The organism is Aquabacterium sp., assembly GCF_044226965.1.
In the GTDB taxonomy this organism is placed as follows: domain Bacteria; phylum Pseudomonadota; class Gammaproteobacteria; order Burkholderiales; family Burkholderiaceae_C; genus Pseudaquabacterium.
Window position 1 is genome coordinate 1 of record NZ_JBGAGA010000041.1, and the last position, 52120, is coordinate 52120.

Below are 52120 nucleotides of genomic sequence, written 5' to 3' on the forward strand. Positions count from 1 at the left end.
CATCAGCATCAGCGCGGCAATCAGCTTCACCGCGCGGCCGTAGGCCCGCTGCAGCGCCATGCCGGCCAAGGTGCCGAAGGGCCGCGCAATGAAGCCCAGCGAGAAGATCGCGAACGACAGCAGCGTGCCGTGCAGCGGGTCCTGCGCCGGGAAATACAGCGCCGGGAACACCAGCACCGACGCGATGCCGTAGACGAAGAACTCGAAGTATTCGGACGCCCGGCCGACGATCACGCCCACGGCGATGTCGCCCGGATCGACGGCGCCGTCCTGGTGCTGCGGGTGGTGGGCGGAGGCGCGGGCCCGGGCGCGGGCCGCGGAGGGCGGGTCCCCTGGTTCAGGGGGCGGAAGGGAGGAACTCACGGGCGAAGCCGTCAAGCGGCAGGATCAAAAAACCCGCGCAAGCGCGGGCGGGACTGGGACAAAGTGTCCAATGGTTGACCAGGGTCAATCTAGGTAGATTCCCGAAGGCCATGAAGCCCTCTCCGCTCCCGAACTCCCTGGTGGTGATGAACCCGGCCGGCGACATCGCCCGCCAGCAGGCCGACTTGATCGTCACCTCCACCGTGCTGATGCTGCTGATCATCGTGCCGGTGATCGTGCTGACCCTGCTGTTCGCCTGGCGCTACCGTGCCGCGAACCGCAGCGCCACCTACCAGCCGGACTGGGACCATTCGACCAAGCTGGAACTGCTGATCTGGGGCGCGCCGCTGCTGATCATCATCGCGCTGGGCGCGATCACCTGGATCAGCACGCACCAGCTCGACCCGTTCCGCAAGCTCAGCCGCCTGGACGCGCAGCGCGCGCTGCCGGCCGACGTGCAGCCGCTGGAAGTGCAGGTGGTCGCGCTGGACTGGAAGTGGCTCTTCATCTACCCGCAGCAGGGCGTGGCCACGGTGAACGAGCTGGCCGCGCCGGTGGACCGGCCGATCCACTTCAAGATGACCTCGTCCACCGTGATGAACAGCCTGTTCATTCCCGCGCTGGCCGGCCAGATCTACGCCATGCCGGGCATGCAGACCGAGCTGAACGCGGTGATCAACAAGCCCGGCGTCTACGACGGCTTCTCGGCCAACTACAGCGGCGCCGGCTTCTCGCAGATGCGCTTCAAGTTCCATGGCCTGAGCGACGCTGACTTCGCGCGTTGGGTGGCGCAGGCGCGCAGTGGCGGCCAGGTGCTGGACCGCACGGCCTACCTGCAGCTCGAACAGCCCAGCACCGCGCACCCGGTGCAGCGCTTCGCCACCGTCGAACCCGAGCTGTTCGCCGCCGCGGTGAACCGCTGCGTCGAAGGCGGGCGCCTCTGCATGGCCGACATGATGGCCATCGACGCGGCCGGCGGCGGCGGCAAGGTCGGCATCGCCAGCCTCGCACGCCAGCCCTGGCGCGGCGCCGAGCGCCTGGTGGTCGCCGGCCTGTGCACGCCGGCCGATCCCGAAGGCCGCAGCGCCGCCGGCCCCGGCGCGAGCACCCCGAACAACCGCACGCCCAAGGATCTGTGATGTCCGCGCCGCTTCCCGTCCAAGAATCGCTGCTGCTCGGCCGGCTGTCCTGGCAGGCCCTGCCGCTGCACGAGCCCATCCTCGTCGCCACCTTCGCGATGGTCGCGCTCGGTGGTCTGGCCACGCTCGCGCTGATGACGCGTTATCGGCTGTGGGGCCCATTCTGGCGCGACTGGGTCACCAGCATCGACCACAAGAAGATCGGCATCATGTACATCGCGCTCGGCGTGGTGATGCTGCTGCGCGGCTTCTCCGACGCGCTGCTGATGCGCGCGCAGCAGGCCGTGGCCTTCGGGGACTCGGCCGGCTTCCTGCCGCCGCACCACTACGACCAGATCTTCACCGCCCACGGCGTGATCATGATCTTCTTCGTGGCGATGCCTTTCGTCACCGGCTTCATGAACTACGTGGTGCCGCTGCAGATCGGCGCGCGCGACGTGGCCTTCCCGTTCCTGAACAACTTCAGCTTCTGGATGACGGTGGGCGGCGCGGTGCTGATGATGATGTCGCTGTTCGTCGGTGAATTCGCGCGCACCGGCTGGCTGGCCTACCCGCCGCTGTCGGGCATCCTGGCCGACCCCGGCGTGGGGGTCGACTACTACCTGTGGTCGCTGCAGGTGGCGGGGGTCGGGACAACGCTGTCCGGCATCAACCTGATCGCCACCATCGTGAAGATGCGCGCCCCCGGCATGACGATGATGAAGATGCCGGTCTTCACCTGGACCAGCCTGTGCACCAACGTGCTGATCGTCGTCAGCTTCCCGGTGCTGACCGCCGTGCTGGCGCTGCTGAGCCTGGACCGCTACGTCGGCACCAACTTCTTCACCACCGACCTCGGCGGCAACGCGATGGTCTACGTGAACCTGATCTGGATCTGGGGCCACCCCGAGGTCTACATCCTGGTGCTGCCGGTGTTCGGCATCTTCAGCGAGGTGGTGGCCACCTTCTGCGGCAAGCGCCTGTTCGGCTATGCCTCGATGGTGTACGCCACCGTCGTGATCACGATCCTGTCGTACCTGGTGTGGCTGCACCACTTCTTCACGATGGGCTCGGGCGCGTCGGTGAATTCGTTCTTCGGCATCACGACGATGATCATCTCGATCCCCACCGGGGCGAAGATCTTCAACTGGCTGTTCACGATGTACCGCGGCCGCATCCGCTTCGAGGTGCCGATGCTGTGGACCATCGGCTTCATGATCACCTTCGTGATCGGCGGCATGACCGGCGTGCTGCTCGCGGTGCCACCGGCCGACTTCGTGCTGCACAACAGCCTGTTCCTGATCGCGCACTTCCACAACGTGATCATCGGCGGCGTGGTGTTCGGCGTGTTCGCCGGCATCACCTACTGGTTCCCGAAGGCCTTCGGCTACAAGCTCGATCCGTTCTGGGGCAAGGCCTCGTTCTGGTGCTGGTTCGTCGGCTTCTACCTCGCCTTCATGCCGCTCTACGTGCTGGGCCTGATGGGCGTGACGCGGCGCATGAACCACTTCGACGACGCCAGCCTGCAGCCCTGGTTCGTGGTGGCGGCGCTCGGCGCGGTGCTCATCGCCATCGGCATCGCCTGCTTCATCATCCAGCTGGTGGTGAGCTTCCTGCGCCGTGAGCAGCTGCGCGACGCGCATGGCGACAGCTGGACCACCGGCCGCACGCTGGAGTGGAGCACCGCCAGCCCGCCGCCGGCCTACAACTTCGCGTTCACGCCCATCGTCTACGAGCGCGATGCCTGGCACGACATGAAGCAGCGCGGCGCGCAGCGCCCGACCGGCGGCTTCCAGCCCATCCACATGCCGGCCAACACCGCCGCGGGCGTGGTGATCGCGGGCCTGTCCACGCTGCTGGGCTTCGCGCTGATCTGGCACATCTGGTGGCTGGCCGGCGCCGCGTTCGCGACGATGCTGGTGGCCGCCATCGTGCACACCTTCAACTACCGGCGCGACTACCACATCCCGGCCGATGTGGTGACCCGCACCGAAGACCTGCGCACCCGTGCGCTGGCCGCGCTGGGCCTGCGTGGCCCGGCCCTGGCCTGATCGTCGAGGAGCTTCCCTCATGTCGACCACCCTGAATCCCGCCCTCACGCCCGCGCTGACCCCCGGCCTGGCGCCCACGCCGGCGCTGAACCCGCTGCACACGCCGGCGCCGCGCTTCTACGACGACGGCACCCACCACCCGCAGCAGGGCACGCTGCTGGGCTTCTGGCTCTACCTGATGAGCGACTGCCTCATCTTCGCGGTGCTGTTCGCGGTGTATGCGGTGATGGGCCGCAGCTACGCCGCCGGCCCCTCGGGCGCCGACCTGTTCAACCTGCCGCTGGTGGCGGTGAACACCGGCCTGCTGCTGCTGTCGTCCATCACCTACGGCTTCGCGATGATCGGCATGCAGCAACGGCAGAAGAACGCCGTGCTCGGCTGGCTGGCGCTGACCGGGCTGCTGGGCGCCGGCTTCATCGGCCTGGAGCTCTACGAGTTCGCGCACCTGATCCACGAAGGCGCCGGCCCGCAGCGCAGCGCCTTCCTCTCCAGCTTCTTCGCGCTGGTGGGCACGCACGGCCTGCACGTGAGCTTCGGCATCCTGTGGCTGGGCACGCTGATGCTGCAGGTCAAGCGCCACGGCCTGCACGCTGCCAACCGCCGCCGGCTGATGTGCCTGTCGATGTTCTGGCACTTCCTGGACGTGATCTGGATCGGCGTGTTCAGCTTCGTCTACCTGATGGGCTCGCTGCCCCCTAGCGCCTGACCGCGCCTGATACCGCCTCACACATCGGGAGAACGCACATGGCGATCACCTCCACGCTCCACGCCCACGGCGCGGACCACCACGACGATGACGCGCACGATGCGGGTTATCACGCCAGCGTCCGCGGCTATGCCATCGGCTTCGGCCTGTCGGTGCTGCTGACGGCCATTCCGTTCTGGCTGGTGATGGGCAAGGTGCTGCCCAACCCCGGGCTGATCGCGGCGGCCGTGCTGGTGTTCGCCGCGGTGCAGGTGGTGGTGCACATGGTGTACTTCCTGCACCTGAACGCCAAGGTCGAGCAGGGCTGGTCGCTGCTGGCGCTGATCTTCACCGCGGTGCTGGTGGTCATCATGCTGGCCGGCTCGGTGTGGGTGATGCACCACCTGAACACCAACATGATGCCCACCGCGCACGAGATGAAGAACCTGCCGTGACGGCAGGTGCCGGCGTGCGCACGGCCCTGACCGCCCTGCTGGCCGCGCTGGCGCTGGCCTTCGCGGCGCTGGCGCACTGGCAGTGGCAGCGGCTGCTGTGGAAGGAAGCGCTGCTGGCGCGCGTGGCCCGCATCGATACCGAGGCACCGATCGCGCCACCGCCACCGGCCGAGTGGCCGACGCTGCGGCTGGCCGACGTCGAGTACCGCCCGGTGCAGCTGGCCGGCCGCTTCGATGCCGCGCGCGAACAGCGGGTGCTGGCCAGCACCGAGCTCGGCCGCGGCCGCTGGGTGATGGTGCCGCTGCTCACGCGCGAGGGCTTCTGGGTGTGGGTGAACCGCGGCTTCGTCGACGAGGCACACCGCGATCCCGCCAGCCGCCCCGCGCCGTCCGACGCCGAACTGCAGCGCCCCGGCCTGCTGCGCTTCAGCGAGAAACCCTGGCTGCCCGGCCTGGCCGATGCCAGCCGCGACATCGCGCGCCTGAGCGCCGCCGCCGGCCTGCCGGCCGATCGGGTGGCCCCGTACTTCGTCGACGCCCGGCCCGCCGCGGGTGCTAGCGCACAGGAGACGTGGCCACGTGCCGGCCTCACGGTGCTGCGCTTCTCGAACCGGCACCTGGGCTATGCCCTCACCTGGGCCGGCCTGGCGCTGGCCGCGCTGGCCGGTGCCGCGCTGGTGTGGCGGCAGGGCCGCCGCCCCGGGCCGCAGGGCTGAACCGCATGCGCGCCGGCCCCCTTCCGCCGGACATCGGGCTGCTGGCACCGCGGCTGGCGCGCGGCGGGCTGCTATCGTCGCAGGCCGCCGCGCCCGCCATGCCCCTGCTCAGCGACCTCCTCCGCCCTGTCGGCAGCCCGGCCGAGGGCCTGACCCTGCCGCCCGGCGGCGAAGACCCGACGCTGCGCCCCGACGAGCAGGCCGGCCGCAGCGCGCTGCTGCAGCTGGTGCAGCTGCGCTGGATCGCCTGCATCGGCCAGCTGGTCACCGTGCTCGGCGTCCACTACCTGCTGGGCGTGCACCTGCCGCTGCGCGCGATGCTGGCCATCATCGTCGGCCTGGCGCTGTTCAACCTGGCCAGCGGGCTGCGGGCCCGCACCGCACGGGCGGTCGGCAGCGTCGAACTGCTGGCCGGACTGGGCGTGGACCTGCTGGTGCTCACCGCGCTGCTGGCCTTGTCCGGCGGCGTCAACAACCCCTTCGTGTTCCTCTACCTGCCGCAGGTGGCGGTGGCCGCGCTGCTGCTGCCGCGGCGCCTGGTGTGGCTGGTGCTGGCGGCGGCGACGCTGGCCATCGCCGCGCTGGCCCGTTGGCACTGGCCGCTGCAGTGGAACGACGGGCCGGTGCCGCCGCTCTCGCTGGCCTACGTGCTGGGGCTGCTGCTGTGTTTCGTGATCTGCGCTTCGCTGATGGTGCGGGTGATCGTGCACTTCGGCCACACGCTGCGCCGGCGCGACGAGCGCCTGGCCGCGCTGCGCCAGCGCGCCGCCGAGGAAGATCACATCGTGCGCATGGGCCTGCTGGCCAGCGGCGCCGCGCACGAGCTGAGCACGCCGCTGGCCACCTTGAGCGTCATCCTCGGCGACTGGTCGCACATGGGCCCGATCGCCGCCGAGCCCGAACTGCGCCAGGACCTCGACGAGATGCAGGCCCAGGTGCAGCGCTGCAAGACCATCATCACCGGCATCCTGATGTCGGCCGGCGATGCGCGCGCCGAGATCACCGGCACCACCACGCTGCCCGAGTTCCTGGCCGACGTGCTGGCCGAATGGTGCCGGCGCCGCGGCGTCGACGCGTTCCAGGCCGAACTCGGGCCGCTGCCGGACCAGCCCATCGTCACCGATGCCGGGCTGCGCCAGATGGTCACCAACCTGCTGGACAACGCGCTCGAAGCCGCGCCGCAGGCGCTGCCGCGGCTGCTGGCCGATGCCGACGACCAGGGCCAGCTGCGCCTGCGCATCCAGGACCGCGGCCCGGGCTTTGCGCCCGAGGTGCTGGCCAACTTCGGCCGGCCCTACCATTCCACCAAGGGCAAGCCCGGCGGCGGCCTGGGCGTGTTCCTGAGCGTGAACCTGGCACGCAAGCTCGGCGGCAACGTGCAGGCCCGCAACCTCGCGCATGGCGGCGCCGAGGTCACCGTCACCCTGCCGCTGGACGCCCTGGTGCCCGAGCCCGATGAACCCTGACGCAGACACCGAACGCCGGCTGCTGATCGTCGAAGACGACGATGCGCTCGCCGCTTCGCTGACGCGTTCGTTCGAGCGCCGCGGCTGGCAGGTGAAGCGCGCGGCCGACCTGGCCAGCATGCAGGCGCTGCTGCCGGCCCACCAGCCCACGCACGCGGTGGTGGACCTGAAGCTCGCGCATGGCGATTCGGGCCTGGCCTGCGTGCAGGCACTGCACCGGCACGACGAGGACATGGCCATCGTCGTGCTCACCGGCTACGCCAGCATCGCCACCGCGGTGGAAGCCATCAAGCTGGGCGCGCGCCACTACCTGGCCAAGCCCGCGAACACCGACGACATCGAGGCCGCCTTCCGGCGCGAGGAAGGCGAGACCGAGCTGGCCTTGAGCAACCGCGCCACCTCGATCAAGACGCTGGAGTGGGAGCGCATCCACGAGACGCTGGCCGACACCAACTTCAACATCAGCGAAGCCGCACGGCGCCTGGGCATGCACCGGCGCACGCTGGCGCGCAAGCTGGAGAAGAAGCGCGTCAGCTGACGGCGATGTGGCGACGCTGCGGCCGGCGCGCCGCCAGGCCCGCCGCGCCCAGCGCACCCAGCACCAGCAGCCAACTGGCCGGCTCGGGCACCGCCGCACCGGTGGTGCCGGGGAACACACCGGAACTCGAGGTCACCGTAGCCCCATCCGGCGCCACGTAGCTGAGCGTGGCCGTGTTGGCAAAGTCCTGCGTCCACGCGGTGTCGATGTTGGCGTTGTCGATGCCGCCGCCCACGCGGATGACCAGCAGCCAGTCGAAATCACTGCCCGGCGCGAACTGCGCCTGCAGGTCGGAGTCCACCGCGCCACTCAGGTTGCCCAGCACGTTGTTGCCGCAGAAGTCCTGCGGCGTGCCAAAGTCGCCGATGGACCACGAGAACATGTGGGTGGTGTTGCAGCTGCTGGTGCTCAACTGCCCGGGCGCGAAGATCATCAGGCTGATCAGCGCGAAGTTCGTCCGCGTCGGGTTGTTGTTGCCGCTGCCCGGCGAGAAGGTCTCGACCCCGTCGATGTGCACGTTGAAGGTGGCCTGCGAGTTGCCCCACACGAAGGGGTTCACGCCGTTGTGGTGGGTGAAGCTGTCGCCGAACAGCGCATTGGCAAAGGCGAACTCGTTGGTGCCCACGGACGAGGCGCGCACATGCAGCGTCCCATCGGCCAGGTTGGCCGCGGCCAGCGCGCTGCTGCTTTGATTGCCGGCGGTGGCGGTGTGCGAATCGCTGGCCGACAACTGCTGCGAGTAGCCGAACTGCGTGTAGCCGTCGATGCCGGTCTGCACGGTGGTGCCGGCCACGTAGGCGGCGCTGGCGGTGCCGCCGGCGCCCAGCAGGCCGAGGGCGAGGGCCGCGGTGGCCAGCGGATGGATGCAGGATGGAAGGCGCGGGCAAGGGGTGCTCATGACAGGTCCGGGCAAGCGGTTGGGATGCCTGGCAGTCTGGTGAGCAAGCGTTAGTCAAACGCTAGCGGGAGGGGGGCCGGCGCGGGGTGCGGGCCCCCTTGGTTGCGGGGATGGCGCCCGCTCGTCGAGCCGCGCGCGCCACGGCCGGCTTCAGGCCTCATCGCCGAAATAGGCGTGCATCTCCTCCGGTGTCAGCACCTGGGCGTATTCGTCCAGCACGAACTGCGCCACCCGGTTCGCGCCCTTGTCCAGCGCGCGCGGCACCACGAGCGAGGCGAGCCACCAGGCCGCCAGCCGCAGGCGCCTGCGTTCGATGCGCTGCTGGATGCGCCACAGCGCTTCTCGACGATCGGGCGGAAAGTCGACGCCCAGGCGGTGGTCGATCATCAGGTCGAGCTCGCGACGGCGCACCTGCGCCTCGGCGGCACGGTGCGGCGCCGACGGCTGCGACGTGTGCAGGCCGACGATGGCCTGCTCGTACTCGCGCTGCGTGAGTCGCCGCCCGTGGTTCATCACCCTTTCGGCTTGGAAGTGGATGCTGCCTTGGCCTCGGCCTTGGCGGCGGACAGCAGCTTGCCATAGACGCTGCGGGCCGTGCCCTTGCCGAAAGCCTGATCCAGTGCATCCGGGTCGGCCAGCACCAGGCGCTCGTCCGGACTCAATTCAAGCAGGCGACGGTACTGCGGCTTCTTCTTCAGCGCGTTGGCACAGTCGTCCTGGAAGCGATCGGTCAGCCGGTTGAAGTTCCTGACGAACTCCACCGGCGACATCTGCTGGCCCACCCAGTCCGCATTGAGCTGGTGGTGCCCGGTCTCGATGGCCGTCTTGGCCAGCCGCAGGCCCTGCAGCGCGGTGTTGTCCAGCGCCCCCTGGAAGCGGTGGCCCAGCTCCCGTTCGAAGAGCTGGATGTTGAACTCGATGGCGTCCATGGCGGTGGCGGCCTTGGGGTCGAAGCGGTTGTACAGGGACTTGATGCTGCGGACATGCGCGGTGTCGGCAGTGGACAGCGCCAGTTTCGGCGCACGCTTCATCGCGGCCCTTGCCGCCGCCGGGCTGGCCGCCGCCGTGCAGGCGGGCAGGTCCCCTGTGACGCTGGTCTGTTGATTGAACGGCGCCGAACAAGGCCAGACGCCGGCGCGGCCATATGGGCCGAACACCGCCTGCGACAGCGCGTAGCCGCGCGCGGCGCTGACCAGGATGCCGGCGGGCACCAGGATGCGGTTGGCCGCCTGGTGGCACACGCCATTGACCAGGTAGCAGGTGATGCCCGCACGCTCGTTGCTGCCCGCAATGGCATCGGCGCGCCGCGTGCTGCCGGTGCCGCTGTTGAACGCCGTGCCGCCGGTCTTGCCGCCCCAGCACGACCAGCCCTTGCCGCCGGTGCCGCACTCGACGTACGTGTGATCGGCGGCCTTGAGGAACAGCTTCGTCGGGTACTTCTTCGCGACCAGGGTGCCCACTGCGTGTCTCCTTTGCATGCCGGGCGGACATTCTGCTGCGCCAGGCCGCAGCCGTCGTCCGCTGTCAGGGGGATCGGGGTGAGGCCGGTGGCCGGTGGCCTGTCGGGGAGGGTCGACAACAGCGCCCGCTTTACTTCGCGCAGGGACAAGGCATGGGTGTGGGCAGGTAGAGTACTTGCTCGGCCAGCCGACAATGCGGACCGCGCGAAGGCGATCCGCCGCCCTCGCCTACCGGCCAGCACGACCTGCCCCACCGCCGAAGCAAGCAGAACACTTGACTTGCGTGGCGAGTCTGAAACCTGCACGCTAGGCCTTGGCCCCACACGCCCGAGAACCCTATGAACCTCAAGCTGCCCATCACTGTCGTCGATGAACTCTCCGATCACGAGATCCGAGCCGTGGGCGAACTCGACCTTGCCAGCGGCGACATCAGGATCGTGCGCTACGAGGATTACGACATCGCCGCCCGAGGCCTACCGGCGCATCACAAGGACTACGAGTTCACCGTTGGCGTTCTCTCCAACGGGGGCCGCGACGTCGAGTTCGGCGTGCGCGTGGATCGCATGTCCGGTCGGTACAGCGTGACCCCGGACGAGCTACTCGAGATCAAGGGTCGCGCGGCCAAGTTGTTCTCGCAGCCACCGGGCGCGTCGACGATGCACTGAAGGCCGGTGTGCAGGGCGGTGCACTGATGGCCAGTCCGCACGAGCGGACGCGGGCTTCCTGTCAGCTCAAGCCGACCTGCGCGCCGGCGCCGACGGAGATGCACGGCCCCCACGAACAGTGACGGAAGGACTGGCAGCAGCACCCGGTCTCGCGGCTCGTCAGAATGACCCAGGCCAGGCCGGACGGTCAGCTGTCCCGCAGTGGCTCGGACTCACGCATCCGGCCACGAGCGGTCAGCCACCGAGATTGCAGTAGCCGGACAGCGAAGACGCGAAGACAGCTCCGGAAGTCGCTCCTTTCCGCCCTGCGCTTCATGGATGGCGCGCAACGGACGTACGGGCCGCCTGGCACGCGCATCAACGCGAATGAAGGTGCCGGTGGTGCACATCCGGAACATGCGCATGCCGATGCGCCAGCGCGGCATGCGCTTGCGGATGCATATGCGGTTCGGCGCCTTCCCACGGGAAATCGTGCGAATGCCGACGATGCTCGTCTCGCCGATGCCGGTGGGAGAGCTCCAACGGCGTGTGGGTGTGTTCGTGCTCGTGCCGCTCGCACATCGCACGCATACGCCGCGTGGCTCACGATCTCGTTTGATTCTCCCCGACCCCGCGCAGCAGCCGCAGTCCGTTGAAGACCACCAGCAGGCTGGCACCCATGTCGGCGAACACCGCCATCCACATCGTGGCTTGGCCGAAGACGGCGAGCACGAAGAACACGGCCTTGATGCCCAGCGCCAGCGCGATGTTCTGCCACAGCACCGCGTAGGTCTGCCTCGACAGACGGATGGTCTCCGGCACCCGGCGCAGATCGTCGTTCATGATCAGCACGTCGGCCGCCTCCTTCGCGCTGTCGGTGCCTGCCGCGGCGAGCCCGAATCCGACCGCTGCCGCCGACAGCGCTGGCGCATCGTTGATGCCGTCGCCCACCATGCCGACGGGCCCGCCGGCCGACAGGCTGCGGATGACATCCAGCTTGTCTTGCGGCAGCAGGTTGGCGCGCACGTCGGTGATACCCACCTGATCGGCGATCGTGCGTGCCGTCGAAGGGTTGTCGCCGGTGAGCATGACGGTCTGCACACCCAACGCCTTGAGTTCGGCCACCGCGTCCCGGCTCGTCGTCTTGGTGGTGTCGGCCACGGCGAACAAGGCCAGTACGCCCTGGGCATTGGCCAGCACGGTCACGGTCCGACCCTGGACCTCGTGCTCGTGCATGCGCACTTCCAACTCGACCGAGGACTGTTGCCGGTCCTCGATCCAGCGGTGGTTGCCGAGCACGAGGTCGTGCCCGTCGATCCGCCCATGCACGCCGCGGCCCAGCTCGGCGCCGAAGGTCTCGACCGGCAGTGGCTCGCCGTCGAGCCCGGTGGCCACGGCGGTGGACACCGGGTGATCGGATCGGGCCGCCAGGCTGTGTGCCATGCGCAGCACGCGCTCGGCTGGCAGCGCATTCGACAGCACCTCTTGCGCCACCAGCTTTGGCCTTCCCTCGGTGACCGTGCCGGTCTTGTCGAGCGCGATCACCTTCAAGCGCCGGGCCTCCTCGAGGTAGACGCCGCCCTTGATCAGGATCCCGCGCCGTGCGGCGGCCGAGAGGCCGCTGACAACGGTCACCGGCGTCGAGATGACCAGCGCGCAAGGGCACGCGATGACCAGCAGCACCAGCGCCTTGTAGATCGCATCGAGCCAAGCCCAGCCGGCCAGCATCGGCCCGCCGCCGGCCACGGCGACGGCCAGCACGAACACAGCCGGCGTGTAGACCGCAGCGAAGCGGTCGACAAGACGCTGTGTCGGCGCGCGCTGCCCCTGGGCCTCCTCGACCGCGTGGATGATTCGCGCCAGCACGGTGTCGGTCGCCGGCTTGGTGACCTCGAATTCGAGCGAACCGCTCTGGTTGATGGTTCCGGCGAAGATGGGGTCACCGACCTCCTTGTCTACTGGCAGGCTCTCGCCGGTGATGGGCGCCTGGTTCACGGCGCCACGGCCCTCGATGACGCGACCGTCGAGCGCCAGCCGCTCGCCGGGCTTGACGCGCACCACTGCGCCGACTTGGACCGCCTTGGCGTCAACCATCGCCCACGTTCCATCGGGCTGCCGGACCTCGGCTAGCGGCGGAGACAGTGCCAGCAGACCGGCGATGGCATTGCGGGCGCGCTCGACGGATCGCGCCTCGATCCACTCCGCCAGCGAGTACAGCGCCATCACCATCGCCGCCTCCGGCCACTGGCCGATCGCGAAGGCGCCGATCACGGCCACGCTCATCAGCGCGTTGATGTTGAGGTTGCCGCGCAGCAGTGCGGCAAGGCCTTTGCGGAACACGGCCAATCCGGCCAGCGCGATGGCGACAGCGGCAATGGCCATGCCGGCCAGCTTCCATGCCATGGTCTCGGGGGCGAAGTAGTGCACCGCCTCGGCGCCGACGGCTACGACCAGCGCACCGATGAGCTTGATCAGTTCGCTTCGCTGGGCTCGTGCACTGTCGATCGCTGGTGGCGGCGCGGACAGGGTCTCGGTCTTGAAGCCTGCAGCGTTGATCGCTGTGGTGACCGGCTGCCAGTTCTCGGCGGGCACATCGACCGACAGCAGGCGCGCCGCCAGGTCGAAGCGCAGGCGCCGGATGCCGGGCACGGCTTCGAGCGCCGTGCGGATCTGTGCTTCTTCCGTTGGGCAATCCATCGCCGGTATACGCAGCAACAGGCCGCCGTCGCCGATCACTGGGGCTGGCGTCGCCGCCGGCGCGGCGCAGGCCCCGGATACACAGCAGTCGTCAGCAGCGTCGACGTGAGCCGAGCCGTGGTCATGGTCGTCGTGTGCGTGATCGTGCGGCGCCTCAGACGCCCGGCCTGCCGAGACGGACGAGATTGGAATGACACGTGGCTTCATGAGGGAGATTGGAAGACCTGTAGCAACTACAGAGTCAAGTGCCTACACTCGCGTCATGAGCAATACCGCTGCTGCGATGAAGATCGGCGAGTTGGCGGCCGCTTCGGCAACGCCGATCGAGACCATCCGCTTCTACGAGCGTGAGGGGCTACTGCCCGAACCGGCGCGCTCCCAGGGCAACTTCCGCCTGTACGAGGCGCCGCACCTGGAGCGGCTGCAGTTCATCCGCCATTGCCGCGGCCTGGACATGTCTCTCGACGAGGTACGGGTACTGCTGAAGTTCAAGGACGCGCCGGGAGACGACTGCGGCGATGTCAATGCGCTGCTGGACGAGCACGTCGGCCATGTGGCACGCCGCATCAAGGAATTGCGCGCTTTGGAGCGCCAGTTGCGGGACCTGCGCCAGCGTTGCGGTTCCTCGCGCCCGACCCAGGCCTGCGGCATCCTGGCCGGCCTTGATGAGGCAGCGCAGGAGCCGAACTCCGGCAAGCGTGCGGCGCGTTCGCACCTGCGCTCCGTGCACGTCCGATGACGGCTCGCTTTGTTCGAACCTGAGCTTGCCAGCCCAGGTCAGCCACCAACCGCAGCCTGCTCGCGCGTGACTTCGACTCGTTGGGGTCGCCAGGCTCCAGCCGGTATCTGCTGGCCCACGCCCAGACCGTGCCGACGATCTCCACGCACACCACCTCGCCCGCGCGCCCGCTGACATCGAGATCAGCGCTTCCGTCGGGCCCCGTCAGTGTGAGCCGGTGAGTCCCTGCCGGCAGCCTCCAGCGAGCGAATGACCTCCGCACGGTGTCGACCGGCGACACACCGGGCGTGCTGATGCGAAGCACATGCGCCGTGTCGCCCCATCGCTTGCGGACCACGTAGCTTGGTCATGCATCCGACACTGGGCAAGGCGGTGCCGCCAAGGCCCAATAGGATGATGAGGCGTCGTACGTTCATGACGGACTGAGGGCTGGCGCTCGGGGTCGACGGTGGGTGCACGGGCCTTGCCCTCATCGAATCTGACGCGTGGATGGGATGTCGGTGACGTAGATCCAGCCCGCGCAGGACTGTCCAGTGCGGCCGGCCGCTGCGATGGCATTGACGAGTTCGTCGACGCAGTCGTCATCGCAATGCAGTTCGATCCTGAACTCGCGCACGACTTCCAGGCCCAGCTCGACGGAGTAGTGCCGTTCCGCCTCGTCCACCGGACGCAAGGTGCCTTGCACCGAGAAGGCCGCCAGATGGTGCTGCTCGGGGCCGCCTGCGTGAGCGGACCAGGCGCCGGTGGCCTTGATCGCCTCGATCACGTCCGCGGCACGGTGCTGGTGCACGTAGGCCTTGATCTCCTTCATGCGTTCTCCTGGGGCAGTTGCGGGGATGCGATGGCGTCGGCACGCTCCTGCGCCAGGCGCCTGGCCTCGGCGCGGGACTCGGACCATTCGTAGATCAAGGGCAGCAGCAGCAGCGTGAGCGCGGTGGACGTGAACAGGCCGCCCACGACCACGGTGGCCAGTGGCCGCTGCGTCTCGGCGCCGACGCCGGTGGAGACCAGCATCGGAATCAGGCCCAGGATGGCCACTGAAGCCGTCATCAGCACGGGCCTCAACCGCAGCGCTGCACCCTGGCGCACGGCCTCGCGGATCGGCAGGCCCTGGCGCCTCAGGTCGTTGAGGAAGGACACCATCACGATGCCGTTGAGCATCGCCACGCCGAACACGGCGATGAAGCCGATCGCCGACGGCACCGACAGGTACTGGCCGCTGACGAACAGGCCGACGATGCCGCCGATGATGGCGAACGGCACGTTGGCGATGATCAGCGTGGCATGCCGCACCGAGTTGAACGCGGTGTACAGCAGGATGAAGATCAGGCCGATGGTCAGCGGCACGATCACCGCCAACTTGGCCATCGCGCGCTGCTGGTTCTCGAAGGCGCCGCCCCACTCGATCCAGTAGCCTGGCGGCAACTGGACGCGCTGCGCGACCTGCGCCCCGGCCTCCTTGACGAAGCTGTCCACGTCGCGGCCCTTCACGTCCATCTGCAGCACGGCATAGCGCTGCAGCGCCTCGCGGCGCACGAAGGAGTAGCCCTCGTCGAGCTCGATCTTCGCGACCTGCGAGAACGGCACCAGCGCGCCTTCGCGGGTGCGCAACGGGATGGCGGCGATGGCGGCCGGGTCGGCCCGGAACTCGTCGGACAGGCGCACCGCGATGTCGAAGCGCCGCGTGCCGTCGATCAACGTGCTGACCGAGGAGCCGCCGATGCCCGACTGCACGACCTCCAGCACTTCGTCGGCATTGATGCCGTAGCGGGAGGCCGCTGACCGGTCCACCCTGATCACCAGCTGCGGCTTGCCCTTGTTGGCCTCGGCGGACAGGTCGGCGACGCCCGGCACCTTGTCGAGCACGGACTTGAGCTGCCCTGTCAGGCGGTCGAGCGTCTCCAGGTCCTCGCCGTAGAGCTTCAGCGCCAGCGTCGCGCGGACGCCGGAGATCAGTTCCTCCACACGCATCTGGATTGGCTGCGTGGCACCGAACACCGCGGTGGGCACCTCGGCTTCCAGGAACTCCTGCATGTCCTTGCCGAGCTTGCCATAGGAGACCTTCTCGGCCCACTCCGACTGCGGCTTCAGGTCGAGCAGCACCTCCATGTAGTTCACGTCGGCGGTCTCGCCCTTCTCGGCGCGGCCGATCGTGGCCAGCACCGAGCGCACCTGCGGAAACTGCGCGCGCAGTCTCGCGTCCACCACGTTGGAGACGCGGATCGACTCGTCCAGCGAGGTCGACGGGATGCCCGTGATGCGGAACATGATCGACCCCTCCTGCAGCTGCGGCATGAACTCCTTGCCGAGGAAGGGGAAGAGCGCCAGCGCGCCGACCAACAGGGCCAGTGCGCAGCCAACGACCAGGCGCTTGCGCTCCAGCGCCCAGTCCAGCAGCGGCAGGTACACGCGCTTGGCACGTGCGACGATGAGGGTGTCCTTCTCCTCCTTGGGCCTGAGGATCAGCGCGGCCAGCACCGGCACCAGCGTCAGCGACAGCAGCAGCGAGCCGGCCATCGCGAAGGTGATGGTCAATGCCATCGGCTTGAACAGCTTGCCCTCCAGCCCGGTCAGCGAGAAGAGCGGCATGAAGACGACGATGATGATCAGGATGGCGAACGCGATCGGGTTGGCCACCTCGCGCGCAGCCTCCAGGATCAGGTGGGTCCGATTGACCGGCCGGCCCGATTCGCGCGCGTGCGCCAGCAGCCGGAAGGCGTTCTCCACCATCACCACCGCACCGTCGACCATCATCCCGGTGCCGATGGCCAGGCCTGCCAGCGACATCAGGTTGGCCGACAGGCCGAAGTGGTTCATCAGCAGGAAGGCGATCAGCATCGCCAGCGGCAGCGTGACGATCACCACGATGGCCGAGCGCAGCTCGCCGAGGAACAGGAACAGCACGATCGCCACCAGGATGGAACCCTCGACCAGTGCGCTCTCGGCCGTCTTCAGGGCCTTCTCGACGATCTCGGTGCGGTCGTAGATGGGCTTGAGTTCGACACCCTTGGGCAACGCGGCCTGGGCCGTCTTGAGCTTGGCCTTGACACCGTCGACCACGTTCTTGGCGTTCTCGTTGACGCGCGAGAGCGCCATGCCGAGCACGGTCTCCTTGCCGTCGCGCGTGACGGCGCCGAAGCGCAGCGCGGGCGCCTCCTGCACCGTGGCCACGTCGCGCACGTAGACCGGCGCGCCGTTGCGCTCGGCCACTACGACGGCGCCAATGTCCGCGGTGTTCGCGACCAGGCCCAGGCCGCGCACCAGGTACTGCTCGGCCCCGAGGTTGATGTACTGCCCGCCCACCTGCTTGTTGTTGGCGGTGAGCTGCTCCATCACCTGCTTGAAGCTCAAGGAGTACTTGATCAGCTTGCGCGGATCGATCTGCACCTGGTACTGCTTCTCGTGGCCACCCCAGGACATCACGTCGTCCACGCCCGGCGCGGTGCGCAGGATCAGCCGCACGGTCCAGTCGTGCAGCGTGCGCAGATCCATCGCCGAGAGCTTCTTGTCGGCCGACTCGATCGTGTACCAGAACACCTGGCCCAGCCCCGAGCTGTTGGGGCCGAGCACCGGTTCGCCGTAGCCTTGCGGCAGGCGTTCCTTGGCCTCCTGCAGCTTCTCGCCCACCAGGCGGCGCGCGAAGTAGATGTCGACGTTGTCCTTGAAGTAGACGCCGACGTAGGACAGGCCGAACAGAGAGACCGAGCGCACTTCCTCCACGCCGGGCAGGCCGGCCATCGCGCCTTCGATGGGCGTGGTGAGCAGGCGCTCCACGTCCTCGGCGGCCAGGCCCGGCGATTCGGTATAGACGTTCACCTGGATTGGCGTCACGTCGGGGAAGGCATCCACGGGCACGTCGCGGAAGGCCTGCAGCCCCAAGCCCACGATCACCGCGAAGGCAACGAGGACCAGGACCTTGTAGCGCAGCGAGGCATCGACAATGGCATTGAGCATGGTGATGGCCCTGGTCTCAATGCTCGTCGCTGATCTGCGACTTCAGCACCCGCGCCTTGAGCGCATAGGTGCCTGCGGCGACGACCCGCTCGCCAGCCTGGAGCCCGGCCTTCACGACCGTGCGTCCGCCCAGCTTGTCGCCCGGTTCGATGGCACGCTGCTCGTAGCCGCCGTGCTCGAACACGAACACCGACGGCACGCCCTGCATCAGCACGATGGCGCCATCCGGAACCGTCAGCACCTCGCCGGCGGCGTCCTTGGCCGGATGGGTGGCAGCGCCGTTGGACACGATGGTCGCGGTGGCGAACATCTCGGGCTTCAGCCGTCCGTCCTTGTTCTCGACTTCGATGCGCGCCGGGATCGTGCGCTTCTCCTTGTCCAGCATCGCTGCGACGTAGGTGACCCGGCCGCTGAAGCGCTCGCCCGGATAGGCGGTGACCGTCACGCTCGCCTCGGCACCGACCCGCACGCGCGAGAGCAGGGCCTCGGTCAGGTCGGCCTCGATCCACACCTTGCGCAGGTCGGCGACGACGAACAGCGGCTCGCTCGGCGTGGCCAGCTGACCAAGCGTGGCCTTCTTCTCGACGATCACGCCCGCAAAGGGTGCCGTGACCGCGAAGACGGACTCGATGTGGCCGGAAGTACGACTCGCGTCGGCGTGCTTGGGTGCAACACCCAGCAGCCTCAGCTTGTCTTCGGATGCACGCAGCGCCGCGGCGGCCTTCTCGAACTCGGAGCGGGCGCGCAGGTACTCCTTCTTCGGGATGATCTCTTCGTTGTTGAGCGACTCGGCGCGCTTGAAGTCGGCCTCGGCAACGCGGTACGACGACTGCGCCTGCGCCCAGCCAGACGCGGCCTCGCCGATGACGAGACTGTCCAGCGTGGCGAGCGCCTGGCCGGCGCGAACCAGGTCGCCGAGCTTGCCGGCCACGGCCGTGATGCGCCCTTCCACGCGCGGCGCCACCCGGGCCAGGCGGTCCTGGTTGGGCTGGATGGTCGCGGTGACCGTGACGCTGTCGGCAAGCGCCTGCACGGCCAGGGCTTCGAGCTTGATGCCGGCGCGCTTGGCCTCCTCTTCGCTCAGCTTGAGGCCCTCCTTGTCGCCGTGCTCGCCTTCCTTGGCGGCGACCTTTGCGGTTGCGGGCTCGGCTTGTGTTTCGGGCTTGGCGCCGCCGCAGGCGACCAGCGCGAGGACGGTGGCCAGCAGCACGGCCAGCGCCGCGCGGAATTGTTGGGGACTGTGGTTCATGGATGTTCCTTACTGGGGCCAACCCGCGGCGGCTTCGAGCGCCTGGCGCACCGTCTGAAGTTCTGCGAGCGCATCGACGAGATCGCGACGCGCATCGAGGGCCTGGCGGTTGACGACGATGAGTTCGAGCAGGCCGATCTGGCCGGCGCGCTGGGACTTGACCGAGAGCTGCTGGTTGTCGGCGAGCGCCGGCAGCACGGCGTCCTGCAGCCGCCGCACTCGCGCCTGCAGGCTCTGCAGCCTGGTCCACAGCGTGTAGACCTGAGCGCGGGTGTCGCGCGCGGCGGCCTCGCGCTCGATGCGAGCCTGGCTCAGCTCACTGCTGGCCTGGCCGATGCCGGCGGCGTTGCGTTTGAACAGCGGCAACGGCACCGAGACCAACAAGGTGGTCAATCGCTCGCGGGCATCGCCCGGACCTTCGCGCCCCACGTTGAGGCCGACCGTCACGTCGGGAGTCCTGCTGGCCTGCTCAAGGCGCAGCCTGGCGCCTGCGCTGTCCTGGCGGGCTGCCAGCGCGCGAAGACGCGGCTGGGCGTCAATGGACGACAGCAGAGATTCGAGGCTGTAGGCCGTGGTCGAACCCGCTGCAAGGTCCCCGGCAGCCAGTGGTGCGGCACCGGGCGGGAGTTGCAGTCGGGTCGCCAGTTCGGCCCTTGCTTCGATCAGCTGTTCACGCGCCTGCGCAACCTGGTTGCGCGCCCGCTCGGCTTCCACCGCGGCCACGTTGGCGTCGAGCTTGGTGTCTTCGCCAGCACTGCGGCGCTTCTGCACCGCCTGGGCCGTGCTGTCGAAGAGCTTCAGTGCCTCGTCGTCGATGGCAGCGCGTTGCTGAAGGGCGAGCACGCGGTAGAACGCCTGGGCCACGTCGGCACGCACCTGACGCCGGGCGTCCTCGACCTCGGCTCGCAGTGAAGCCAGCGCTGCTTCTGAAGCCGCCAGGCGGTGCCCACGCTGGCCCGCGATCTCGATGGTCTGCGAGACGCCGGCTGACCACTCGCTGCGACGATCGCTCGGCAGCCCCGTCTGAGGCACGGTGCGGCGCGTGTTCTCCAGACTGACCTGCGGGTTGTTGAACAAGGCCGCAGCGGCGTCGGTTCGAGCGCCCTCCGCGGCAGCCAACTGGGCCCGCTTGGCCAACAGCGCGGGGTGGGCCGCATCTGCCAGACGCCAGGCTTCTTCCAGCGTCAAAGGCGACGCAGCTTGGGCCTGCGTCAAGGGCGTCGGGGTGGAAGGCTGTGCCAGAGCCCACGACGGGCACGCGGCAACCATGCTGGCCAAGGCCAGAGATCTCATTCGCATCGAATTCTCCTGAAGGCGGTACTACCGGCGCGGAAGAATTCGGCGAGTCGTCAGACAGTGGGTGTCAGTAGAAGGGGAACGGCTCGCCGAATCAGGCGGCGAGCGATCGATCGGGCCGTTCAGGACCCGATCCGATATGGGACCCGATGCGCATCGGATCATCAGGCGGAGCGATGACGCACGTCAGTGGCGGCGTCACGTTGCCGTTGGTCTGGAGCCACTGCACCGTACTCAGGTGACAGTAGCCGCAGTCCGAGTCCGCGTCGCCAAGGCCGGAAGACTTGGTGAACTTGGATACATCGCTCTGGGAGGGCTTGTGCTCGTGCTGATGGTGGCCAACGTGCTTGACGGCCACCTCGGTCTCGTGCGCGCAGTACGCCGCGGCAGCCGCCCAGGTCGACTGGAGCGGCAGCAACAGCATCATGAGGACGATGACGAAGCGGCGCATGGCGGTAGTTTATCGGCGGCTCGTGGCCGAACGGAGCTTGTCCGCCCCGGCGGGGAGCGGTCCACGCCTCAGCCGACAAGAAGGTATTGGAATGCCTGTAGTGGGTAGAGAGTCAAGGGCCGAAGTGCGAACGCTTGCTTGTGGAGGTGCAACGTTGGCACCCTGGTGGCGCGGTGAACCGGAGCGATCGACACCCGACCTCGCTTCGGCGGCACACCCGGTTGGCCCGACGCTATCCAACGGGTGCAATCTGGCGGCTCGCCCGCGTGCGAAGGACTCGCTTGTCGAATGTCGGCCTGTGCCGCAGAGGAACGTTCGCCATGGGTCGATTTCGTGAGTAGACGAATCGGAGCAGCGGCCACTCAATCGAGGTGCAGCGCCGTGCGCCGCCCAACGGCGGCCTGAAGGTCAGCAGTGCCTCCAGGGCCGATCAGTCGCCGAGTGCCAGGCCTTCGGGCTCAATGGCCGCGATGTGGTCGAGACCGTGAGGCAGACGCTGCAAAGCTGGCCCACAACGCATGACTCGCTCAGGCCTGCCACACGCCATAGCCTTCCTCGCGCAAGCCGATCGCGAGTTCGACTTCCATCTCGCGCGCGGCTTCATACGGCATCGGGTTGTAGACCTCGTACAGCTGCGGCAGCAGGCGCAGACCGTATTCGCGCACAAAGCGATTGGCCTGGATGCCGGCCTTGTGCCTGTCGAAACGCAGGTCGGGGTCGAGCCCGGTCATGCCGACGTAGACGAAGGGCTTGCCCAGCCGGTAGTCCGGATTCGACCTGCGGAAGCTCGGCTCCTGCCACACGCGGTCGGACAGCTCGACGACGTACACGTGGTGATGGTGGCGGGCTTCGCGACGCGGCATGGGTCAGTCGCCTGAACGCTCCACGACCACCTCGCTGATCTGCAGCACGGGTTGGATATCCGTGTAATTGGCGATGTCGCCCCGGATCTCCTGGGCATGCGGGGCGCGGGCTGCATGGAACGCTTCGAAGGACGTGCAGATGAAGTCGCACTTGGCCACGTAGACAGGGTCAGTGCCCGGTGCGGCGCCCGCGATGCCCTTGTCCACGGTGTAGTACAGGCAGGCCGCGCCGAGCCGCTGCTTGACCATCGGCATGTGCCGCTCGCGGTAGTACGCATGGTCGAATCGCGCGCCGGCGGCGTACGGGTACATGACACTGACCTTGATCATCGGGTCCCTTTCTGTTGCTGGCTGCCCTGTGGCCGGCCGACGAGCGTACGCCAAGCCCGCTACTTCTGCCTGAACCGCGCCGCCTGCCCGCTGGCCTGGAATTCCTTGACGATGTAGTCGACGAACACGCGTACTTTGGCCGGCATGAGCTTGCGGCTGGTGTAGTAGATGGACAGCGGCCCGGTCTCGGCATACCACTCGCGCAGCACGCGCACCAGCGCGCCGCTCTCCAGCAGCGGCAGCGCGTGCGGCAGCGGCAGCAGGGCGATGCCGATGCCGGTGGCCGCGGCGCGGGCCATGGCTTCGGGGTCGTCCAGCACCATCGCCGGGCGCACGCTGGCGACGAGTTCTTCGCCCTGCCCGTTCTTCAAGGCCCAGGGCATCAGCCGCCCGGTGGCCAGTGACCGGCGCAGCAGGCCGCGGTGGCGCGCCAGGTCCTGCGGATGCGCGGGCGCGCGGTGCGCCTTCAGGTAGGCGGGCGCGGCCACCAGCACGATGCGCAGGCGCGCCAGCTCGCGCGCGATCAATGCGTCGGTCAGCTCGATGCCGCCGCCGATGGCGACATCGAAGCCCTCGGCCACCAGGTCGACCTGGTGGTTATCGAAATGCAGGTCGGGCACCACGTCGGGGTAGCGGCGCACGAACTCGCCCAGCAGCGGCACGAAGTACTCGCGGCCCACGGTATGCGCCAGTGCCACCTTCAGCGTGCCGGCGGGCTTGCCCGCGCCCTGGCGCAGGTCGGTCAGCGCGTCGCCGATCTCACTCCAGGGCAGGCGCACCTGCGCGTACAGGCGCTCGCCATCGGTGGTCAGCGCCAGCCTGCGCGTGCTGCGCTGGAACAGGCGCACGCCCAGCCGCGCCTCCAGCTGCGCCACGCTCTTGCTCACGGCCGCGGGGGTCAGCCCCAGGCGACGCGCGGCGGCGGAGAAGCTGTCTTCGTCGGCCGCAGCGACGAAGGCATCGAGGTAGGCGCGCAGGTCGGTCAGCACGGCCTGATCTTATCCAAGTGGTTGAAGCTGAGAGCGCAAATTCATGGCTACCGGAATGAAGTGGCGGCGCCCAAACTGGCGTCCATCGACCACCCCTCCTTGAAAGGAAACACCATGAACACCACCACCACCACCCAACCCCTCGCCGGCAAGGTCGCCTTCATCCACGGCGGTTCGCGCGGCATCGGCGCGGCCACCGCACGCCGCCTGGCGCGCGATGGCGCCAGCGTGGCCATCGGCTATGCCGCGTCGGCCATCGCGGCCGAAGCGCTGGTCGAAGAGATCAAGGCCAGCGGCGGCACCGCCGTGGCTGTCAAGGCCGACGCCACCGACGCCGCGGCGCTGACCCGCGCCATCGACGGCGTGGCCGATCGCTTCGGCCGCCTGGACATCCTGGTCAACAGTGCCGGCGTGCTGGCCATGGGCCCGCTGGAGCAGTTCTCGCTGCAGGACTTCGACCGCACGGTGGCCGTCAACATCCGCTCGGTGTTCGTGGCCTCGCAGGCCGCCGCCCGGCACATGGGCCAAGGCGGCCGCATCATCAACATCGGCAGCACCAACGCGCAGCGCATGCCGTTCGCGGGCGGTGCCGCGTATGCGATGAGCAAGTCCGCGCTGGTCGGCCTGGTCAAGGGCCTGGCGCGCGACCTCGGCCCGCGCGGCATCACGGTCAACAACGTGGCGCCCGGCCCGGTGGACACCGACATGAACCCGGAGGCCGGCGACTTCGCCAGCGCGCTGCACGGCCTGATGGCCATTCCGCGTCACGGCAAGGCCGACGAGATCGCCGGCATGGTGGCCTACCTGGCCGGCCCGGAGGCGGCGTTCGTGACCGGCGCCGACCTGTTGATCGACGGGGGCTTTGCGGCCTGACACGATAGCGTCCATCGCACACGGAGCATCGACACCATGGACCTTCAACTCAACGGCAAGCTGGCCCTGGTCAGCGGCAGCACCGCGGGCATCGGCTACGCCATCGCGCACACGCTGGCCCGGGAAGGTGCGGCGGTCATCGTCAATGGCCGCCAGCAGGCATCGGTCGACGAGGCGGTGGCGCGGCTGCGCACCGAGACCCAGGGCACCGTGCACGGGCTGGCCGCCGACCTGAGCCAGGCAGCGGCCGCGGAAGAAGCGGTACGGCGCTTTCCCGGCATCGGCATCCTGGTCAACAACCTCGGCATCTTCGAGCCCAAGCCCTTCGAAGAGATCCCCGACGCCGACTGGCAACGCTTCTTCGACGTCAACGTGCTCAGCGGCGTGCGGCTGTCACGCCTGGTGCTGCCCGCGATGAGGCGCGCGAACTGGGGCCGCATCATCTTCATCTCCAGCGAAAGCGGCGTGCAGATCCCGAGCGAGATGGTCCACTACGGCATGACCAAGACCGCGCAGCTCGCGGTGTCGCGCGGGCTGGCGGAGTCGGTTGCCGGCACCGGCATCACCGTCAACAGCGTGCTGCCCGGGCCGACCCGTTCACGCGGCGTGGGCGATTTCGTCGAGGACCTGGCGCGCGCGGGTGGCAAGAGCTTCGAGCAGGTGGAGGCCGAGTTCTTCCGGCACGTGCGCCCCACCTCGCTGATCAAGCGCTTCGCCACGCCGCAGGAGGTGGCCTCGCTGGTGGCCTATGTGGCCAGCCCGCTCGCTTCGGCGACGACGGGTGCGGCGCTGCGCGTGGATGGCGGCGTCGTCAAGAGCGCGTTCTAGCGGCGCCGGCGGCCCGTTGTGCCCAGGATTTCACGCTTGCGCTGGAACCGCCGGGCGTCTGCCGTTACTGACAGGCCAAGTCCATCAGATGGCGGGAGGCTTCGATGACATCACGTTCCTTTCTCGGTACCCGATGCTTGGTCGCCCTGCCGATCGGGTTCATGCTGGCCGGCCTCGCGGGCCCGGCCGCGGCGGTGCCGGTGTTCGTCCAATCCAGCAGTACGGCCACGGTGTCCGCACGATCGTCGTTCTTCGTGCCCACGGTCACCGGCAGCGATGCCGCCACCTATGCGGCACCCACCGGCAGCACGCGCCTGCATGCCGCGGCCTATTCGATGGACCCCTCCGTGGGCGCCGAGGTACAGACCCTGGTGGACATCGAGAACGACTGGGTCGGCGCCGGCAGCGGCAGCCTCTCGATCCAGAGTTCGTACAGCAGCCGCAAGACCGACATCAGCTGGGCCGCGGTCGACAACGACGACTTCTGGCTCTACACCTTCACGGTCGACGAGGACAGCGTGTTCCGCCTGAAGTACGACGTGACGCCCGACCCCTTCCTGGGCGGTTCGGCCACCTACGGCTACCGCAGCACCTTGAACGGTGCCGGCCTCCAGTACATGCTGGCCGGCAGCCAGGGCGAGGTCGACTACGACTTGCTGGCCGGGCAGACCTACACCTTCCGGCTGGAGGGCATGCTGCCGACCTACATGCAGTTCGTCGGGGTCTACGGGGCCGGCTACGACGGCTTCTTCCAGTGGTCCATCGATGCCGCCGCCCCGCCGCCGGCCGCCGTGCCGGAACCCGGCGCGGCCGGGCTGGCGCTGCTCGCCCTGGCGGCGCTGGCCGGGGTGCGCCGCAGGTCGGTGGCCAGGACCTGAGCGGCAGGTCGGCGGGCCGCCGGGCGCCCTGAGCCGGGATACTCCGCAGCCAGGGCCGTGGGCCCGGGAGACCTGTGGTGACGAATCCCCTCGCGCGCCTGTGGCGCGGCTTTCGGTTCCGGCCGCGGCTGCTGTCGTCCATCGCCCTGGGCGTGGTGGTCTGGCTGTGGCTGCCGACGTCCTGGGCGCAGCACGGGCCGACACGCGCACTGCTGGCCTGGAACACCGGCGCCCTCGCCTACCTGGCGCTGGCCTGGACCATGATGGCCACCTCGAGCGAGGAGCGCATCGCCCGCCGCGCGCTGCAGGAAGACGATGGCCGCTACGTGGTGCTGGTGCTGGCGGTGCTGGCCGGCCTGGCGGTGCTGGTGGCGGTGGCCTCGCAGATGGCGATGGTCAAGGACCTGGCCGCTGCGCCGCGCCGTGCGCACATCGTGCTGGCCATCGGCACCATCGTGGTGGCCTGGCTGTTCGTGCAGACCAGCTTCGCGCTGCACTATGCGCACGAGTTCTTCCTGGCGCGCCGGCTGGGCCGGCCCGACGGGCTGCAGTTCCCCGGCACCAGCAAGCCGGGTTATCCGGACTTCATGTACTTCGCCTGCATCATCGGCACCTCGGGGCAGACGGCGGACGTGTCCTTCGTCGGCAGCGCGATGCGATCGCTCGGCATGCTGCACTGCGTGCTGGCCTTCTTCTTCAACGTGGCGGTGATCGGGCTGGCCATCAACATCGGCGCCAGCCTGCTGGCGCCCTGACGCGGCGCGGGCCCTTCAGGCGGCGGGCGCCAGCGCGCTGCCGCAATACTGCTCGACATAGCGCTGGTGCGAAGGCAGCTGCGCCAGCGTGCGGTTGACGTCGGCACGGATGCGATCGAGGAACTCCTTCAGTTCACGATCGTTCATCAGTTGCGCGATGGCATGGTGCTGCTGCGGCACGATGCCCTGGCCCAGCATCACCTGGATCCACGAGTTCTCGGCGAACAGCTCGTTCGGCGCGCGGAACACGCGGCCGCTCTGGCGGAACAGCGCGATGCGGTGCTGCAGCGATTCGGGAATCGCCATCGTGCGGCAGTGGCGCCAGAACGGGCTGTCGTCGCGCTCGGTCACGTGGTAGTGCAGCACGATGAAGTCGCGGATGTGCTCGATCTCCCAGCGCGCCTGGCGGTTGTACTCGTCGATGTCGGCCTGCGCGATGCGCTCGGCCGGGAAGGTCTGCATCAGCCGGATCACGCCGCGCTGGATGAGATGGATGCTGGTCGACTCCAGCGGCTCGATGAAGCCGCTGGCCAGGCCGATGGCCACGCAGTTGCGGCGCCACACCTCGGTGCGCTGGCCGGGCGTGAAGCGGATGGGTCGCGGCTCGAACAAGGGCTGGCCCTGCAGGTTCGACAGCAGCGTCGCGCGCGCCTGCTCGTCGCTGATGAAGCGGCTGCTGTACACCAGCCCGTTGCCGACGCGGTGCTGCAGCGGAATGCGCCATTGCCAGCCGGCCTCGTGGGCGATGGACCGGGTGTAGGGCAGCGCATCGTCGACGCAGGGCGTCTGAACCGCCAGCGCGCGGTCGCAGGGCAGCCAGTGGCTCCAGTCCTCGTAGGGCACTTTCAGCGCCTGGCCGATCAGCAGCGCACGGAAGCCGGTGCAGTCGATGAACAGGTCGCCTTCGATCACGCGGCCGCCGTCCAGCGTCAGCGAGCGGATGTCGCCGTCGGGCGCGGTCAGGTCCACCGAAGCGATCCTGCCCTCGACGCGCTTGACGCCATACCGTTCACTGAAGCGGCGCAGGAACACCGCGTAGCGTGCCGCGTCCAGGTGGAACGCGTAGTTCATGCCATTGCGCGGCAGGTGGGCGAAGCGGTTCTCCTGCGCAGCGCGCAGCTCCAGGCAATAGTCGCCATAGTCAGCGGCCACGCCGCGGCGCCGGCCTTCCAGCCAGAAGTGCTGGAAGCCGGCGGTCCAGTGGTCCTTGCCGGTCAGGCCGAACGAGTGGATGTAGCGGTGCCCCGGCGCGCGCCAGCCTTCGAACTGGATGCCGAGCTTGAAGGTGGCGTGGGTGGACGCCATGAATTCGCGCTCGTCGATGTCCAGCAGCTGGTGGAAGGTGAACATCGTCGGGATCGTCGCCTCGCCCACGCCCACGGTGCCGATCTCTTCGGACTCCACCAGCGTGATGTCCAGCAGCTTGCCCATGGTCTTGGACAGGCAGGCCGCGACCATCCAGCCCGCGGTGCCGCCGCCGGCGATGACGATGCGGCGGATGGGGCCGCGGGGAACGGAGGCGGTGTCGTGGCGGTCGTTCATGCTCGGGCTCGGCTCGGGGTCAGCGGTTCAGCCGCCGGATCAGCCGCGCGCGCAACGCGCGCGTGGCGGCATCGTCCAGCGGTGCCAGCACATGGCGGGCAGCCGGTGGCAGGTGGGCGGCCGTGTGCTCGCCGGCATCGAACACATAGTGGTCGAACAGCGTGCGCCAGGCGGCACGTTGGGCGGGCGGCAGGTCGCGCACCGTCATCAGCGTGTGCAGCAGCGCGCCCATCGGCGAATCCATGTGCGCCGGGCTGGTGCGCCACCAGTAGTTCAGCAGCAGGTTCACCGGTTCCAGCGCGTCCACGCCATGCCACCACAGGCTGGGGATCAGCAGCGCGTCGCCGGGGCCGAGCTCGGCGGTGAGCGCATGGGCCTGTGCCTCTGCATAACGTGGAAAACGAGCGTGATCGGGCGCACGATGGTCGACCAGGCTGGTGGGCTGGCCGGCCAGCGTGTGTTCCAGCGGGCCGATGTAGAGGTTGGGCAGCTGGTCCGGCGGCAGCAGCGTGAAGCGGCGGCGGCCGGCCACCACGATGGCCAGGTTGTCCGGCAGGTCCTGGTGCAGCGCCACGCTGGTGCGGTTGCCCAGCCACAGGCTGGCCAGCGGGTCGAAGGGCGCCAGTGCGTCGGTGGGCAGCGGGTTCTCGGCGGCAAAGCCGGGCACGACGGCCTCCAGCGTCGTCGAGCCCATGTAGACGGCCGGCGGCGCGGCGTCGGCGGCATGCTGCTCCAGCAGCGCCAGCAGGCGCGCGAAGGGCAGCTTCTCGCGCGCGAAGTTGAAGCCGCCGAGATCGGACGTGTAGTCGAAGCGGCCGTTGATCTCGGGGCCGGCGAACCAGGCGCCGACCGTGGCGCCGCCGTCGCGCGCGCGCAGGTAGTCGGTGATGCCGCCTGGCGCGGCGGCTGCCCGCACCGCCGGCCAGTGCGCGACCAGGCCGCGCAGCAGCACCGGCTCGGCCGGTTGCAGCAGCAGCGCGCCGAGCTGCTGCGCGTCCAGGCCGCTCACTTCGCGCACTACTGCCCCTGCCCTGCCCGGCGGCGCGCGGCGCGGTCGATCAGGTCGCGCAGCCGGCTCATCGAGGCCAGCACCATGTAGATCGGCATCAGGTGGCCGGCCTGCTGCAGCTGGCCCAGTGCCGCACCGTCCAGCTGCTGCAGCCGTTCTTCGTGGATCGTGTAGAAGCCCTGCCAGCGCTGCAGCGTGCCGTCGTCGTGCTCGATGTCCAGCGCGAAGGGTTCGAGCAGCTGATGCGCCAGCAGCGCCTCGATGAAGGCCGGCGTGGCCTGCAGCCCTTCGTGCAGCGACTGCAGCATCGCGCTGACGCGCTCCAGGTACTCGGTGCTGCCGCCATGCGGCAGGAACACCGGCTCGCCTTCGGTCAGGCTCACGCGCGGGCTCGCGGCGTCGAGGTGGATCACCGGCTCGGTGCCGTCGAAGCCGATCAGGAAGGGCGCACGTTCGATCGCCAGCGGCACATAGCCCGCGTCCCACCGGTCGCCGTCCAGGAACAGGTTCTCGCCCTCGCGCCAGCCGAACAGGGCCAGCGGCTGGAAGCCCTGCCCGTCGGCCCGCTTCTGGAACACGATCGGGTAGCAGGCCTGCACGTTGCGGAATTCGGCCGGGAAGGTGGCCGCGGCCATCACCGCGTCGCCGTAGCGCGCGCCGCGGCCGGTGATGATGCGCAGGGCCTGGTGCTCGACGTTGTTGAGCAGCACGTGGCGGGTGGAAGCCATGGGCGGGGTCCGGTTTCAGCCTAGATGCGTTGCAGCGGATGCCGCGCGATGTGCTGCACCAGTTCGCGGTGCGAAGGCAGCGCCGGCAGCATCCTGCGCGTGGTGCGGGCAGTGTCTTCGAAGGCGGCCTGCGCGCGGGAGAGGGCCGCCCCTGAGACCGCGCGCAGGCGCTCGGGCCGGAAGCCCATGCCGTACAGGATGTACTGGTAGCTGGCCGACGGAAAGGCCTCGTCGTGTCGCTCGAAATCGTGGCGCGAAGGCGGCAGTTCGTGCCACAGCGCCAGCTGCTCGCGCAGGCGCGCGGGCACGCTGGCCGGGTCGCGGTTGTCGCGCCAGAAAGCGCTGTCGTCGCGCCGGCTCAACACGTAGTGCAGCTTCAGGAAATCGACGATGCGGCCCCAGCGGTAGTGGCAGGCGTCGTTGAAGCGCCGCGCCACGGTGTCCATCGCCTCGCGCGTGGCCGGGAACTGGTCGCGCAACAGCCCGGCGCTGAATTCGATCAGCGCCAGTGCCGAGGCTTCCAGCGGCTCCAGGAAGCCTGCCGAGAGCCCGATGGCCACGCAGTTGCGGTGCCAGAAGGTCTGGCGGTGGCCGGGGTCGAAGCGCAGCCGGCGCGGCGCCAGCGTTTCGGCCTGGGCACCCGACGGCCCGCCGTGGGCCGCGACATGCGCGTGCAGGATGCGCGCGGCCTCGTCGTCAGCCACATGCGCGCTGGAGTACACCAGGCCCACGCCGCGCCGGTACTGCAGCCCGATGTCCCACACCCAGCCGCAGGACTGCGCGGTGGAGACCGTCTGGCAGGCGATCGGCGCCTGTGCGTCGGCATACGGGATCTGCAGCGCCAGCGCCGAATCGCAGAACAGCACCTGGCGCTGCGAGACGAAGCCGATGCCGTAGTGGCCCGCCAGCAGCCGGGCGCGCAGGCCGCTGCAGTCGATGAACAGGTCGCCTTCGACCTCGCCCTGCCCGCGCGTGCGCAGCGCGGCGATGTCGCCGTTGTCGTGGCAGCGCACCGCCACCACCTCGTCGGCCACGTGGCGCACGCCCAGCCGCTCGGTGCAGTGGGTGCGCAGGAAGGGGCCGAAGCGGCCGGCGTCGAAGTGGTAGCCGTAGTTGGCCACCGCGGCGAACTCGGGCGTGGCGAACTGCTTGGGCGCGCGGCCGTGCAGGCACAGGTGCGGCTGGTGGCTGACGACGGCGGCGAACGGGGCCGACGGCACATCGCGCTGCAGCTGCCACCAGGCCTGCGCCAGCGGCGCCTCGCCATGGCCCTGCGGCAGCGTGAACGGGTGGAAGTACAGGTCCTCGGGCCGCCCGTTGCACCAGCGCGCGAACAGCGAGCCCTGCTTGAAGGTGGCCTCGCAGGCCCGCACGAACTCGGTTTCGGAGACGCCGATGTCGTGCAGGCTGTCGCGCATCGTCGGCCAGGTGCCCTCGCCGACGCCGATGGTGGGGATGTCCGGCGCCTCGATCACGGTGAGCGCGACCTCGGGCCCCAGCCCGGCGGCCAGCAGCCCGGCGCTCAGCCAGCCGGCCGAGCCGCCGCCCAGGATGACGACGCGGCGGATCGGGCCGGACGGGTCCATCAGAACTTGTAGCGCGCGCCGAGCATGAAGCGCCGGCCGGTCTGGCTGATGCCGACCAGCTCGTGCCAGTCGCGGCCGTGCGAACGCTGGATCGCGTCGTTCAGGTTGATGGCCTCGAAGTGCAGAGACAGGTGGTCGTCCACCTTGTAGCTGGCGCTCAGGTCGAGCTGCTTGTAGGGCTCGACGTACACCGGGTTGGCCCCGGCACCATCGCGCAGGGCCGACAGGAACTCGCCGCGCCAGTTGTAGGCCAGCCGCACCTGGTACTTGTCGGTCTCGTAGAAGGCCACCAGGTTCGCGGTGTCGCTCAGGCCCACCAGCGCGAACTGCGCGCCCACGCTGGCGTTGTCGTACTTCAGGCCCGAGCTCACCTTGGTGTAGTTGGCCTGCACGCCGAAGCCCGTGTTGCCGAACACGTGCTGCAGGTTCAGCTCCAGGCCGCGCAGCCGCGAGCTGTCCTGGTTGCTGGGCGTGGTGATGCGGAAGTTCATGACCGGGTCGCCGGACTGGCCCGGGATGATGCCCGCCGACTTGCTGACGCCGCCCACGCCGTCGTACTTGGCGAAGATGTAGTTGCGGATGCAGGTCATGTCGGTGTCCGGGCAGTTGCCCTGCGCCACCGCTTCCTTGAACCACGCGCCGTTGGCCGGCGTGTGCAGGTTGAACGGCGTGCCGTCCACCGTGGTGACGCCGACGTAGTTGCTGATGCGCTTCTCGAAATAGCTCAGCGCCACGTAGCTGCTCTTGGCGTAGTAGTACTCGAGCGAGAGGTCGATGTTGCGCGACTTCAGCGGCTTCAAGCCCGGGTTGCCCTGCGCGCCGGTGCCACCACCAAAGCGGGCCAGCTGGTCCAGCGTCTGCCCACCCTGGATGTCGGCCCACGAGGGCCGGCCGATGCTTTCGCCGATGCTGGCGCGCAGCTTCAGGTCACGCCGCAGGTCGACGTCGAAGTCCAGGCTGGGCAGCACGTGCGAATAGCTGCCCTCCAGCGTGGTGAAGGCGGGCGCGCCGAACTTCACGCTGTACTCGTTGTTGCCGACCCACTCGACACCGGTGGCCACCGGCACCAGCGCGCTGGAGCTGACCCGCGTGCGCTCGTAGCGCAGGCCCGCGGCCAGGCCCATCGGCAGGCCCCATTCCCAGTCGGTGTTGTATTGCAGGAAGGCGCTGTCGGACTTCTCGCGCGTGCGGCGGTCGACGCTGAAGGCATCGGGCGCCTGGTAGATGGCCGGATTGCCGACCTTGGCGGCGATGTCGCGCACCGCATTGAAGTCCCAGAAGAAGACCTGGTTGTACAGCGCCGCGCTGCCGCTGCCCGGCATCTGCGAGAAGTACTGGCTCAGCGTGCCGGGCTGCCACAGGCTGTCCGGGTAGTCGCTGGCCTTGGTGGCACCGCCCCAGGAGTCCTGCTGCACGAAGCCGTAGGCCGTGCGCGTCTTGGTGTCGGTGTGGCCGACGCCGAAGTCCAGCGACGAGCCGTTCTCGAGCTTCCACTTGCCGCGCGCCTGGGTCTGGTCGATCTCCTGCTTCATGTAGCTGTTGCGGAAGGACGAGCCGGTGACCAGCATCTGCGAGGCATCGAGCGGCGCGCCCTGGATGCTGAGCACCGGGAACGCGTCGGAGAAGTCCGCGGTGGTGGTGCCGCGGTTGAACTGCGCCGCGCCCAGCGATGCGTTCGATCCCCAGGGGCTGGCCGAGCCCGAGGTGGCGGTGGAATGGTGGGTGTCGAGCTCGAAGCTCAGGGCCTTGCTGGCCTTCCAGCCCAGGTTGAAGCCCAGCGATTCGTTCTTGTTCTTGCTGGCGAACTGGGCGCCGGCCATCGCCACGTCGCTGGTCGGCGGGTTGATGGTCTCGGAATAGACCAGCGGCGCGGCCACCGGCCCGTTGGTCCACGACGTGACCGAGGGGCCGAAGTTGAACCAGGCCGACAGCTCGTTGCGCCGCGTCTCGAGCTTGTTCTCGGAGTAGGTGTAGTCCAGCGTCGCGGTCAGGTCCTTGCGCGGCGCGTACTGCAGCGTCAATTGGCCGTTATTGCGTTCGCGGCGGATGCCGTTCATCGCGTACAGCAGGTTCTGCGGCACCGAATAGAGATCGGTGGCCTGGGGCCGGTTGGTGATGTTCTCGGAACCGGCTGTGCCGGGCAGCGGGATGGTGCCCCAGTTCACCTCGTCGCCATGGAAAGGCCGCCAGCCGCCGGGCACGCCGGCCTCGTTGTAGCCCAGGTGGCGCACCTGGTGGCTGCCGGTCAGGGCGATGCCGAAGGTGCCGTCGGCGAAGGTGTTGCTGTAGATGCCCGAGAGCTCGGGGGTCCAGCTGTCGCCCTTCAGGTTGTCGGGCAGGCGGCTGTTGGACTGGTCGTGCACGCCCTTCAGGCCGATGCTGGCATGCAGGCCCGGGTTGTCGAACGGGCGCGCGGTCTTGATGTTGACGGTGGCCCCCATGCCGCCCACCGGCGTGCTGGAGCGGCTGGTCTTGTAGACCTCCAGCGCCGAGATCGATTCGGAGGCCAGGTTGGCGAAGTCGAACGAGCGCGAGTTCGAGGCGGCGGTGGCCTCGATGCTGGCCACCGGCATCTGGCGGCCATTGAGCAGCACCAGGTTGAAGTCGGGGCCAATGCCGCGCACCGTGATGCGCGAGCCCTCGCCGAAGCTGCGGTCGATCGACACGCCACTGATGCGCTGCATCGATTCGGCCAGGTTGGTGTCGGGGAACTTGCCGATGTCCTCCGCGACGATGCCGTCGACCAGGCCACGCGCGTCGCGCTTCAGGCTCAGCGAGGTGTCCAGGCTCTTGCGGATGCCGGTCACCTCGACGCGCAGCGGCGCCTGCGCGTCGGACTTGGCGGCTTCAGGCGTTGCCGCCTGCTGCGCCAGCGCGCTGCCGGCGCTGCCGAACAGCAGGCCGACAGCCAGCGCCGTGCGGCGCAGCGGGTGAACACGGGCGAAGCGCGTGCGGCGGCCGGTCGCGGGGGTGTGGGGCATGGACTGCGTCTCCAGGATGTTGTGCGAATGCTCGTCAGGGCCGGTTCCGCGATCTTGAAAGCGATTTCTCTGAAAGCGGTTTCAGAATGATAGGGCGCCCCCTCCGGTGAGGTACCTAGGAGACACCCTAGGTCGACGCCGTTAGGATCGGCGTCCATGAAACCGCGTTCTCGATCCGGGCCCAAGGCCGCCCCTTCGGCCACCCCGTCGGCCACCCCGTCGGCCACCCGCTCGGCCAGCGCCGCGCGCGCCGCCGCCGCGGCACCTGCCGCCGGCACCGCCACGCTGGCGATGGTGGCCGAGGCCGCCGGCGTCTCGCCCAGCACGGTGTCGCGCATCCTCAACGGCACCGCGGTGGTCAGCCCCGACAAGGCCGCTGCGGTCGAGGCGGCGATCAAGCAGCTGGGCTTCCGCCCCAACCCGGTGGCACGCGGCCTGGCCGGCGGCCGCACCATGAGCATCGGCGTGCTGACGCAGACCGTCAGCAGCCCGTTCTACGGCGAGGCGCTGCTCGGCATCGAGGACGTGCTGGAGCGCGCCGGCTACATCCCGCTGTTCGTCAGCGGCCACTGGGCCGAGGCCGAGGAGCGCAAGGCGCTGGAAGCGCTGATGCTGCGCCGGGTCGACGGCCTGCTGGTGCTGGCCGGCCGCCTGCCGGACAAGGTGCTGCAGGCCTATGCCCGGCAGCTGCCGATGGTGGTGGTGGGCCGCCGCCTGCACGGGCCGCAGCTGTTCAGCCTGAACTTCGAGAACCGCGCCGGCGCCTACCTGGGCACCCAGCACGTGATCGACCTGGGCCACCGGCGCATTGCCTACATCAGCGGCGACCCCGGCCACGAGGACGCGCTGCAGCGCGAGGCCGGCTACCGCGAAGCCCTGCAGCATGCCGGCATCGCCTACGACGCGAGCCTGGTGATGCCGGGCGACTTCACCGAAGCCGGCGGCATGATGGCGGTGAACCGCCTGCTGGACAGCCGCGCGGCCTTCACCGCCATCGTCGCGTCGAACGACCAGGCCGCCATCGGCGCGCTGCTGGGCCTGTACCGCCGCAACGTGCGCGTGCCCGACGATGTCTCGATCGTCGGCTTCGACGACGTGGCGCCGGCGCGCTTCTGCATCCCGCCGCTGACCACGGTGCGCCAGTCGGTCTACGAGACCGGTGCCATCGCCGCGCGCTGCATGCTGGAGATGCTGCAGGGCCAGGTGCCCAGTGCCGAGCTGCCGCCGCCGACGCTGACGCCGCGCGAGTCCACGCGCCGCCTGGTGCGCTGAACGCAGCGGCACCGAGCGGGTTAACCCCGAGCCGCCGGCCGGCGCGGGCTGGGCACAATCCGCGGCATCATGAAAGCGCTTTCAGTGTCCGGCGCTGTCATCGTTGTCCCGCCCCTTCTGCCCCCGCTACGCTGAGCCCGTGACCGCGCCGCCGTCATCGCCGCAATCGTCCGCCGCCCTCACCCGCCGCACGCTGCTGCGCGCCGGTGTCGCCAGCCTCGCGGCCAGCGGTGCGGTCCGTGCCGCCGAGCCAACGACGCTGACGGTGGCCGCCTTCCCGCTGGTCGACGAGATCCTGCGCGCCGCGCTGCCGCAGTGGCAGGCGCAGCATCCGGGGGTCGAGGTGCAGGTCATCAGCCGCCAGTACGCCGACCACCACACCGCGATGACGACGGCGCTGTCGACCTCGACCCTGCTGCCGGACGTGATGGCGCTGGAAGCCAGCTACCTCGGCCGCTTCGCACCCGGCCTCGGGCTGCAGGACCTGGCCGCGCTGCCCTTCGACATCACGCGCCAGCGCGAGCGCTTCGTGCGCTACGCCTACGACCAGGCGGTGAACCCGCGCGGCGCGGTGGTGGCCGTGCCCACCGACATCGGCCCCGGCACGCTGCTGTACCGCCACGACATCCTGGCCCGCGCCGGCGTCGACGAGGCCGAGCTCACCCGCAGCTGGGACGCCTACATCGACGCCGGCGAACGCATCAAGGCCCGCACCGGCGTCCGGCTGATCGGCAGCGCGCAGATGCTCAAGGACATCCTGATCCGCAAGGACATCGGCCCGGGCGAAGGCCTGTACTTCGACCGCGACTCGCGCGTGCTGGTGAACTCGCCGCGCTTCGTGCGCGCCTTCGAGCTGGCGCGGCGCGTGCGCCGGGCGCAGCTGGATTCGCGCGCCAGCACCTGGACCAACGACTGGGCCGAAGGCTTCAAGCGCGGCACCGTGGCCACCGAGCTCTCCGGCGCATGGATGGTGGGCCAGCTCGCCAACTGGGTGGCCCCGGCCACGCGCGGGCTGTGGCGCGCGGCGCAGCTGCCCGAGCAGACCTTCGTCAGCTACGGCGGCACCTTCTACGCGATGCCGCGGCGCGCCGACCCCGCGCGCAAGCGCCTGGCCTGGGACCTGATGCAGTGGATGACGCTGCGCCGCGAGACGCAGCTGGCCGCCTTCAAGGCCCAGGACGCCTTCCCCGCGCTGCTGGAAGCACACGAGGACGCGTTCTTCGACGAGCCACTGCCCTTCCTCGGCGGCCAGCCGGCGCGCCGGCTGTGGCGCGAATCGGCGCGGCGCATCCAGTCGGTGGCCATCCACAAGCAGAACGAGTTCGCGCAGGAGGTGCTCAATGCCGAGCTCGATAACGTGATGGACCGCGACAAGCCCATCGCCCAGGCGCTGGCCGATGCCGAGGCGCTGCTGGCGCGCCGCGCCCGGCGCTGAGGGCCACACCACCGATGACGCCGATCCGCCGCCCCCGCCGCTGGCTGCCGCGCCTGTCGCCGCGCTGGGCGCCCTATGTCTTCATCAGCCCGTTCCTGATCCTGTTCGGCGTGTTCGGGGTCTTTCCGCTGCTGTTCTCGCTGTGGCTGGCGTTCCAGAGCTGGGAGCCCACCAGCGGGCTCGACGCGATGCAGTTCGTCGGCCTCGAGAACTTCGTGTTCGCGCTGCACGACGCCTGGTTCTGGAAGTCGCTGAAGAACACGCTGTGGCTGGCCATCGCGGCCGGGCTGCCGCAGCACCTGGTGGCGATTCCGCTGGCGGTGTTCATCCACCAGCAGCTCAAGCGCCTGCGCAACTGGGTGATCGGCGCGTACTTCCTGCCCTACATCACCTCGACGGTGGCCATCGCCATCATGTTCAGTTCGCTGTTCTCCACCGACTTCGGGCTCATCAACGCCACGCTCGCGCTGTTCGGCATCGACCACATCGACTGGCTGTACCGGCCCGAGCACCTGCAGCCCGCGGTGGCGCTGATCGTGTTCTGGCGCTACCTGGGCTTCAACGTGGTGCTGTACCTGGCGGCGCTGCAGACGATTCCGCAGGACCTGTACGAGGCCGCGGTGCTCGACGGCGCGGGCCGCTGGGCGCGCTTCCGCCACATCACCTTGCCGGGCATCCGGCCGATGATGTTCTTCGGCACCACGCTCAGCGTGATCGGCGGGCTGCAGCTGTTCGAGGAACCGTTCATCCTGACCGGCGGCAAGGGCGGCCCCGACCAGGCGGTGATGACCTCGGCGGTGTACCTGTACCGCATGGCCTTCGACTTCAACGACTTCGGCGGCGCCAGCGCGATGTCGTGGCTGCTGTTCCTCGTCGTCGTCGGCCTCACCTGGGGCACGCACCGCGCATTCAAGCCACAGGAGCCGCAAGCATGAGACGCCCCCAGCGGGCCGAGCGCCGGGCCGCTCCCAAGCCGGCCCGCATCCCCTCGGGGGATCGGCCGATGTACCCATCGGACGAGGGGTGCACATGATCCACCGGCCGGGCCGCGGCGTGTGGCTGGCCTACACGCTGGTGGGCATCGGCGCGCTGCTGATGCTGGCGCCGTTCTACTTCATGTTCGTGTTCGCGAGCCATTCGCGCACCGAGATCTTCGACCTGCCACCGCCGCTGTGGTTCGGCAACGACCTGGCGGCCAACCTGCGCATCCTCACCGATCGCCTGCCGTTCTGGCGCAACCTGGGCTGGAGCCTGTACGTGGCGCTGATGTCCACCGCGCTCACGCTGCTGTTCTGCTCGCTGGCCGGCTATGCCTTCGCAATGTTCGAGTTCCGCTTCAAGCGCGCGCTGTTCGCGCTGGTGATGGGCACGATGCTGCTGCCCTCGTTCATGAACATGATCCCCACCTTCATGATCATGGACGCGCTGGGCTGGATCGACGAGCACCGCGCGCTGTACCTGCCCGGCGCGGCCAGCGCCTTCGGCATCTTCCTGATGCGCCAGTACGCCGCCAGCGCGGTGCCGCGCGAACTGATCGAGGCCGCGCGCATGGACGGCTGCGGCGAGTTCGGCATCTTCTGGTGGGTGGTGCTGCCGCTGCTGCGGCCCGCGCTGGGCACGCTGGGGCTGGTGACCTTCATCGCCTCGTGGAACAACTTCATCGGCCCGCTGGTGGTGATGCGCAGCGCCGCCCACTACACGCTGCCGCTGGCGCTGCGCAGCCTGCAGTCCACCACCAACACCGAATGGGGCGCGCTGATGGCCGGCTCGGCCGTCGCGACGATTCCGCTGCTGGTGCTGTTCGCGCTGTCGTCGCGCCAGCTGATCGCGGGGCTCACCGCGGGCGCCGTCAAATAACACCCGAAACACATGTCCTCCACTGCCCACCTGCCACTGCACCAACGCTTCCCCCGCGACTTCACCTGGGGCGTGGCCACCAGCGCCTTCCAGATCGAAGGCGCCGCCACCGCGGACGGCAAGGGCGAGTCGATCTGGGACCGCTTCTGCCGCCAGCCCGGCGCCATTGCCGACAGCAGCAACGGCGACATCGCCTGCGACCACTACCACCGGCTCGAGGGCGACCTGGACCTGATCGCCTCGCTCGGCGTCAATGCCTACCGCTTCTCGGTCTCGTGGCCGCGTGTGCAGGCCCTGGGCAGCGGCGCCTGGAACGAGGCCGGCCTAGCTTTCTACGAACGCCTGGTCGACGGCCTGCTGGCGCGCGGCCTGCAGCCGCACCTGACCTTGAACCACTGGGACCTGCCGCAGGCGCTGCAGGAACAGGGCGGCTGGGCCCACCGCGACACGGTGCACCGCTTCGTCGACTACGCGCTGCAGATGCAGCGGCGCCTGGGCGACCGGCTGCGCACCCTCACCACGCACAACGAACCGTGGGTGGTGGCGGTGCTGGGCCATGAGCAGGGCATCTTCGCGCCCGGGCTGAAGCGCAGGGCCACCGCGGTGCAGGTCTCGCACCACCTGCTGCTCAGCCATGGCCTGGCGCTGCAGGCGCTGCGCGCCGAAGGCGCGAAGGCGGCGCTGGGCATCGTGCTGAACCTGGCGCACATCGAGCCCGCCACCGCGTCCGCCGCCGACCGGCATGCCGCGCAGGCCGACGATGCGCGCAACCGCCGCTGGTACACCGACCCGCTGTTCAAGGGCCAGTACCCGGAGGAAGTGCTGGCCGAGCTGGGCGCCGATGCGCCCGCGATGCAGCCGGGCGACCTGGCCGCCATCGCCACGCCGATCGACTTCCTCGGCGTCAACTACTACACGCGCGGCGTGTCCAGCGCCGGCGCGCCCTTCGACCCCGCGCAATCGGGCCTGCCGCTCACCGACATGGGCTGGGAGGTCTACCCGCGCGGCCTGACCGAGCTGCTGATCACGCTGCACCGCGAATACCGCCTGCCGCCGACCTACATCACCGAGAACGGCGCCGCCTTCGCGGACGCCCCGGTCGACGGCCGGGTGCATGACGCGGAACGCACCGAGTACATCCGCAGCCACATCGCCGCGGTGGCCGACGCGATGGACCTGGGCGTGCCGATGGCCGGCTACATGGTGTGGAGCCTGATGGACAACTTCGAATGGTCCAGCGGCTACGCCAAGCGCTTCGGCATCGTGCACGTCGACTACGCGACGCAGCGGCGCACCCCGAAGGACAGCGCGCGCTGGTACCGCGAGTTCCTCGGGCGGTGTCGCCAGTCGGCATGAAGGATCGCGCCGTATGCACCGCTTGCTACGTTCCGGCATCGGGGGTCTGCTGTCCGCCTGGCTGCTCTGCGCCGCTGGGATCCACGAGGTCCACGCCATGACCACCACCCCGCCCGAGGGCTACCGCCTGGTGTGGTCCGACGAGTTCGAGCGCGACGGCGCGCCCGACCCGGCCAAGTGGGTGCACGACACCGTGCGCAACCGCGAAGGCTGGTTCAACCACGAGCGGCAGTACTACGCCCGCGCCAGCGACGACAACGCCCAGGTGCGCAACGGCAAACTGCTGATCACCGCGCGCCGGGAGACGCCACGAGACGCGCCCGACTGGGGCGGCCAGCACTACACCTCGGCCAGGCTGAACACGCGCGGCAAGGCCGAGTGGACCTACGGCTTCTTCGAGGTGAGCGCCAGGCTGCCCTGCGGCCGCGGCACCTGGCCGGCGATCTGGATGCTGGGCAGCGGCGGCCGCTGGCCCGACGACGGCGAGTTCGACATCATGGAGCACATGGGCCGGAACCCGGCGCAGGTGTCGTCGGCGGTGCATGTCGCGGCCGGTCATGGCGGCCAGAACATCGGCGGCGCCTTCCCGCTGCCCGATGCCTGCACCGCCTTCCACCGCTACCAGCTGCACTGGACCCCCGAGGGCGCGAGCTTCGGCGTCGACGGCTTCGTCTACTTCCGCTACCCGAAGCTCGACACCGGCCCGCGCGCCTGGCCCTTCGACCGACCGCAGTTCCTGCTGCTGAACCTGGCAATCGGCGGCGACCTGGGCGGCGAGGTCGACGACGCGATCTTCCCGGTGACGATGGAAATCGACTACGTGCGGGTGTACCAGCGGCAGCCCTGAGGGCCCGGCGCGCCGCGCCTACGCCGCCGGCAGTACCACCCCGCGGCATTCGCCGAAGCCGATGCGCGCGGCGCCGGCACGCTCGCACCAGCCGCGCAGCACCAGCGTGTCGCCGTCCTCGAGCCAGCTGCGCTGGCTGCCATCAGGCAAAGTGAGCGGCTGCCGCCCGCCGTGGGTGATCTCGATCATCGTGCCCGCCTCGCTGGGTTCAGGGCCGGAGATGGTGCCGCTGCCCAGAAGGTCGCCCGGCTGCAGGTTGCAGCCGCCCACGGTGTGGTGGGCGATCATCTGCGGCACGGTCCAGCTCTGGTGGCGGAAGCTGGTGCGCGACAGGCGCAGCGCCTCGGTGCCCGGCGCCTGCAGCCAGGCTTCGAGCGTGATGTCCAGTGCGCCCTGGGCGCGCACGCCGGCATCGTCCAGGTAGGGCAGCAGCGGCGGGTTGCCTGCATCGGGCACCCAGGCCGCGCGGAACGGGGCCAGCGCGGCCAGCGTCACGACCCAGGGCGAGATCGAGGTGGCGAAGTTCTTGGCCTGGAAGGGGCCCAGCGGCGGCATCTCGAAGGCCTGGATGTCGCGCGCCGACCAGTCGTTCAGCAGCACGATGCCGAACACCTGGTCTTCGGCCTCGGCCAGCGCGATCGGCTCGCCCAGCGCATTGCCGCGGCCGATCAGCACGCCGAGCTCGAGCTCGTAGTCCAGCCGCCGGGTCGGGCCGAACACCGCGGCCGGCGCGCCGGGCGGCATCATCTGGCCCTTGGGCCGGCGCACCGGGTGGCCGCTCAGCACCACGCTGGACGCGCGGCCGTGGTAGGCAATCGGCATCGAGCGGAAGTTCGGGTTCACCAGGTCGATGCCGACATCCGGCCGCATCACGCGGCCGGTGTTGCGGGCGTGGTGGATCGAGGTGTAGAAGTCGGTGTAGTTGCCGACGCGGACCGGTAACGCGTAATCGACGCGGCCCTGCGGGCTGAGCAGCGGGCGCAGCGCGGCGCGCGTGGGCTCGGGCGCATCGTCCTTCAGCAGCGCGAACAGGCCGTGGCGCAGCGCACGCCAGGCCGCCGGCCCCTGCCCGCACAGCCCGTTCAGCGTGGTGCCGGCGGCGGCATTGGCGGCCTGTTGCGCCGCGCCCTGCAGCAGGCCGGCGGCGGCCACGCCGGCCAGGTCCAGCACCTGGTCGCCGATGGCCACGCCACCGCGGAACTGCTTGCTGGTGCCCTGCGGCGGCCGGAAGATCGCCAGCGGCAGGTTCTGCAGCGGGAAGTCGGTGCCCGCGGCGTTGGCGCTGTCCACCCAGCTGCGGGCGGCGGGGTCGTGGGTGTGGTCGAGCAGGCTCATCGCGCGGGCTCAGGCAGCGGCCATCAGGCGGTCGTCGAAGATCGCCACCGCACGCGTCCAGCCGGCCGAGGCGCCGCGGATCTTGTGCGGGAAGCAGCTGATGAAGAAGCCGTCGGCCGGCAGCGCTTCCAGGTTGTGCAGCTTCTCGATGTGGCAGTAGCCGATGTCGCGGCCGGCCTTGTGGCCTTCCCAGATCAGCCCGGCGTTGCCGGTCTCGCTGTACTTCTTCGCGGTGTGCACGAAGGGCGCGTCCCAGCTCCAGGCGTCGGTGCCGGTCAGGCGCACGCCGCGTTCCAGCAGGTACATGGTCGCGTCGTAGCCCATGCCGCAGCCGGCCGAGACGTAGTCCTTGTGGCCGTAGCGCGAGCCGGCCCGGGTGTTGACGACGACGATCTCCAGCGGCTGCAGCGTGTGGCCGATGCGCGCAAGCTCGGCCTCGACCTCGGCGGCGGTGACCACATGACCGTCGGGCAGGTGGCGGAAGTCCAGCTTCACGCCGGGCTGGAAGCACCAGTCCAGCGGCACCGAATCGATGGTGGTGGCGGCCTTCTTGCCGCCGGCCTTGGCGTCCATCGTGCTGTGGAAGTGGTACGGCGCGTCGAGGTGCGTGCCGTTGTGGGTGGACAGCGTCACCCGTTCCACCGCCCAGCCTTCGCCGTCGGGCAGATCCTTCTTCTGCAGGCCGGGGAAGAACGGCGCGATCTGCTCGTAGGTGTTCTCGTGGGTGAAGTAGTCGATCTTCGGCTCCAGCCCGGGCGGGTCGGAAGCAACATCGTTCTCCAGGTAGATCGACAGGTCGACAAGGCGGCGGGTCATGGGGCAACTCCTTCGGGTGGACGTGCTATTCAGGCGTTATCGCCGCTGCCAGCGCAGCAGCCGGCCTTCGGCCAGCGCCAGCAGCGCGTTGGAAACGAAGCCGATCGCGCCCAGCAGCACGATGCCGGCGAACAGCTCGCTGGCGTGGAAGGCGCGCGCGGCCAGCAGGATGGCCTGGCCCAGGCCTTCCTGCGAGGCGATCATCTCGCCGACCACGCTGACGATCAGCGACACGGTCATCGACAGGCGCATGCCGGCCAGGATGTCGGGCAGCGCGTTCGGCAGGCCGATCTTCCAGGCGAAGGCCAGGCGCGAGAGCTGCAGCGCCGCGGCCACCTCGCGCAGCCGCGGATGCACCGAGGCCAGGCCGTGCACGGTGGCCAGCAGCACCGGCCACATCGCGCCGAAGCTCACCACCGCCAGCACCATGCCGCCCGACAGCCCGAAGATCGAGATCGCCAGCGGGATCACCGCCGAGGCCGGCAGCGGGCGGATGAATTCCAGCGTCGGCTGCAGCCAGGCGCGCGCGGTGGCCGAGCCGCCGATCAGCGCGCCCAGCAGCACGCCCAGCAAGGTGGCCAGGCCCCAGCCCGCCAGCATGCGGCCGGTGGTGGCCAGGCTGAAGCGCGCCAGCGCGCCCGCGGCATCGCCACCGCCCGGGGCCAGCCCCAGGCCCTGCAACAGGCTCTCCAGCGTGGCCTCGGGCGTCGGCACGAACACCTTGCTGACCCACTGGCCATGCGTGGCCGCCCACCACAGCGCCAGCAGCGCGAGCAGCAGGCCCAGTGGTTCGAGCAGCGCCATGGCGCTCCGGCGCGGGGTCATGTGACGATTCCCATGCGGCGGTCCACGGCATGTTGAAGCTTCAGCGTCAGCGCATTCACCGCAAACCCCAGCACGCCAATCCACAGCAGCCAGGCCAGCATGCCGGCGGGGTCCAGGCTCTGCTGCGCCAGGCTCATCGCGTAGCCCATGCCATAGGGGTTGGCGGCGATCTCCACCGTGACCGCCACCACCAGCGCGATGGTCACGCCCAGGCGCAGCGCGACGAACAGCCGCGGCACGATGGCCGGCAGCACGATCTTGGCGATGCGCGCGGCCGGCGACAGGCCCAGCGCCTGCGCCACTTCCAGCAGCTGCGGCTCCACCTGCCGCACCGCCGCCTGCACCAGCACCAGCAGCGGCCAGAAGGTGGCGAAGGCCACCACCCAGCGGGATCAAGGCCACCGACGGCATCGGCCGCAACACCTCGATGCCGAGGAAGCTGAAGCGCGCCGCGCGCGGCGACAGCCCGAGGCCGATGCCAGCCAGCACGCCCAGCCCGCCGCCCAGCAGCAGCCCGGCCGCCGCGGCGCCGAGGGTGAAACCGGTGGCCGCCAGCAGCGAGCCATCGGCCAGCGCGGCACCGAAGGCCTTCAGCGCGGCCGAAGGCGGGGCCAGCGCATCGCTGCCGGCCCCGGCGGTGCGCGTGTACCACTCCAGCGCGGCCAGCAGGAGCAGCGGCACGATGATGGCGCGGGCGCGAGGCAGCAGGACCATCAGTGATGTCCAAGGAACTGGTACAGCTCGCGGCGCAGGCGCAGGAACTCGGGATGCTCCTTGGTCGCCAGCTGGTCGCGCGGACGCGGCAGCGTCACGTCGATCACCGCGGCCAGGCTGGGCCGCTCCGCTGTGGGGTTAGCCCGCAGCGCGATCACCCGGTCGCCCAGGTACAGCGCCTCCTCCAGGTCGTGCGTCACGAACATCACCGTCAGCCGCTGCTCGCGCACCAGGCGCAGCAGCTCGTCCTGCAGGCTTTCGCGCGTCATCGCATCCAGCGCGCCGAAGGGCTCGTCCATCATCAGCAGCTGCGGCCGCTGCGCCAGGCAGCGCGCGATCTGCACCCGCTGCTGCATGCCGCCGGACAGCTGCGCCGGGTACTTGTCGGCATGGGCAGAAAGCCCCACGGTCTTCAGCACCTCGGCGATGCGGGCCGGGCGCTGCTCGGCCGCCACCTTGGCGGCTTCCAGCGCGAGGCTGACGTTCTGCGCCACCGTGCGCCAGGGCAGCAGCGCGCGGCCATAGTCCTGGAACACGAAAGCCACCTCGCGCGAGGGCCCGCGCACCGGCTGGCCCGCACGCCGCACCTCGCCGCCGGCCGGCGTGACGAAGCCGGTGGCCGCGCGCAGCAGCGTGGTCTTGCCGCAGCCCGAGGGCCCGATCACGCAGACGAACTCACCTTCATCGACACCCAGGCTGGTCGGCGACAGGATCTCGCGCCCGCCCAGGCGGATCGCGACGCGGTCGAACTGGAGCAGCGACATGCGCGGGTGCTATTTCGCGATCAGAGCGGCCGTGTTGATCTGCGTCTTCAGCATCTCCTGGTCCTTCATCATCGCGACCCAGGTATCCAGCTGCTTGACGGTGACCAGCGGCGATGGCGGCGACACCTGGGCCTTGGCCAGCACCTCGGGCGGCAGCTTGATGTACTTGCCGATGTGCTCGCGCATGCGGGCATCGTTGGCCGGCTTGCCCATCCACCCGGCGGCCTCGACCACCGCCTCGCGGAAGGCCTTGACCTGCGCGGCGTTGCGCTCGGCCCAGTCGCGCCGGGCGGTGTGGATGATGGTGGGCAGGCCCTCGGGCAGGAAGGTCGAGTAGTACGAGGCGACGTAGCCCACGCCGCTGTCGGCCGCGCGGCGCATGAAGGGGTCGGCCGAGATCACCGCGTCCACCGTGCCGCCCTTGAGCAGGTCGGCATGTTGCGGGAACGCCGCCTCGACGAAGTTGACCTTGCGGTAGTCCACCCCGCTCTGCTTGAGCCAGGCGCGGAAGGTGACGTGCAGGAAGGCGCCCAGCCCCGGCACGCCGATCTTGCGGCCGACGCAGTCCTGCGCCGAGCGGATGCCCGATCCGGCGCGCGCCAGCAGGCCGAAGCCGGTGATGGACTTCGAGGTGGCGCCGCCGCCGGCCACCACCACATGGTCGAGCCCGCCGTCCACCGACTGCAGGAACACCGAGGGCGTGGGCCCGCCGATCTGCAGCGAATCGGCCTGGATGGCGGCCGGTATCGTCGAGTTGATCGGGATGAACTTGGGCTCGACCTCGATGCCGCGCTTCTTGAACAGGCCTTCCTCGGCGGCGACGAACACCGAAGTGAAGTCGGTCACCGCGGTGTAGCCGAACACGATCTTGCTGCTCTGCGCGCGGACGATGGCCGGGGCCATCAGCGTGCCGATCAACGGGGTCGCCAGCGCGGCCGGCGCGGCGAGCAGGGTGCGTCGCTTCATGGGGAGGGTCTCCTGCGGGGGTTTCTGGTCTTCGGGCGGGCCGGCGGCGCCGCAAAGGCTGCACGCAGCCCGCCGGTGATGAACTGCAGCAGCAGCGGCGCGGCCGCCGGATCGGCCGGCCGGTTCTGCCCGCGCGAGAGGCCGACGATGCGGGTGTCGCTCAGGTGGTTCAGCAGCGCGCCCAGCATGAACTGGTAGCCCCAGGCCACCTGGGCTCGCGTGGCGGCCGGCAGCGCGGCGTGCAGCGCGTCGATGAAGGCATGGGCCATCGGGTCGAAGAACTCGCGCAGCACCGCTTCGGCCTCGTCCACCGCCTGGTACAGCTGGCGCGCCACCAGCAGCGCGTAGTACTCGCCCTCGGGGCTGGCGCGCAGGCGCAGCACCGGCAGCACGAAGGCTTCGACGATGGCGGCCAGGGTCGCTTCCTCGCCCGGCACGATGCGCACCGCGCGCAGCGCGGCCAGCCGCGCCTCGATGGTCGAGTTCCAGTGCGCGAAGATCGCGATGAACAATTCGTGCTTGGCACCGAAGTAGTAGCTCAGCAGCGCCAGCGGCACGCCGGCCTCTTCGGCAATCTGCCGCAGCGACACCGCGTGGTAGCCGCGCAGCGCGAACAGCCGCTCGGCCGCCAGCAGGATGGCCATGCGCCGGTCCGGCCGCGGCTCGGCCACCGGCGGCGCACCGGCAGGCAGCGAAGCGGGCGAGGACGCGGTGCGCGACATGGCCGAATTGGACGATCGTCCAAATACTTGATCAACCGTACAAACCCGGAGCCACCCGGACCCCGCAGCCTAAAATCGGCGCCCTTTTCCCTCGATGATGGTCACCATGACCCGCAAGCTCTTCGTCACCACCGCCCTGCCCTATGCCAATGCGGCCTTCCACATCGGCCACATGATGGAGTACATCCAGGCCGACACCTGGGTGCGGGCGCAGCGCATGCGGGGTGCGGAGGTCAACTTCGTCTGTGCCGACGACGCGCATGGCGCGCCGATCATGATCGCGGCCGAGAAGGCCGGCAAGACGCCGCAGCAGTTCGTCGCCGACATCGCCGCCGGCCGGCCGCAGTACCTGAACGGCTTCCACATCGCGTTCGACAACTGGCATTCCACCGACGGGCCCGAGAACCACGAACTGGCGCGCGAGATCTACCTGGCGCTGCGCAAGAACGAGTTGATCGACGTGCGCTCGATCGAGCAGTTCTTCGACCCGGTGAAGGGCATGTTCCTGCCCGACCGCTTCATCAAGGGCGAATGCCCGAAGTGCGGCGCGAAGGACCAGTACGGCGATTCCTGCGAGGTCTGCGGCTCGGTCTACGCGCCCACCGACCTGAAGAACCCGTACTCGGCGCTCTCGGGCGCGGTGCCGGTGCGCAAGAGCAGCGAGCACTACTTCTTCCGCCTGTCCGACCCGCGCTGCGTCGGCTTCCTCGAGCAATGGACGCAGGACGGCAAGCTGCAGCCCGAGGTCGGCAACAAGATCCGCGAGTGGTTCACCAAGGACGAGGAAGGCAACGGCGGCCTCGGCGACTGGGACATCAGCCGCGACGCGCCCTACTTCGGCATCGAGATCCCCGATGCGCCGGGCAAGTACTTCTACGTCTGGCTCGACGCGCCGGTGGGCTACCTGGCCTCGCTGAAGAACCTGTTCGGCAAGCGCGGCCAGGACATGGAGGCCTACCTGGCCGACCCGGCGGTGGAGCAGGTGCACTTCATCGGCAAGGACATCGTCTACTTCCACACGCTGTTCTGGCCGGCGATGCTGCACTTCAGCGGCCGCAAGGTGCCGAGCAACGTGTTCGTGCACGGCTTCATCACGGTGAACGGCGGCGAGAAGATGAGCAAGAGCCGCGGCACCGGCATCAGCCCGCTGCGCTACCTGGAGCTGGGGCTGAACGCCGAGTGGCTGCGCTACTACATCGCCGCCAAGCTCAACGCGCGGGTCGAGGACATCGACTTCAACCCGGAAGACTTCGTCGCCCGCGTCAATGCGGACCTGATCGGCAAGTACATCAACATCGCCAGCCGGGCCGCCGGCTTCCTGAGCAAGCGCTTCGGCGGCAAGCTCTCGGCCGACCTGGGCGTCGAGGGCCGCGTGCTGCTCGACGGCCTGCGCGCGCACCGCGCGACGATCGAAGAGCTGTACGAAGAGCGCGAGTTCGGCAAGGCGGTGCGCGAGATCATGATGCTGGCCGACCGCGTCAACGCCTATGTCGACCAGCACAAGCCCTGGGAACTGGCCAAACTCGCTGGACAGGATGCCGCACTGCACGATGTGTGCTCGGTGTGCATCGAGGCCTTCCGCGTGCTGACGATCTACCTGAAGCCCATCCTGCCGGCGCTGGCCGCGCAGGTGGAGGCCTTCCTGAAGGTCGAGCCGATGGACTTTGCCGATGCCGCGCGCGCGCTCGGCCACCACACCATCGGCGAGTACAAGCACCTGATGCAGCGCGTCGACCCCAAGCAGGTGGAGGCGCTGTTCGAGCCGCCGGCCGCGCCCAAGGTCTCGCCCGGCGGCGAGGACATCGCGGCCGAGATCGGCATCGACGACTTCGCCAAGGTCGACCTGCGCATCGCGAAGATCGTCAACGCCGAGCTGGTCGAGGGCAGCGACAAGTTGCTGCGGCTGACGCTGGACGTGGGCGAAGGTCGCACGCGCAACGTATTCAGCGGCATCCGCAGCGCCTACCAGCCCGAGCAGCTGATCGGCAAGTTCACCGTGATGGTGGCCAACCTGGCACCGCGCAAGATGAAGTTCGGCGTCAGCGAAGGCATGGTGCTGGCCGCCAGCCATGCCGACGGGAAAGCCCAGCCCGGCCTCTGGGTGCTGGAGCCGCACAGCGGCGCGCAGCCGGGCATGCGGGTGCGCTGACGCGTCCCGCGCGCCGGCTCAGCGGCAGCCGGCCTGGGCCGACCAGTTGGCGGCCGGCCCCAGGTCGGTCAGCACGCCGGCCGCGTCGAGCAGCCAGACATGCTGGTCCGCGGCCGACACGCCGACGGAGGTCCGCGTGGCCGCGTACGAGCGGTAGCTGTACGGTGCGCTGAGCTGCGTGGTCGCGCGGCGCGGGCTCAACACCGTGGGGAAGCGGTCTTCTGCCCAGTCGAGCAGGCACTCGGTCTCGGCGCCGGGCAGCAGGCTGGCATAGGTGGCCAGCGCGGTCTCGACGTTCGCGCTGTTGGTCATGAAGCCGCCGTGGTCGCCGCTGGCATCGTCGATGAACAGCGCGACCGAGGCGCCGTACTGCTGCACCCAGTCGCGCGCGGCACGCATCGCGGGGCAACCGCTCTGGTCCGGGTCGGGGTCCTTCTCGCCGCAGTACAGGCCCCACTTCATCGCGCCGAAGGGCCGGCTGCCGAAGGCGCCCGCGGTGATCTGCTGGTTGGGCGGATAGTTCGCCAGCGCCCCGCCGGCGTTCGACAGCACGAAGCCGAAGTAGTGCGCGGCGCTGGTGGTATTGTCCAGCACCGCGGTGGCATAGCTGTTCGCCGCGCCGCGCGAGTAGCCGGTGAACATCACCGTGCCCGGCCGCACGCCCTTGGCGGCGAGCAGGGCCGCGATCAAGGGGTACATCTGGTCGGGGCGGTAGTAGTCGCTGGTCGCCTCGCCGCTGCCGAACCACCACTGCAGCGTCAGCAGCGCATGGCCGTGCTTCTCGGCAGAGGGCTGCCAGAGGGCGGCTTCGGTCGTGGCATAGCCGTCGTGCCCGTGCAGCGCGACGATGACCCCCGCGCCGGCCGTCCAGCCCGCCGGCTGCCACCACAGGCTGAACGACAGCCCATCGCTGGTGGCGCGGATCTCCGCGCCCTTGGCCTGCATCGCGGCATAGCGCGTGGCATCGTTCTTCTGGGCCTGGGCCAGCAACGCGGCCGAATCGGCCCGGCTCGGCGACGCGGCGCCGAAGGCCAGCGCCAGGGTCAGGCCCAGGGCCAGCAGGGGTCGGGACAGGATCGCCATGGGCAGGCCTCGCACGCGTTGCTCCCCGGTCTATCGACCCCCGGTTGGCCGGGCTTGAGCGGCCGGCGCGGCCATCGCTCACGCCGGATGCGGGTTGACGCCGACGGCCCGGCCACGGCATCATCCGCCCCCATGCGTTGCCAGCGCCCCACGATCATTGCGATCACCATTACCACCACCACCGCCCGGCGCGGGAGGTGGCGGTAGCGCGGCGCACGCAAGACAGTCGACGCATCAACCCCACAGGCCCCGCCAGCGATGGACGGGGCCTTGTGTTTTCTCCGTCCTGGCAGCCCGCACCAGCCCTCACGGAGAAACCTCATGCACGCATTCGCCTCGTCATCACCCGCCGCCGGCCCCGCCTGGCGCCTGCCGCCCCTGCGCGTCGGGCTGCTGGGCATCGGCACCGTCGGCTCGGGCACCTGCCGCGTGCTGGCGCGCAACCAGGCCCTGATCCGCGACCGCGCCGGCCGCGCGATCGAGCTGGCGATGGTGGCCGCGCGCAACCTGGCACGCGCACGGCAGATCGCCGGCCCCGGCATCGAGGTGCTGGACGATGCGCTGCGCCTGGTGCGGCACCCGCAGGTGGACGTGGTGGTCGAGGCCATCGGCGGCTGCGGCGATGCGCGCACGCTGGTGCTGGAGGCCATTGCCCAGGGCAAGCATGTGGTCACCGCGAACAAGGCGCTGCTCGCGCTGCATGGCGACGAGATCTTCGCCGCCGCGCGCGCCCAGGGCGTGATGGTGGCCTTCGAGGGCGCGGTGGCGGTGAGCATCCCGATCGTCAAGGCGCTGCGCGAAGGGCTGGCGGCCAACCGCATCGAGTGGCTGGCCGGCATCGTCAATGGCACCAGCAACCATGTGCTGACCGAGATGCGCGACAAGGGCGTCCCGTTCGACGAGGCGCTGCGCGAGGCCCAGCGCCTGGGCTATGCCGAAGCCGACCCGGCCTTCGACGTCGACGGCATCGACGCCGCGCACAAGCTGGCCCTGCTGGCCGCGATGGCCTTCGGCACCCGCATCGACTGCGGCGCGATCGCGGTGCAGGGCATCCGCGATCTGCAGCCCGACGACCATGCGCTGGCCCGCCTGCTCGGCTACCGGCTGAAGCTGCTGGCCGTGGCCCGGCGCCGGCCCGAAGGCCTGGCGCTGAGCGTGCGGCCGACGCTGGTGCCGGCCCGCTCGCTGCTGGCCAACGTGGACGGCGCGATGAACGGCGTGATGGTGCAGGGCGACGCCTGCGGGCCGACGATGTGATGGTGCAGGGCGACGCTCGCGGGCCGACGATGTTCTACGGCGCCGGCGCGGGGCGGAGCAGACGGCCTTCGGCGGTGATCGCCGACCTGATCGACGTCGCGCGGCTCGAGCGCGCCTCCACCGCGCAGCGCGTGCCGGCGCTGGGCTTCCACCCGGGGGCGCTGGCCGCCGACCTGCCGCAATTGCCGGCCCCGGCCCTGCCCAGCCGCTGGGCCCTGGGCCTGCGCTGGCGCCCGAACGTGCCGGTCACACGCCTGCTGGACGCGGTGCTGGTCGCCTTGGCCGAGCATCAGCTGACCCAGGAGCGCCAGGCCATGGACGACCAGGCCGCCGGGCCTGGTCATCGCCGAGGCCGAGGCCGCTCGCCGTGGCGGCCGCCGCATCGGCCATTGCGGCACTGGCGGATGTGCAGGGGCCGGCAGGCCCGGCGGGCGGTGGAAACGCCTGGCTCGAAGATCACGCCGGCCTGTGACCAGCTTGCGCAGTTCGGCCAGCAGCTTCTCGACGCGCCGCGCCATCGGGCACGGATTCGCCAGCAGCGACGCGGGAAGGGTTCGCGATAACGCGTCTTTTCAGTGGC

Annotated in this window: 48 protein-coding genes and 1 pseudogene; 23 read left to right on the forward strand and 26 right to left on the reverse strand. The window is 69.6% G+C overall.

Going from position 1 to position 52120, the window contains the following annotated elements; genetic code table 11:
* Positions 1 to 363: pseudogene (locus ACILR4_RS17955) on the reverse strand (MFS transporter); the annotation flags it as partial.
* Between the two features lie 110 nt (positions 364 to 473).
* On the opposite strand from ACILR4_RS17955, the gene cyoA reads away from it, so the two are divergent.
* The 7 genes from cyoA to ACILR4_RS17990 are packed head-to-tail and all read left to right on the forward strand — an operon-like array spanning position 474 to position 7392.
* Complete coding sequence (cyoA, locus tag ACILR4_RS17960; protein WP_395702234.1) at positions 474 to 1502, forward strand: ubiquinol oxidase subunit II; 1029 nt, start codon at positions 474 to 476, stop codon at positions 1500 to 1502.
* Positions 1502 to 3532 (forward strand): cytochrome o ubiquinol oxidase subunit I, encoded by a 2031-nt coding sequence (gene cyoB, locus ACILR4_RS17965; protein ID WP_395702235.1) that lies wholly within the window; start codon positions 1502 to 1504, stop codon positions 3530 to 3532. The genes cyoA and cyoB overlap by 1 nt, the downstream gene beginning before the upstream one ends.
* A 19-nt stretch (positions 3533 to 3551) precedes the next feature.
* The gene (cyoC, locus tag ACILR4_RS17970; protein WP_395702236.1) at positions 3552 to 4238 is read left to right on the forward strand and encodes a cytochrome o ubiquinol oxidase subunit III; all 687 of its coding nucleotides are present in this window, start codon (positions 3552 to 3554) and stop codon (positions 4236 to 4238) included.
* A gap of 38 nt (positions 4239 to 4276) precedes the next feature.
* Positions 4277 to 4672, forward strand: coding sequence for a cytochrome o ubiquinol oxidase subunit IV (cyoD, locus tag ACILR4_RS17975; RefSeq protein WP_395702237.1), 396 nt, complete (start codon positions 4277 to 4279; stop codon positions 4670 to 4672).
* Positions 4669 to 5388 (forward strand): SURF1 family protein, encoded by a 720-nt coding sequence (locus ACILR4_RS17980; RefSeq protein WP_395702238.1) that lies wholly within the window; start codon positions 4669 to 4671, stop codon positions 5386 to 5388. The genes cyoD and ACILR4_RS17980 overlap by 4 nt, the downstream gene beginning before the upstream one ends.
* Positions 5389 to 5393: 5 nt before the next feature.
* A complete protein-coding gene (locus ACILR4_RS17985; protein ID WP_395702239.1) occupies positions 5394 to 6854 on the forward strand; it encodes an ATP-binding protein in 1461 nt (486 codons plus the stop codon).
* On the forward strand, positions 6844 to 7392 hold the full coding sequence (locus tag ACILR4_RS17990; RefSeq protein ID WP_395702240.1) for a response regulator transcription factor: 549 nt from the start codon (positions 6844 to 6846) through the stop codon (positions 7390 to 7392). Before ACILR4_RS17985 ends, ACILR4_RS17990 begins: the two co-directional genes overlap by 11 nt.
* Here the strand turns inward: ACILR4_RS17990 and ACILR4_RS17995 are convergent.
* The 3 genes from ACILR4_RS17995 to ACILR4_RS18005 form a co-directional block, all read right to left on the reverse strand.
* Positions 7385 to 8290, reverse strand: a complete 906-nt coding sequence (locus ACILR4_RS17995) for a PEP-CTERM sorting domain-containing protein (RefSeq protein ID WP_395702241.1) — start codon at positions 8288 to 8290, stop codon at positions 7385 to 7387. The two genes, ACILR4_RS17990 and ACILR4_RS17995, sit on opposite strands and share 8 nt — an antisense overlap.
* A 150-nt stretch (positions 8291 to 8440) precedes the next feature.
* Positions 8441 to 8803: a hypothetical protein gene (locus ACILR4_RS18000; protein ID WP_395702242.1), complete on the reverse strand. Its 363-nt coding sequence runs from the start codon at positions 8801 to 8803 to the stop codon at positions 8441 to 8443.
* Complete coding sequence (locus ACILR4_RS18005; RefSeq protein WP_395702243.1) at positions 8803 to 9750, reverse strand: hypothetical protein; 948 nt, start codon at positions 9748 to 9750, stop codon at positions 8803 to 8805. The genes ACILR4_RS18000 and ACILR4_RS18005 overlap by 1 nt, the downstream gene beginning before the upstream one ends.
* Before the next feature lie 338 nt (positions 9751 to 10088).
* On the opposite strand from ACILR4_RS18005, the gene ACILR4_RS18010 reads away from it, so the two are divergent.
* A complete protein-coding gene (locus tag ACILR4_RS18010) occupies positions 10089 to 10415 on the forward strand; it encodes a hypothetical protein (RefSeq protein ID WP_395702244.1) in 327 nt (108 codons plus the stop codon).
* Positions 10416 to 10997: 582 nt separating this feature from the next.
* On the opposite strand, the gene ACILR4_RS18015 is transcribed toward ACILR4_RS18010, so the two are convergent.
* Positions 10998 to 13298, reverse strand: coding sequence for a heavy metal translocating P-type ATPase (locus tag ACILR4_RS18015; protein ID WP_395702245.1), 2301 nt, complete (start codon positions 13296 to 13298; stop codon positions 10998 to 11000).
* Positions 13299 to 13374: 76 nt separating this feature from the next.
* Here ACILR4_RS18015 and cadR point away from each other — a divergent pair, with 76 nt between their 5' ends.
* Positions 13375 to 13830, forward strand: coding sequence for a Cd(II)/Pb(II)-responsive transcriptional regulator (gene cadR, locus ACILR4_RS18020; RefSeq protein ID WP_395702281.1), 456 nt, complete (start codon positions 13375 to 13377; stop codon positions 13828 to 13830).
* 469 nt (positions 13831 to 14299) lie between these two features.
* Here the strand turns inward: cadR and ACILR4_RS18025 are convergent, their stop codons facing one another.
* The 8 genes from ACILR4_RS18025 to ACILR4_RS18060 all read right to left on the reverse strand — a co-directional run bounded on the left by ACILR4_RS18025 (position 14300) and on the right by ACILR4_RS18060 (position 22962).
* A complete protein-coding gene (locus ACILR4_RS18025; RefSeq protein ID WP_395702246.1) occupies positions 14300 to 14641 on the reverse strand; it encodes a P-II family nitrogen regulator in 342 nt (113 codons plus the stop codon).
* Positions 14638 to 17784, reverse strand: coding sequence for an efflux RND transporter permease subunit (locus ACILR4_RS18030; protein WP_395702247.1), 3147 nt, complete (start codon positions 17782 to 17784; stop codon positions 14638 to 14640). The genes ACILR4_RS18025 and ACILR4_RS18030 overlap by 4 nt, the downstream gene beginning before the upstream one ends.
* A gap of 16 nt (positions 17785 to 17800) precedes the next feature.
* Entirely contained in the window at positions 17801 to 18994 is a 1194-nt protein-coding gene (locus ACILR4_RS18035) for an efflux RND transporter periplasmic adaptor subunit (protein WP_395702248.1), read from the reverse strand.
* A 48-nt stretch (positions 18995 to 19042) separates the two neighbouring features.
* Positions 19043 to 20248 (reverse strand): TolC family protein, encoded by a 1206-nt coding sequence (locus ACILR4_RS18040; protein WP_395702249.1) that lies wholly within the window; start codon positions 20246 to 20248, stop codon positions 19043 to 19045.
* Between the two features lie 175 nt (positions 20249 to 20423).
* Positions 20424 to 20780, reverse strand: coding sequence for a cation efflux protein, CzcI family (gene czcI / locus ACILR4_RS18045; protein ID WP_395702250.1), 357 nt, complete (start codon positions 20778 to 20780; stop codon positions 20424 to 20426).
* Between the two features lie 527 nt (positions 20781 to 21307).
* A complete protein-coding gene (locus ACILR4_RS18050) occupies positions 21308 to 21643 on the reverse strand; it encodes a hypothetical protein (protein WP_395702251.1) in 336 nt (111 codons plus the stop codon).
* 3 nt (positions 21644 to 21646) lie between these two features.
* Positions 21647 to 21973 carry an EthD family reductase gene (locus ACILR4_RS18055; protein ID WP_395702252.1) on the reverse strand — a complete coding sequence of 109 codons (327 nt, stop codon included), beginning with the start codon at positions 21971 to 21973 and terminating at the stop codon, positions 21647 to 21649.
* A 59-nt stretch (positions 21974 to 22032) separates the two neighbouring features.
* Positions 22033 to 22962, reverse strand: coding sequence for a LysR substrate-binding domain-containing protein (locus ACILR4_RS18060; protein WP_395702253.1), 930 nt, complete (start codon positions 22960 to 22962; stop codon positions 22033 to 22035).
* Between the two features lie 114 nt (positions 22963 to 23076).
* Here ACILR4_RS18060 and ACILR4_RS18065 point away from each other — a divergent pair, with 114 nt between their 5' ends.
* The 4 genes from ACILR4_RS18065 (at position 23077) to ACILR4_RS18080 (ending at position 26296) form a co-directional block, all read left to right on the forward strand.
* Entirely contained in the window at positions 23077 to 23835 is a 759-nt protein-coding gene (locus tag ACILR4_RS18065; RefSeq protein ID WP_395702254.1) for an SDR family oxidoreductase, read from the forward strand.
* A gap of 36 nt (positions 23836 to 23871) precedes the next feature.
* Complete coding sequence (locus ACILR4_RS18070) at positions 23872 to 24663, forward strand: SDR family NAD(P)-dependent oxidoreductase (protein ID WP_395702255.1); 792 nt, start codon at positions 23872 to 23874, stop codon at positions 24661 to 24663.
* Positions 24664 to 24824: 161 nt separating this feature from the next.
* Complete coding sequence (locus ACILR4_RS18075) at positions 24825 to 25541, forward strand: PEP-CTERM sorting domain-containing protein (RefSeq protein WP_395702256.1); 717 nt, start codon at positions 24825 to 24827, stop codon at positions 25539 to 25541.
* Positions 25542 to 25618: 77 nt separating this feature from the next.
* Positions 25619 to 26296 carry a DUF1345 domain-containing protein gene (locus ACILR4_RS18080; protein ID WP_395702257.1) on the forward strand — a complete coding sequence of 226 codons (678 nt, stop codon included), beginning with the start codon at positions 25619 to 25621 and terminating at the stop codon, positions 26294 to 26296.
* 15 nt (positions 26297 to 26311) lie between these two features.
* On the opposite strand, the gene ACILR4_RS18085 is transcribed toward ACILR4_RS18080, so the two are convergent.
* From ACILR4_RS18085 to ACILR4_RS18105, 5 genes are read right to left on the reverse strand one after another with little or no spacing between them, the layout of a single operon-like run.
* Positions 26312 to 27838 (reverse strand): tryptophan halogenase family protein, encoded by a 1527-nt coding sequence (locus ACILR4_RS18085; RefSeq protein WP_395702258.1) that lies wholly within the window; start codon positions 27836 to 27838, stop codon positions 26312 to 26314.
* 19 nt (positions 27839 to 27857) lie between these two features.
* Positions 27858 to 28847 (reverse strand): cupin-like domain-containing protein, encoded by a 990-nt coding sequence (locus ACILR4_RS18090; protein ID WP_395702259.1) that lies wholly within the window; start codon positions 28845 to 28847, stop codon positions 27858 to 27860.
* A gap of 8 nt (positions 28848 to 28855) precedes the next feature.
* Positions 28856 to 29575 (reverse strand): SapC family protein, encoded by a 720-nt coding sequence (locus tag ACILR4_RS18095; protein ID WP_395702260.1) that lies wholly within the window; start codon positions 29573 to 29575, stop codon positions 28856 to 28858.
* Between the two features lie 20 nt (positions 29576 to 29595).
* On the reverse strand, positions 29596 to 31161 hold the full coding sequence (locus ACILR4_RS18100; RefSeq protein WP_395702261.1) for a tryptophan halogenase family protein: 1566 nt from the start codon (positions 31159 to 31161) through the stop codon (positions 29596 to 29598).
* Positions 31161 to 34142, reverse strand: coding sequence for a TonB-dependent receptor (locus ACILR4_RS18105; RefSeq protein ID WP_395702262.1), 2982 nt, complete (start codon positions 34140 to 34142; stop codon positions 31161 to 31163). The genes ACILR4_RS18100 and ACILR4_RS18105 overlap by 1 nt, the downstream gene beginning before the upstream one ends.
* A gap of 156 nt (positions 34143 to 34298) precedes the next feature.
* Here ACILR4_RS18105 and ACILR4_RS18110 point away from each other — a divergent pair, with 156 nt between their 5' ends.
* From ACILR4_RS18110 to ACILR4_RS18135, 6 genes are all read left to right on the forward strand, one after another.
* A complete protein-coding gene (locus ACILR4_RS18110; protein WP_395702263.1) occupies positions 34299 to 35414 on the forward strand; it encodes a LacI family DNA-binding transcriptional regulator in 1116 nt (371 codons plus the stop codon).
* 139 nt (positions 35415 to 35553) lie between these two features.
* Entirely contained in the window at positions 35554 to 36849 is a 1296-nt protein-coding gene (locus ACILR4_RS18115; protein ID WP_395702264.1) for an ABC transporter substrate-binding protein, read from the forward strand.
* Positions 36850 to 36863: 14 nt separating this feature from the next.
* Positions 36864 to 37784 (forward strand): carbohydrate ABC transporter permease, encoded by a 921-nt coding sequence (locus tag ACILR4_RS18120; protein WP_395702265.1) that lies wholly within the window; start codon positions 36864 to 36866, stop codon positions 37782 to 37784.
* 94 nt (positions 37785 to 37878) lie between these two features.
* The gene (locus ACILR4_RS18125) at positions 37879 to 38706 is read left to right on the forward strand and encodes a carbohydrate ABC transporter permease (protein WP_395702266.1); all 828 of its coding nucleotides are present in this window, start codon (positions 37879 to 37881) and stop codon (positions 38704 to 38706) included.
* A 12-nt stretch (positions 38707 to 38718) separates the two neighbouring features.
* Positions 38719 to 40062: a GH1 family beta-glucosidase gene (locus tag ACILR4_RS18130; RefSeq protein WP_395702267.1), complete on the forward strand. Its 1344-nt coding sequence runs from the start codon at positions 38719 to 38721 to the stop codon at positions 40060 to 40062.
* A 97-nt stretch (positions 40063 to 40159) separates the two neighbouring features.
* Positions 40160 to 40909 carry a family 16 glycosylhydrolase gene (locus ACILR4_RS18135; protein WP_395702268.1) on the forward strand — a complete coding sequence of 250 codons (750 nt, stop codon included), beginning with the start codon at positions 40160 to 40162 and terminating at the stop codon, positions 40907 to 40909.
* A gap of 18 nt (positions 40910 to 40927) precedes the next feature.
* Here the strand turns inward: ACILR4_RS18135 and fahA are convergent, their stop codons facing one another.
* Genes fahA through ACILR4_RS18155 form a run of 4 tightly spaced genes read right to left on the reverse strand, consistent with a single transcriptional unit; the run spans position 40928 to position 44265 of the window.
* Complete coding sequence (fahA, locus tag ACILR4_RS18140; RefSeq protein WP_395702269.1) at positions 40928 to 42244, reverse strand: fumarylacetoacetase; 1317 nt, start codon at positions 42242 to 42244, stop codon at positions 40928 to 40930.
* 9 nt (positions 42245 to 42253) lie between these two features.
* Entirely contained in the window at positions 42254 to 43060 is an 807-nt protein-coding gene (locus ACILR4_RS18145) for a cyclase family protein (RefSeq protein ID WP_395702270.1), read from the reverse strand.
* 36 nt (positions 43061 to 43096) lie between these two features.
* Entirely contained in the window at positions 43097 to 43885 is a 789-nt protein-coding gene (locus ACILR4_RS18150; protein ID WP_395702271.1) for an ABC transporter permease, read from the reverse strand.
* Positions 43882 to 44265, reverse strand: a complete 384-nt coding sequence (locus ACILR4_RS18155; protein ID WP_395702272.1) for an ABC transporter permease — start codon at positions 44263 to 44265, stop codon at positions 43882 to 43884. The genes ACILR4_RS18150 and ACILR4_RS18155 overlap by 4 nt, the downstream gene beginning before the upstream one ends.
* Between ACILR4_RS18155 and ACILR4_RS18160 the strand changes: the two genes are divergently transcribed.
* The gene (locus ACILR4_RS18160) at positions 44252 to 44605 is read left to right on the forward strand and encodes a hypothetical protein (protein ID WP_395702273.1); all 354 of its coding nucleotides are present in this window, start codon (positions 44252 to 44254) and stop codon (positions 44603 to 44605) included. The genes ACILR4_RS18155 and ACILR4_RS18160 overlap by 14 nt on opposite strands.
* Here ACILR4_RS18160 and ACILR4_RS18165 read toward each other — a convergent pair.
* From ACILR4_RS18165 to ACILR4_RS18175, 3 genes are read right to left on the reverse strand one after another with little or no spacing between them, the layout of a single operon-like run.
* Entirely contained in the window at positions 44599 to 45363 is a 765-nt protein-coding gene (locus ACILR4_RS18165; RefSeq protein WP_395702274.1) for an ABC transporter ATP-binding protein, read from the reverse strand. The genes ACILR4_RS18160 and ACILR4_RS18165 overlap by 7 nt on opposite strands.
* A 9-nt stretch (positions 45364 to 45372) precedes the next feature.
* Positions 45373 to 46329, reverse strand: a complete 957-nt coding sequence (locus tag ACILR4_RS18170) for an ABC transporter substrate-binding protein (protein ID WP_395702275.1) — start codon at positions 46327 to 46329, stop codon at positions 45373 to 45375.
* Entirely contained in the window at positions 46326 to 47051 is a 726-nt protein-coding gene (locus ACILR4_RS18175; RefSeq protein ID WP_395702276.1) for a TetR family transcriptional regulator, read from the reverse strand. The genes ACILR4_RS18170 and ACILR4_RS18175 overlap by 4 nt, the downstream gene beginning before the upstream one ends.
* Positions 47052 to 47157: 106 nt before the next feature.
* Here ACILR4_RS18175 and metG point away from each other — a divergent pair, with 106 nt between their 5' ends.
* Positions 47158 to 49200 (forward strand): methionine--tRNA ligase, encoded by a 2043-nt coding sequence (gene metG, locus ACILR4_RS18180; protein ID WP_395702277.1) that lies wholly within the window; start codon positions 47158 to 47160, stop codon positions 49198 to 49200.
* 18 nt (positions 49201 to 49218) lie between these two features.
* Here the strand turns inward: metG and ACILR4_RS18185 are convergent, their stop codons facing one another.
* The gene (locus ACILR4_RS18185; RefSeq protein ID WP_395702278.1) at positions 49219 to 50283 is read right to left on the reverse strand and encodes a hypothetical protein; all 1065 of its coding nucleotides are present in this window, start codon (positions 50281 to 50283) and stop codon (positions 49219 to 49221) included.
* Positions 50284 to 50604: 321 nt separating this feature from the next.
* Here ACILR4_RS18185 and ACILR4_RS18190 point away from each other — a divergent pair, with 321 nt between their 5' ends.
* Complete coding sequence (locus ACILR4_RS18190) at positions 50605 to 51540, forward strand: homoserine dehydrogenase (protein ID WP_395702279.1); 936 nt, start codon at positions 50605 to 50607, stop codon at positions 51538 to 51540.
* 29 nt (positions 51541 to 51569) lie between these two features.
* On the forward strand, positions 51570 to 52103 hold the full coding sequence (locus ACILR4_RS18195) for a hypothetical protein (RefSeq protein ID WP_395702280.1): 534 nt from the start codon (positions 51570 to 51572) through the stop codon (positions 52101 to 52103).
* The last annotated feature ends 17 nt before the right edge of the window (positions 52104 to 52120 follow it).

Bases quoted from the DNA above. Each gene is read 5' to 3' on its own strand.
- cyoA (WP_395702234.1), top strand. From the start codon at position 474: ATGAAGCCCTCTCCGCTCCCGAACTCCCTGGTGGTGATGAACCCGGCC.
- cyoB (WP_395702235.1), top strand. From the start codon at position 1,502: ATGTCCGCGCCGCTTCCCGTCCAAGAATCGCTGCTGCTCGGCCGGCTG.
- cyoC (WP_395702236.1), top strand. From the start codon at position 3,552: ATGTCGACCACCCTGAATCCCGCCCTCACGCCCGCGCTGACCCCCGGC.
- cyoD (WP_395702237.1), top strand. From the start codon at position 4,277: ATGGCGATCACCTCCACGCTCCACGCCCACGGCGCGGACCACCACGAC.
- ACILR4_RS17985 (WP_395702239.1), top strand. From the start codon at position 5,394: ATGCGCGCCGGCCCCCTTCCGCCGGACATCGGGCTGCTGGCACCGCGG.
- ACILR4_RS17990 (WP_395702240.1), top strand. From the start codon at position 6,844: ATGAACCCTGACGCAGACACCGAACGCCGGCTGCTGATCGTCGAAGAC.
- ACILR4_RS17995 (WP_395702241.1), bottom strand. From the start codon at position 8,290: ATGAGCACCCCTTGCCCGCGCCTTCCATCCTGCATCCATCCGCTGGCC.
- ACILR4_RS18000 (WP_395702242.1), bottom strand. From the start codon at position 8,803: ATGAACCACGGGCGGCGACTCACGCAGCGCGAGTACGAGCAGGCCATC.
- ACILR4_RS18010 (WP_395702244.1), top strand. From the start codon at position 10,089: ATGAACCTCAAGCTGCCCATCACTGTCGTCGATGAACTCTCCGATCAC.
- ACILR4_RS18015 (WP_395702245.1), bottom strand. From the start codon at position 13,298: ATGAAGCCACGTGTCATTCCAATCTCGTCCGTCTCGGCAGGCCGGGCG.
- cadR (WP_395702281.1), top strand. From the start codon at position 13,375: ATGAAGATCGGCGAGTTGGCGGCCGCTTCGGCAACGCCGATCGAGACC.
- ACILR4_RS18025 (WP_395702246.1), bottom strand. From the start codon at position 14,641: ATGAAGGAGATCAAGGCCTACGTGCACCAGCACCGTGCCGCGGACGTG.
- ACILR4_RS18030 (WP_395702247.1), bottom strand. From the start codon at position 17,784: ATGCTCAATGCCATTGTCGATGCCTCGCTGCGCTACAAGGTCCTGGTC.
- czcI (WP_395702250.1), bottom strand. From the start codon at position 20,780: ATGCGCCGCTTCGTCATCGTCCTCATGATGCTGTTGCTGCCGCTCCAG.
- ACILR4_RS18050 (WP_395702251.1), bottom strand. From the start codon at position 21,643: ATGCCGCGTCGCGAAGCCCGCCACCATCACCACGTGTACGTCGTCGAG.
- ACILR4_RS18055 (WP_395702252.1), bottom strand. From the start codon at position 21,973: ATGATCAAGGTCAGTGTCATGTACCCGTACGCCGCCGGCGCGCGATTC.
- ACILR4_RS18065 (WP_395702254.1), top strand. From the start codon at position 23,077: ATGAACACCACCACCACCACCCAACCCCTCGCCGGCAAGGTCGCCTTC.
- ACILR4_RS18070 (WP_395702255.1), top strand. From the start codon at position 23,872: ATGGACCTTCAACTCAACGGCAAGCTGGCCCTGGTCAGCGGCAGCACC.
- ACILR4_RS18075 (WP_395702256.1), top strand. From the start codon at position 24,825: ATGCTGGCCGGCCTCGCGGGCCCGGCCGCGGCGGTGCCGGTGTTCGTC.
- ACILR4_RS18085 (WP_395702258.1), bottom strand. From the start codon at position 27,838: ATGAACGACCGCCACGACACCGCCTCCGTTCCCCGCGGCCCCATCCGC.
- ACILR4_RS18095 (WP_395702260.1), bottom strand. From the start codon at position 29,575: ATGGCTTCCACCCGCCACGTGCTGCTCAACAACGTCGAGCACCAGGCC.
- ACILR4_RS18100 (WP_395702261.1), bottom strand. From the start codon at position 31,161: ATGGACCCGTCCGGCCCGATCCGCCGCGTCGTCATCCTGGGCGGCGGC.
- ACILR4_RS18105 (WP_395702262.1), bottom strand. From the start codon at position 34,142: ATGCCCCACACCCCCGCGACCGGCCGCCGCACGCGCTTCGCCCGTGTT.
- ACILR4_RS18110 (WP_395702263.1), top strand. From the start codon at position 34,299: ATGAAACCGCGTTCTCGATCCGGGCCCAAGGCCGCCCCTTCGGCCACC.
- ACILR4_RS18120 (WP_395702265.1), top strand. From the start codon at position 36,864: ATGACGCCGATCCGCCGCCCCCGCCGCTGGCTGCCGCGCCTGTCGCCG.
- ACILR4_RS18125 (WP_395702266.1), top strand. From the start codon at position 37,879: ATGATCCACCGGCCGGGCCGCGGCGTGTGGCTGGCCTACACGCTGGTG.
- ACILR4_RS18130 (WP_395702267.1), top strand. From the start codon at position 38,719: ATGTCCTCCACTGCCCACCTGCCACTGCACCAACGCTTCCCCCGCGAC.
- ACILR4_RS18135 (WP_395702268.1), top strand. From the start codon at position 40,160: ATGACCACCACCCCGCCCGAGGGCTACCGCCTGGTGTGGTCCGACGAG.
- fahA (WP_395702269.1), bottom strand. From the start codon at position 42,244: ATGAGCCTGCTCGACCACACCCACGACCCCGCCGCCCGCAGCTGGGTG.
- ACILR4_RS18145 (WP_395702270.1), bottom strand. From the start codon at position 43,060: ATGACCCGCCGCCTTGTCGACCTGTCGATCTACCTGGAGAACGATGTT.
- ACILR4_RS18150 (WP_395702271.1), bottom strand. From the start codon at position 43,885: ATGACCCCGCGCCGGAGCGCCATGGCGCTGCTCGAACCACTGGGCCTG.
- ACILR4_RS18165 (WP_395702274.1), bottom strand. From the start codon at position 45,363: ATGTCGCTGCTCCAGTTCGACCGCGTCGCGATCCGCCTGGGCGGGCGC.
- ACILR4_RS18170 (WP_395702275.1), bottom strand. From the start codon at position 46,329: ATGAAGCGACGCACCCTGCTCGCCGCGCCGGCCGCGCTGGCGACCCCG.
- ACILR4_RS18175 (WP_395702276.1), bottom strand. From the start codon at position 47,051: ATGTCGCGCACCGCGTCCTCGCCCGCTTCGCTGCCTGCCGGTGCGCCG.
- metG (WP_395702277.1), top strand. From the start codon at position 47,158: ATGACCCGCAAGCTCTTCGTCACCACCGCCCTGCCCTATGCCAATGCG.
- ACILR4_RS18185 (WP_395702278.1), bottom strand. From the start codon at position 50,283: ATGGCGATCCTGTCCCGACCCCTGCTGGCCCTGGGCCTGACCCTGGCG.
- ACILR4_RS18190 (WP_395702279.1), top strand. From the start codon at position 50,605: ATGCACGCATTCGCCTCGTCATCACCCGCCGCCGGCCCCGCCTGGCGC.
- ACILR4_RS18195 (WP_395702280.1), top strand. From the start codon at position 51,570: ATGTTCTACGGCGCCGGCGCGGGGCGGAGCAGACGGCCTTCGGCGGTG.